The following is a 57671-nucleotide window of genomic DNA, read 5'->3' as shown; positions in this document are numbered from 1 at the left end:
CGAGTCCAGAAAATGGAGTCGGGTTCGTCGATGAGCAATTGAATTTAAAGGAGATGTGGCAGAATGGTCGTACAAAAAATGTATATCAATAATCAATGGGTGCTAAGTAGTAGTGGTGAAACGAGAGAAATCATCAATCCGGCGAATGAAGAAGTGATAGCTGTTGTAACAGAAGGGACAATAGAAGATACCCAAGCTGCTATTCAAGCTGCGCATGATGCTTTTTATCGGGAGGGTTGGGGTGAGACACACGCAAGATTACGTGCTGAGTTGTTATTTAAGCTTGCTGATCGACTTGAGGGTGAAATTGAAGCATTTGCTCAAATCGAAACATTAAATAACGGAAAACCATTAAGAGAATCCTCCTATGATATTGAAGATGCAGTGAATCAATTACGTTACTATGCAGGACTAGCTACGAAACCATCTGGACAAGTGTATGATGTACCAGATGATATACAAGCCTTTGTCGTAAGAGAACCAGTTGGTGTGGCAGGGCTGATTGTACCGTGGAACTATCCATTAGTAATGGCCGTTCAAAAAATAGCTCCGGCTCTAGCTGCGGGATGTTCGATCGTTATAAAACCAGCTGAACAAACCCCTTTATCATTAATCAAATTATTCGAATTAATCGATGAAGTGGAATTCGCTCCTGGCGTGGTGAATTTAGTATTAGGTGCGGGCGCAACGGTTGGGGCAGAACTAGCAAGTAATCCTCAAGTCGATAAAATCGCCTTCACGGGTGGCACCGTAACGGGGAAGAAAATCATGAAGAGCGCGGCAGACACGTTGAAAAACATTTCATTGGAGCTAGGAGGGAAGTCGCCAAACATCGTGTTTGAAGATGCAGATTTTGAAACAGCTGTTGACTATGCATTATATGCCATCTTCGCTAACCAAGGACAAGTATGCTCGGCGGGTTCTCGTTTAATCCTTCAAGAGTCACTATATGATCGATTCATTCCCGAGTTAGTGAAGCGAGCTCAAGCGATTAGGGTAGGGGATGGCACAGATCCAGATACAGAGATGGGCCCATTAATCTCCAAACCACACATGGAAAAAGTGTTAGCCTACATCGAAAAAGGAAAAGAAGAAGGCGCAGAACTGCTATGTGGTGGCGACAAATTGTATGATAAAGGCTATTTTGTTGCGCCAACGATTTTCGCTAATACGAAGCCGGACATGGCGATTGTGCGAGAAGAAATCTTCGGTCCCGTACTAGTCGTACAAACGTTTAAGGATGAAGCAGAGGCAATTCAACTTGCCAACGATTCCGATTACGGTCTAGCAGGAGCGGTCTTTACGAATGATGGAGCAAAAGCCCAAAGAGTAATCCGCAAACTTAGAGCCGGCATCACCTGGATCAACGCCTACCACCCAACCTTTAACGAAGCCCCATGGGGAGGCTACAAACAAAGTGGCATCGGACGTGAACTTGGTACTTTCGGTCTAGAAGCCTTCCAAGAAGTCAAACAAGTCAACATCAACTTAAACGTCCAGCCTACTGGATGGTTTAAGGGTTAATTATATAAGTATTTGAAGCCAATGATCTCGGTCATTGGCTTTTTGTTTTGGGACCTTTGAAAACTGTATAGTAGTAGGCATTACTGACACAACTTAATTTCTGATTATTATAAAACGAGCTGTAGGCATTATTAGGTATATTCCCCCTTAAACTTTCATTACTATTAATAGAGTAATAAAATAATAGTAAAGGTTGGTAGAAAATGACAAATATTTTACAACTATCAATACATGAAGCATCAGAACTGATAAAAGAAAAGAAGCTATCACCTGTTGATTTGGTAGAATCGCTAATTGAGAGAATTGAAGAGACTAATCCTTTAATTAATGCCTATATTACAGTAAGGGAAAAAGAAGAATTGCTAGAAGAAGCAAGACAATGTGAACTTGAAATCCTTAATGGACAATATAAAGGTCCATTACATGGAATTCCTATTTCTATTAAAGATATGATATTTACAAAGGATATAAAAACTACCATGGGTTCGGCTGTCTATAAGGATTACGTTCCTACTGAAGATGCTATTGTCGTTCAACGATTGAAACAGGCTGGGGCCATCATTGTTGGTAAAGTGAATACGCATGAGTTTGCATATGGTCCAACAGGGGATGAATCCCATTTTGGTCCAGTTCGCAACCCTCATGATCTCAACAAAATTTCTGGTGGGTCAAGTAGTGGTTCAGCAGCTTCGATTTCATCATTTACTAGTTTTGGCTCTATTGGGACAGATACAGGTGGCTCAATACGTATTCCAGCTTCATTTTGTGGGGTCGTGGGAATGAAACCGACATACGGAAAAGTGTCAAGAGAAGGCGTTTATGCTCTTTCTTGGAATTTAGATCATATTGGTCCTATTACGAGAACAGTTAAGGACAATATCCTTATGTATAACGCCCTAGTTGAGTCAGAGGAAATTCACATCGGTGACTACGTAAAAGAATTAAACAACTTGAAAATTGCGATCCCTCAAAACTATTTTTTTGACGATTTAGATGAAGACGTCAGGGTTTCTGTGAATGGCGTAGTAAATCTATTAAAGGAAATCGGAGCAACAGTAGAAATAATAAAAATCCCTCTGCTAGATGAGGTTACAGAACATCAAAAAACTATTTTACGTACCGAAGCTTATGCTAATAATAGAGAGAATTTTGAACGTGATGCGTCACTTTTCGGAGTAGAAGTTAGAGAGCGATTACTAACAGGAATTGAGGTCAAAGGTCATGAGTACGCGTTGGCATTAAAAAGAAAAAATGAATTAACAAAACAATGTAATGCGCTATTCGATCATTTCGATGTCTTCATAACGCCTACAATTCCAATCCTCCCGCCAAATATTAAAGAAAGAACAGTCCGAACAGATACCGAGAATAAAGACGCTGGTCACATCAGGTGGACAATTTTAAAGAATACATCACCATTTAATTATTTAGGACTACCAGCAATTTCGATTCCATGTGGTGTATCAACAACGGGATTACCTATAGGATTACAAATCATTTCCAAGAGCAACAATGAGCAAGTAATTTATGAAACAGCTTTAGCACTAGAAGAGAAGTTGAATATTGAAACAACAAAATGGGAGATTGGAAGAAAAATCGTAAAATAATAGTCTCCTCATAATAGTAAAATTCCAAGCTACTTAACTAATCAATTAAATGAATTGATGTTAAGTAGCTTTTATTTGGTAGGGATTTCAGGTTATCTCTGAATTATCTGACTAACTGAAACTCCCTCGGGCACCTAACGAATTCAATAATATTCCAATATAATCATCTATTTGATATATTAAAATATTCTAAAAATTAATGTTTACAAAGGGGTTTTTGTAGTTTAATATTTTCGTATACAGTATACAGTTAATAGTGAATTAGGTAATAAGTTACTGTATTTTAAGAAAAAAGACTTACAAAATGAACGCCAAAAGATCCTCACAAGATAAGACATCAATTTAATTTTCATCTCAACTACGTTTCTTCATAAGTTTACTATCTGCATCCCTTTCACCAGAGGTATTCTCAACACTCATTTTAGAAGGGGACGTATATAAAAATTTCCAACATAAATACTAAATTAAAGGAGGATTTATATGGTGCAATTACAATGGGGAACTTCAGAAAAATTACGTGCGCTTTTGTGTGAACTAGTTAGTTGGCAAAGTCGGTCTAAGACGGATGGAGAGGTCAAATTTGCTTATCGTTTAAAAGATAAATTATTGAGTATCCCTTACTTCAAACAAAATCCGGATCACATTGCATTTCATGATGCAGGGTTAAACCGAAATGCCGTGACAGCATTCTATAAATCACCTGAAACATCAGACACGATTGTGTTGATTTCTCATTTTGACACAGTTAATACGGAGGAGTATGGAAGTTTAGAAAAATTGGCTTACTCTCCAGAAGAGTTAACGAAAGAATTACAAAAACATAAAGACGAGCTTCCACATGATGCATTAAAGGATTTGGAATCAGGTCAATATTTATTTGGACGTGGCACGATGGATATGAAAACTGGACTAGCTGTTCATATGTCTATTATTGAAAAGGCGAGTGCCGAAAATTGGCCTATTAATCTCGTGCTACTAACGGTTCCAGATGAAGAGGTGGATTCAGCTGGCATGCGTGCAGCCGTTCCAGGACTTGTATCTCTACAAGAAGAACATCAACTCACATACAAGTTGTTCTTAAACGGAGAACCGTCCTTTTCACAAAGAAATGATGATCCTAACTATTATATATATTCAGGTTCAATCGGGAAGATTATGCCGTCTGCACTTATTTATGGGAAAGAAACGCATGTTGGAGAGCCAATGAGTGGTGTTACGGCAAATTATATTGCCTCTTTCCTAACTTCAGAAATGGAGTTTAATGCAGAATTCCGAGAGTCACTTTACGAGGAAACAACACCTCTTCCTGTTTCACTTCGACAACGGGATATCATGAATATGGAATACTCAGTACAAACGCCATATCGTGCGCAGATTATGTATAACGTATTTCTTATGAAACGAACAGCATCAGAGGTAATGGAGATTTTCAAACGTACAGCTGAAAAAGCTGCAAACGCTTGTACCAAGGCCTATCACGAAATTTGTAAACGCGAGGGTGTTCAACCAGTAGGCGATATTAAAGTCATTTATTATGAAGAATTACGAAAATATGCAGAAAATAAGCTAGGACAAACAACAGTAGCCTCTTTAATAGATGAGGTATTGCAAAATAGCAGCTGGGATGATCGTGAAAAGTCACTTCGAATCGCAGATGTACTAATGCGTAACTGTCAAGAGTTGGGGCCAGCCATGGTACTGCTTTTTGCACCACCATATTACCCGGCCGTAAATTCCTCGGATGATTCACTAGTCATTGAATTAACAGAACAGACTAAGAAGGCTGCACAAACAAAATTTGGTGTTGAATTAAAGCAAATTCATTATTATAACGGTATTTCAGATTTAAGTTATGTCAATTACCAAGGTTCAAGTGATGGCTGGAACGTGTATAAACAAAATACGCCTGTTTGGGGTAGTAGTTATAGTATTCCGTTTGAAGACATGGAAAAATTAAAAGCCCCAGTGTTCAATTTAGGACCATTTGGTAAAGACGCACATAAGCGAACAGAGCGTTTGCATATTGATAGTGCATTTGTTCAACTGCCATATTTGGTTGAAAATCTAATAAAAACTATGAGTTCTGTTAAAAAAGTCGAAGTTTAATTAGGTTGGAAATACGAAACTAGTAACAATGGTAAACTAAACTTTTTTACAAAATACCTTACAATTCGACAGCGAATGTAGAAATTTCGGGTAAGAAAAGTCTGACAAAAGTATTGTAATTTAATTCGTAAATGAGTAAATTAGATTCATAAAGTTTAGAATATTGTAACAATAGTTGCATCCACCAGTTATTAACAATATATTTTAAGCATAATTTGTATACTGTATACGAAGAAAATTTCATATTTTTTCAAAATATATGTTTAATCTACAATTTTTTTAGGTAGTTAATGTATACGGTATACTTTTAAAAGAACTTCGATATTAGGATTCTGAAAATTACTAATTCCGAAGTCTCCTTTTTCAGAAACTTTGTATACCGTATACAAAAGGTGGGAGTAGAAAAATCATGGTGAGAAAAGTAAGAGAGAAAGAGTTCTTAGCTGATCAGGCTACCCGGATTTTAAGAGAAGGGATTCTATCTGGCGAACTCTTACCGGGCGAAGAATTACCTGAAGAAAAAATCGCAACACAATTAGGAATCAGTAGAACTCCTTTACGAGATGCACTTCGAAGACTTCAACTTGAAGGACTTCTAATTATCGAAAAGGGGAGACCTGCAAAAGTTTCAAATCTAACTCCAGAAGATTTTTTTCAGTCATTGGAGATTCGGCAAATTATAGAGACCTATAACATCGAGTATGTCACGAGCCATATTAATGATCACTTATTTGAAAAACTAAAAGACAATATCCTACAACAAGAACTAGCCACAATACAGACTAATTATAACCACTTCTTAGAACTAGACCGCGAGTTTCATATTCTTTTAGCATCTGCAAGTCCAAATAGTAAGTTAATTCATTTAATACATGAAATGAATACAGGGACTTATCGTGCATTTAATTACTTTGTAAGTGATACACCCAAAACAACTGAACACTCTTTACAAGAACATATTGAAATTCTCGATGCAATTCAAGAGAAGGATTCTACTCTAGCAAGACAAAAAATGCAAACGCATTTAGAAAAAGTCGGATCCCGATTGAAGGATGTTCTAGTAACAAAGACTACTGATACCTATCATATTTAAAAACTAGAGGGAGAACACAAAATGGGATGGTAGAGGTTCATTTATGCAATTAAATATCAGAAGATTCAATCTACTTATCTTCTATTCTTTCGAATAATCGTTCGAAATTTAATAGAATCAAAATTTGGAGCAAAGGGGATCAAGAAATGAAAGCAAAAAAAATTAGTCTATTCATGGCAATAATTTCATTAGTTTTAATTATTGCTGGTTGTAGCGGAGGCGGCAAATCGTCTAGTACAACAACAACAAGCGGAGCAAGTGAAGGAGGAGCTTTAAAAGAAGAATTGCACTATGCAAGTAATGCTCAACCACCATCACTTGACCCATTAATGTCAAATGCGGTTGTAACTCGTGAAGTTGCATCAATCATTTATGAATCATTAGTTGCATTTGATGAAAATTATGAGCCAGTACCAATGTTAGCTGAGTCGATTGAACAAAGCGAAGATGGAAAAACTTATACATTTAAATTAAGACAAGGCGTGAAATTCCATAACGGTAAAGAAATGAAAGCAGAAGACGTTGTCGCTTCATTAACACGTTGGGCAGAAAAATCATCTTCTGCAAGAGCAGTTTTAGTAGACCCAGTATTTGCAGAAGTTGATGAATACACGGTGACATTAACGCTTGGACAAGGTACAACATTAGCTTTAGGTGCATTGGCTAACGTATCACACTTAGCAGCAATTATGCCAAAAGAAATTGTAGAATCAGCTCCTGAATCTGGTGTAACAGAATTCATTGGAACAGGTCCTTACAAATTTGTTGAGTGGAAACAAGACCAATATCTAAAGTTCACGAAGTTTGATGACTATGTAGCTTTAGATACTCCGGCAAGTGGTTTATCAGGTAAAAAAGAAGCTTTAGTGAAAGATGTATATTATGACATCGTTCTTGATCCATCAACTCAACTTACTGGTGTTCAAACAGGTGAGTATGACATCGCTGGTGGCATTTTACAAGATGATTTAGCGCAAGTTGAAGCAAACAAAGATTTAGCACACATTACACCATTCTCAATGAATTATTCAATTCTTTTAAACCGTAAAGAAGGTCCATTTACAAGTAAAGAAATGCGTCAAGCAGTTAGCTTAGCATTAGACCATGATTCTCTTGCAGCGGTTGCAGCGGTTGGTAATTATACGATTTCACCAAGTTTAATGCCAAAACATATTGAAAAATGGAGCACTGAAGCAGGTGCAGAATTCTTCAACCAAAAAGATACAGAAAAAGCAAAAAGTTTACTAAAAGAAGCAGGATATAACGGTGAAACAGTTACGATCTTAACAACTCGTGATTATCCAGTTATGTACAACGAAGCAGTTGCAATGAAAGAGCAATTAGGCGCAATCGGCATTAACGTTGAATTATTAGTTTATGACTGGGCAACAGCATTAGCGGAAGTTCGTAGTTCTCCAGAAGATTGGGATCTATTCACTACAAGTTTCCCTGGCGTACCATCTCCAGCTGAAATGTTATACTTCGCTGAAGGATACTTCGATGGAGCTGAGTCAGATACTCAAAAAGAATTATTAGCAAAAATTCGTAGTGCAGCAACACATGAAGAAGCAAAACAATATTGGGAAGAGTTACAAACTCACTCAATTGAAGATGTAAAAATCATTACAACTTTTGGATTAAATGCAATCCATGCTTATTCTAATAAAGTTGATGGCTACAAATACTTTGATGTTCCAGTATTCTGGAATGTAAAAGTAGCAGAATAATAGATTTTTCTTCCCCACACTCTTTCATGGACTGTGGGGAAGATATTATTCAATTAAACTGCATTTTTGAAAGTCGTATTTTATAGACACTTAAAGTGAAAATTTCAAGAAATGGGGAGGCGAATTTGTGAAAACGTACTTATTTAAACGTTTATTATCTTTAATCCCGATATTATTTGTTGTATCAATAGTTGTTTATAGCATTATTTACATAACACCAGGGGACCCGGCGGAGGTTATGTTAGGAGATTCCGCAACTGACGAACAAGTCGAGGCATTACGTGAAGAATTAGGACTAAATCAGTCGTTTATCGAACGTTACTTTACTTGGGTTGGACATGCAGTAACAGGGGATCTTGGCACTTCCTACTTTATGAATGAGGGAGTAACATCTGCCATTATTAGTCACCTTTTCCCAACACTTTCATTAGCAGTACTAGCAGAACTATTCGCAATTATCATCGGTATTCCAATTGGGATTTTTGCTGCTAGAAGAAGAGGTTCCTACGTTGACCAATCAATCATGGGTCTATCATACGTTGGGGTAGCAATACCTAGCTTCTTGTTAGCACTATTTTTAGTTTTAATCTTCTCTATTAAATTACAATGGCTTCCAGTTGCAGGGTACAAGGATTTAAGTGAAGGATTAATGGTCCACCTAGAATATATGATATTACCAGCAATCGCACTTGGATTAATGCATGTCGCATTAACAGCAAGGATGACTCGCTCTTCCATGCTAGATGTGCTTAATGCGAATTTTATTAAGACGGCAAGAGCAAAAGGAGTAAAAGAGGCGGTCGTAATCTACAGACACACTTTCCGTAATGCCCTTTTACCAATCGTTACAATTGTAGGACAAAACTTCGGGATTTTAATTGCGGGTGCTGCAGTAGTCGAAACAGTATTTAACATTCCTGGAATTGGCCAATTAGTTGTCAACTCGATTGAACGTCGTGACTTCCCAATTATTCAAGGTGTCATTCTATTTGTAACTTTTGTTTATGTATTAATTAATTTAATTGTTGACTTGTTATATGGAGTAATTGATCCAAGGGTTAAGTTAAATAAATAATCACTGAAATTTGAATTGTAAGGAAGTGAGAAAATGGTATCCATTGTGAAAACGCCCGATCTTGACAAGAAAAGAAATGAATTGAAGAAGGAACAACGTCGTTTAACAATTCGTAAGTTCCTCCAAAATAAATTGGCTGTTACTGGCTCTGTCATTCTTGTTTTATTAGTACTTTTAGCAGTAGTAGGGCCAATGTTGATTTCAGCTGATCCATATGCAATCAATCCTGAAGACCGATTGCAAGGTCCAAGTGCTGATTACATTCTTGGAACAGACAATTTTGGTCGTGATTTATTATCTCGTATTATTTTCGGTGCGCAAATTTCGCTTTTAATTGGTTTATCGGTTTCATTTTTTGCAGGAGTATTTGGAACAATAATCGGTCTTTACGCGAGCTACTATCGTCCATTAGATAATATTTTAATGCGTATTTGTGAAGGGATCATGGCAATTCCTGCAATTTTATTAGCAATTGCTTTAATGGCTGCACTAGGACCAAGTACAAAAAATATTATTCTAGCTTTAAGTGTCGTATATACACCATACGTTGCACGTGTTGTCCGTTCATCTGCTCTCGTTGTTCGTGAAGAAACGTATATTGAAGCGATGAAAGCAATCGGAGCAAAATCTTCTCGTATTATTTGGGGACATATGGCACCAAACGTCATGTCACCACTAATTATTCAAATTACTTCAGTATTTGCAAATGCCATCTTAATTGAAGCAACGCTAAGCTTCTTAGGTGCAGGAGTTCCAGCACCAACACCAAGTTGGGGGAACATTTTATATGATGGAAAATTAGTAATCTTTAATACGCCTTGGATGGTGGTCTTCCCTGGTATTTGTATTGTACTAGCGATCTTAGCATTAAATATGTTTGGGGACGGACTTCGTGATATCCTAGACCCACATTCTAATAAGGGCAAGAAATAACTAGAAAAAAATAATGATTTTTTCAGGGAACAAGTAGGGAGCATGCAACGAGTGGGCTCTAGCATGAAAGCAAAAGGAGGGACTTCATGAATCAGCAACCGATTTTAGAGGTGAAGGATTTAAGAACAAGCTTTTACACGGAACGAGGGAAGGTAACTGCGCTACATGGCATTAACTTTCAATTAAGAGAAGGTGAAATCTTGGGGATTGTAGGGGAGTCTGGTTGTGGTAAAAGTGTTACCTCACAATCAATCCTCCGATTATATGATGAAAAATACACAGCCGAGTATGAAGGCGAAATTAATTTCCAAGGAGAAAACTTATTAAAACTTCCAATGGATCAAATGCAAGAAATTCGTGGAAATGATATTTCAATGATTTTCCAAGATCCATTAAGTTCATTAAATCCAGTATATACAATTGGGTTTCAAATAAGTGAATCTTTAATTCTTCATCAAAAACTATCAAAAAAAGAAGCGAATGAAAAAGTAATCGAATTACTTCGTTTAACAGGAATTTCAGCTCCTGAAAAGAGGGTTAATCAATATCCACATGAATTGTCTGGTGGGATGAGACAACGTGTCATGATTGCGATGGCATTGGCATGTAAACCAAGAGTGTTAATTGCCGATGAGCCTACGACAGCTCTAGACGTAACAATCCAAGCTCAAATTTTAGATTTACTTTTACAATTAAAAGATGAATATAACATGAGTGTTATGTTTATTACCCATGACCTTGGCGTTGTTGCGGAAATTTGTACGCGTGTTGTGGTTATGTACCTTGGTCAAATCGTAGAAGAGGCAGATGTTCAAAGTTTATTCTCTAAACCACTTCATCCGTATACAAAAGGGTTAATGAAATCCATGCCTGCAATTGACGGGGAGCGTTCAGAGAAACTATTTGTAATTGAAGGAGCTGTTCCTTCCTTAAATAACATACCAAAGGGCTGCCGTTTTGCACCTAGATGTCCATATGCAGATGAACTATGTATGGAAAAACCACCTGAGCTAACGGTTCATAACGATAACCAAAAAGTTCGCTGCTGGCACTATGACAAAATTATGAGAGAAGAGGAGAATCAAAATGACAACACAATTAAAGCAAAATAATGAACCCCTTCTTGAAGTAAATGGCTTAAAAAAATATTTTCCTGTAAAAAATCAATTAGGCCAGAAAAGTGCCTTCGTAAAAGCAGTGGATGATGTTTCTTTCAAATTGTATGAAGGGAAAACATTAGGGTTAGTAGGAGAATCAGGTTGTGGGAAAAGTACTACAGGACGCTCTCTTTTACGATTAATTGAGCCAACTTCAGGTAGTGCATTATTTGAAGGAAAAGATATTTTTAAGTTAAAGGGTAAAGAGCTTCGCGAAGCAAGACAAGATTTACAAATGGTTTTCCAAGATCCATTTTCTTCACTGAATCCAAGAAAAAGAATCGGAGAAATTTTAGAAGAACCATTAAAAATCCATAATTTAGGATCTAGTGCAGAACGAACTGAAAAAGTAATGGATATCCTCCATAAAGTCGGACTGAATGTCGATCATTATTATCGTTACCCTCATGAGTTTTCAGGTGGACAAAGACAACGAATCGTGTTGGCGCGTGCCTTAATTTTAAATCCAAAAATCATTGTTTGCGATGAACCAGTATCCGCTCTTGACGTTTCAACCCAAGCGCAAATTGTCAATTTATTGCGCGGACTTCAAGAAGAGCTGAAGTTAACATATCTTTTTATTGCTCATGATATCAGTGTTGTTCGCCATATTTCCGATCAAATTGGCGTGATGTACTTAGGAAATATTGTTGAATATGCAGATACAGATAATATTTTTGCAGAGCCTTTACATCCTTACACTCAGGCATTATTATCTGCGGTACCTAAATCTAGCCCTACTGCTGTGCGGGAAAGAATTGTGTTAAAAGGTGAAATACCTTCACCGTTAAATCCACCATCAGGATGTGTGTTCCATCCAAGATGTCCGATGGCAACAGAGCTTTGTAGTAAAGAAATTCCTGTGAATAAAGAAGCACGTCCAGGCCATTTTGTGAAGTGTCATCTATATTAAAATCAGAATTTTCTAATAGAGGGAAACCGAGTGCGTGAACAATCAAAAAGATATGAAAAATAAGGGGCGAAAACTATGAATCTGGTAGAGCGATTAAAAGAAGTCATACCAGAAGATCGGATTAGTACGAATGAAACGGTGCTATTAAATCATAGTAAAGACGAATCGTTTTATTCGGGAAATCTTCCAGACGTCGTTGTATTTCCAAAAGATAAACAGGAAGTAGCTGAAATTGTTCGCTTAGCCAATGAGCTTGAAGTTCCCATTGTACCATTTGGAACGGGCTCCGGTTTAGAAGGTCAAGTTATTCCAAAACAAGGTGGAATCTCAATCGATTTTCAAGAAATGAACAAAATACTTGAAATCAATGATGAAGACCTATTAGTGACCGTTCAACCAGGTGTTACAAGAGTGCAATTAAATGCAGAGCTCGGGAAATACGGTTTGTTTTTCCCTGTTGACCCAGGCGCCGATGCCTCTTTAGGTGGAATGGCTTCAACTAACGCAAGTGGAACGACGACTGTCCGTTATGGGGCTATGAAAGATAATGTTCGTGATCTGGAAGTGGTATTAGCAGATGGTCGACTGATTCATACCGGTAGTAGGGCAAAAAAATCTTCTTCTGGCTACCGATTGACTGAGCTCTTTGTTGGTTCAGAAGGGACGCTAGGTGTATTCACTGAGTTAACGCTTCAAGTGTATGGAATTTCGGAAGTGATTGTCGCTGCACGTGCTGTATTCAATTCAATACAAAATGCAGTTCAAGCAGCAACCTCTTTACTTGCAATTGGAGTACCAATCGCTCGTATTGAATTAGTAGAGGCTTATTCAATCAAACATATGAATTTGGCAGCAGGTACTAATTATTTAGAAGATGTAACGCTATTCCTCGAATTTCATGGGACAGATAAGAGTGTAGAAGGTGAGCTTGAAATCACCAAAGATTTGTTCGAAGATTTCGGATGTTATCAGTTTGATATTGAAAAGGACTCCCTAGGTCGTGCAAAACTTTGGGAAGTTAGGCATAACAGTTTAAATATTTGGTTACATCATAATCCAGGAAAAAGGGTAATGAATACAGATGTATGTGTGCCTTTATCGAAATTAGCAGATGCAGTGGAATATAGTCGAACTTGTCTTGATGAATCTAAGTTGCAAGGAAGTATTATCGGTCATATTGGAGATGGAAATTTCCATGTAGGAATTATTCTAGATCCGAATGACGCTGAGGAAATGAAAAAAGCCCACCGATTAAATGAACAAATCGTACATTTCGCCTTAGCAGCTGGCGGCACTTGTACGGGTGAACATGGTGTAGGGTTGGGCAAGATGAAGTACCAAGAACAAGAACACGGTACAGCATTAGATGTTATGAAAACGATTAAACAAGCTTTAGACCCGAATCAAATATTAAATCCGGGGAAGATTTTTGTGGAAAACTCCAATTAAAAGACCGTTCAAACTTAATAAAACGGGATTCCAAACGAAAACTGAATATAGGGGATATGATGATGACAAACCTTAGTGAATTACTAAATAAGAATGTACTAGAAATTGAAGAGTCAGGTATCCGTAAAATTGCCAATCTCGCTATAGGAATGTCAGATGTGGTAAATTTAACATTCGGTCAACCTGACTTCCCATCACCTAGTTATATTAATACGGCAGGAATAAAAGCTATTCAAGAAAATAAAACGGGTTACACACTAAATTCGGGATTACCAGAGCTTCGTAAATATGCGAGCAAATATGTACAAGATCTTTATGGTTTAACTTATAACCCAGACGATGAAGTGTTGATTACAACTGGGGCAAGTGAAGCTCTAGATTTGGCGTTCAGAACAATCCTTTCACCAGGGGCAGAGGTTATTTTACCTGCACCAGTCTATACAGGCTATGAACCACTTATTAAATTATGTGATGCCGTTCCAGTTTTTGTGGATACGCGAGAAACAGGATTTAAATTAACAGCAGAAGCGATTGCTGAAAAAATTACTGACAAAACGCGTTGTATTATCATCCCATATCCATCAAATCCAACAGGTACGGTTTTAACAAAAGAGGAAGTTCTCGCGATCGGAGAGGTACTAAAAGATAAAAATATCTTTATTGTATCTGATGAGATCTATAGTGAATTAGTATATGACGTTCCTCATTATTCTATCGCAGCTGTTCCGGGACTAAGAGACAAAACAATTGTCATCAATGGACTTTCTAAATCTCATTCGATGACAGGATGGCGAATCGGGTTTACATTTGCCCCTCCTTATCTTACAAAGTTGTTGTTAAAGCTACACGCGTACAATAATGTTTGTGCAACTTCAATCAGTCAATATGCAGGGATAGAGGCATTAAAGCAAGGTGCGAATCATGAAGAAGTTTTAGCAATGAAAAATGAGTACAAAAAACGAAGAGAGTATGTTTACAACAGATTAATTGAAATGGGATTAGAAGTGGAAAAACCACAAGGTGCTTTTTATATCTTCCCATCAATTAAAAAGTTTGGCTTAACTTCTGACGAATTTGCTTTAAAACTACTTTACGAAGCAAAAGTAGGTGTTATTGCCGGAACTGCATTCAGCGAGTATGGAGAGGGATACATTCGAATTTCCTACGCGCAAGCAATGGAAGAACTTGAAGAAGGGTTAAATCGAATTGGGAACTTCCTATCTACGTTGACAATGGTTAATAGTTAATGGTTTTAGTGAAGGTAGTCACATTGGTTAGAATGTAGGAGAGAACCCGTTGTATTTTCGGGTTCTCATTTAATACTCAAAAAGAGAAAAAACAGTAGCATAAGACATGGTAATCCGTATAGGAATTTACCATGTTTTTTTATTTCTTCGTAGGTTAAGTGGAGGAATTTCGGAATAACTGCCCTAGATCAGTGAAAGTTTAATGATTTTGACAAGTAAATGGAAATCAATCCTTTATTTAGTGGTGAACTTTATTATTTTTCAACTTAGCAGAAATTTCTCCTTTTATTTTCTAACACTCTGATAAACCAAATAATTGATAGTTTCATTCATCTTCAAATATACTAAGTCTCAATTAAAAATTATATGTTTATCTTTTATAAAAGGAATAACTCTCATAGTAACTGCATAAATTAATAGAATTGAGACTTTATAAAAATTAAAGATGAAAACGCTTTAATTAGTCGCTTCATGGTCAAGACATCAAGATACAATTGTTGAGTATAAAACACAATATTAAGGTGGGGAATTAACATGAAGGCGGAAATAGTTTTTATCAACGGTGAAGTCATTACAGTTGACGAACAAAATCGTGTGGTCGACTGTGTAGCAATCAATGAAAATCGAATCATTGCCACAGGCTCTTATGAAGAAGTTGAACATACAATCTCAAATGATACGAAAATTATTGACCTAGAAGGCAAATCTCTACTACCTGGATTTGTTGATGCACATGTTCACTTCACAATTTACGGAACAAACCTCCTTGGAGTTGACTGTACAGAACCTCATATCCAATCAATACAGGATCTGTTAGTGGATCTTCAGAAAAAATGTGAGGAAACACCAAAGGGACAATGGGTACGTGCCACAGGATTTAATGAAAATAAATTGGCTGAAAAGCGATATCCGACAAAAGAAGAATTAGATGATATTTCTAAAGAACATCCGATTATTATTATTCGAACATGTAACCATTTTTCCTTTGTAAATAGTAAAGCCTTAGAAGTAGCAAACATAAATGAGACAACGAAAGATCCAAATGGAGGGATTTTTGAAAGACATCCAGATGGGTTGCTTACAGGGAAACTAATAGAAAATGCACATATGCAAATGCTAGAATTTGCTAATTATACGCCAGAGGAATTACGAAGAGGAATGGGGTTAGCATCTAAAGAGTTTTTAAAAGCTGGAATCACAAGTGTCCATGATGCAGGGGCTTATGGAGATGGTGCCGACACATTCCGAGTGATGCAAGAAGCTGTTAACGCAAAGGATATCAAAGTAAGAATATATGCTTTCGTCTGCTCTTTAACGAATTCGCATGTGTTTGTTAAGAAGATGAGTGAATCTGGTGCGATTACAGGACTTGGAAATGAATGGTTCAAAATAGGTCCAGCAAAATTATTTACAGATGGCAGTAGTGTAGGACCGACTATTGCGACACGTGAAGGCTATACGCATGACCCAAATAACTATGGACTATTGTATTACAGTCAAGAAGAATATGAGCAAATTCTTGGAGAAGCCCATGCAAAAGGATTCCAAATTACAGCACACGCACAAGGAGATCGAGCGATAGAACTGCTGCTTGATTGCATCGAAAAAGCATTAAAAAAATCTCCAAGAGAAAATCATCGTCACAGAATCGAACATGCAGGGATTGCTTCACCAGACTTACAACGTCGTATGAAAGAACTAGGAGTTGTTCCGATTCCAAATCCAGCATTTATTCATGTTAATGGCGATAAATATAGTGAGTACTACGGTGATCGAGTGAATGTAATGTATCCATGTCGTGACTATATCGATCAAGATATTATAGCAGCATACGGTTCTGATGCGCCTGTCATTGAACTCAATCCATTATTAGGAATCCATGCCGCAGTCAATCGACAATCATGGAATGGGCAAGCGATTGGAGAAAATCAACAAGTAAGTATTTTAGAAGCAATCCGAGGTTATACATTAAACGGCGCCTACGCAAGCTTTGAAGAAAACATTAAAGGTAGCATCGAAGCTGGGAAGCTTGCAGACTTCGTTGTATTAAATGAAAGTATCCTAGAATGTGATCAAGACAAAATCAAAGATATACAAGTCGAACTTACCATTGTTGACGGAGAAATATTATTTGATGCCAATGAACAAAAGGAAAAAGTTGAAACAGTTGGTTGATCATTGGTAGAATGAGTTGAAAAAATAAAGATCTTCTCCATGAGATAATTAATAAAATCATATTAACTTGATAGGCTGGGACAAATCCCAAAAACATCAGTTTCTCAAAAAGAGAAAACTGATGTTTTTTTGCTGTTAATTCTATGAATGAATCTTATAAAGTATCCGGTGAGAGAGGACTAAGCACACAAGCCGCGCGCGTGCTTGGTCATGGGGGCTAGACATGCGGACGTGGCGTTTTTGCCCCTGGCTTTTGCAAGGTCCGCTCACATAAAATTTGTCCTTCTAAACTTTCCGGAAACTGGCGCGGATTACAGTGGTAGGCCGGTTTTTTTGGAGAATGGCTATCACTTATTGGGCTCAAACTATAAAGTATCAATATTTTACTAAAAATAATAATAGTGGCTTTCCTTAAAAATTCTACTTATGTCCCGGCATCTTTATTTTTTGTTATAACAAAAAGTATTCTATTAATTTGCTAGTATTTCTTTACATTAAGAATACTTGCCCTTATCTACAAGTATAGTTTGCATATAATAGATAAACTAAGTTGTGTAAGAAAAGAGGTGAGGGGATGTACAGAAATAATAGAGTTCCAAGGAAAGGTTTTTGTTTTCCCGGCTATCGTTATTGCGGACCAGGTTGCTCAGGTCCAGGAAGGCCAATAAATGAAGTGGATTCATGTTGTAAAATGCACGATGAATGTTATGAACGATACGGGAGAACAATATATTGTGATGAACTATTTCACCAATGTTTATACCCATATATGAACCCGTACAAAAGAAAGGGGAAACATGCCATTCTATTTTCGGGAATTATTGGGATGAAGAATATGTTTTAAGCAAAATTTCATCCTAATCTTACGGACATAACTTATTGATTCCGATTTACTCCTATAAAACTTTATTAAATATACTAGCTGCTAAACCATTTAGAATATTAGTAGCTTTCTTTTTTTGTTTTCATCCTTTATTTGTAGCTCAAGAAATAAATAAAGAAACCCTAAAATGGATCTCACTTTAGGAATTTCCTCTGGCCGCTCTGATTTGTATTTTTCATATAATAAAAAGCTTTCTCATAACTAATTGAATTAGTTTTCTCGGCACTATCTACTTTAGTATATAGGCCACTTTACGTTAAACTTTCTTCATAGTCTCCATAACAAATAGAGTTTCTTCCATTATTCTTGGCTTGATAAAGGAATTTATCGCAGCATACATATAGACTTTCTAATTTGGTTGAATGATTAGGTATTAGCGTGATGACCCCGATACTAATAGAATATTTTTCCGGTATCCCAGGAATCTCTGCATCTGCTATTAGTTGCTTCATCTTTTCTAACTTGTTAACCGATTCCTTTTGATCCAATCCAGTAAGAAATATGGCAAATTCATCTCCACCATATCTTCCAAAAAGTGAATCCGAGTCAAGAGAATGATTGATTCGCTTGGATAGATCTTGCAAAATACGATCCCCGACATCATGCCCATAGTTATCATTAAATTTCTTAAAATAATCAATATCAAATAGAATAAATGAAACATACTTTCTTTCCTTGGAACAAGAAATCAACATTTGCTTAGCTCGGGACACAAAAGTTCTACGATTTAGTGCTTGAGTAAGGTCATCGTAATAGGCCATATGAATCAACTCTGCATCGGCTCGTTCTTTTAAAATTAGAATAAATCCAATATTCCCCAGAAGCATCACTAAAAAAATGCTCAAAAAGGAAATCGTTTGAATCCATCCAGGTGTAAACAATCCCATCCGTTGTTCAGATAAGAGAGCAACAATAGCTCTAACTAAAAAAGTAAGAGCAACGGTATAATAAAGAATCCCCATAAGCTTCATTAATAATGTAGAAGACTTTTCGCGCATTAGGCGAAAGGCAGGGAAAATGGCTAGCACAAAAGTAGCAATAGACGCACAGAATATTCGAATATGTTCATAGTTATAAAACAAAAGTATCGAATGGAAGCTAACGAGAAAAACAATGGTTAAACTGATATAAAATGTTTTAACGTGTTTTTGAGAATAGTTTACTAACATTAATAGAGCAATCGACTCGAGCGCTGTACCGATAAATTGTAAAGAATTTGCAATAGAAACAGTGAATAGGTCAGGAATACCACCGCGAAGGATTACTAGTAACCATGCGATTGCTTGTATACATTTTGCTAGAAAAAACGTATTAAAAGTGGAATCTCTTGAATGGTTTCGCCAATAGGAACTAATTAAAACAACGGTAAATAAATGGCCAACCACTAAAGTAACTAAAATTGTTTTCATATCAAGTAAAAAATTCATTTACTCACCCAACCTAGGTAAAATTTCACTCTATTAAAAAAAATAAATACCAATGATACATATTAGTTCTTTCCTACTGATATATTACTATTTTTTTGACCTAAAGGAAATAAAATGTTAGCTTTGAGAAGAGAATCGATGTAGTAGAAAGAAAATCGCATCATTGTGAATAATTACTGTGTTAATTTAGAGTGTAAACCTGTATATATGTATAAAATTTGCTTCAAAAAAGATCTCTTAAAAAGATTTCGTCGTAGTCATTTCCATCTATTCTATTTGTCCTAAATGAATGATCCTGCTATGTCTTTCTTGTATGAAGATAATAAAGGTGCCCCCTGAGTTTCCTCTATTATATATAGTTTAATTTTGATCCCCAAAAATAAAAGGATATCCCCAAAGAGATACCCCATCATACCTGTAGTGTTTTTCTTCTATTATATAGGTCCTGTATCCATCAACCTATTACGAACTCCCTGGAAATTAATCATCATCCGCTTCAAGTCGTGCAATCGTTGCACGAATAGATTCGATTTCTCGACGAATTTGCTCCATTTTATTACTTAATGTGGAAAAGACATTAGTAAATTGTGTTGTTTGGATTTCTTGGTAGCTTGCAAGGATCCCGTCTATTCGAATGTCATCAAAACGTGTGGCTAAAGTCCCTTTCCATGTTGCCTGTGTAAGTTCAGGTTCTGTCATAAGATGTTGATTGCTTGAAAATTCACTTTGTTTCCCAGATAGTTGGCCATTGCACGTCTGCAAACGACTAAGATCATTTTGCTTTTTGTGTAAAAGTGCATACCAATATGCTAAAGACATTCCATCACCTCTATATAACTTCGTAATTATTATAATATTTTTTGATTAAGTTAATTTTTCAGCACAAAAAATTCACTGAATTTAAAGAAATTAGCAATTACTAATGTATTATGCCCACTTTAATATAACACAACCTCTAATACATAAAATGGTAAGGTGTGCTCATTTTTTGTTAAATAATTTGGGAGGAATTAACTCTTTTCCGTGTAATTGCTAGATAGTTATTGACCTTACTAATTTCCATTCTTTAGAATTAAGTAGGATTTTAAGAAAGGCATTGTTTCGTTTTGTTATTTGTTAATTACAAATATTGAAGTAAATGAAACTTAACAACGCCGAGGAAAAAAGGAGAGAGTTACATGTCAGGAATTATTCGTGTTACCCCAGCTGAATTAGAAGCAATGTCTAGTCGCTACGGAAATGAAAGTGCACAAGTTGAAGAACAAATCTCACGTTTAGATAATATGATTCAAGAGTTGCAAGCTATGTGGGAAGGTGAATCTAGCAGAGCATTTGCTGATCAATACGCTGATTTACGTCCATCGATTCAAGACATGCAAAGACTTTTAACAGATGTTTCAGTACAACTGAAAAATACTGCACATGCCCTTGCGAATGCAGACCGTCAAATTGCAGGTCAAATTCGCGGATAACTTCATCTAAGATTTGGATACAAAGAGCGTCATATTCGGATGAAGACGCTCTTTTCGTCTGTTAGTAGGTAGTTAGTCGTGATTATTTTTATGCGACTTAACACTCAACCTGTCATGGATAATTGATTTGCCTGAGGTGATGAAAATGTACATAGAAGTATCAGTTGACTTAAAACACTATGATGGGGATTGTTTTGATCTACGACTATCAAACTATTATACCGTTAAAGAGTTAATCGATATCGTTTGGCAAGCAAAATCGATCCCCCATCCTCCAAAAGAAGGTTTTTGGATTCGAGTAGCAAATAAGCAAAAGGTTTTATCAGGGAATGAACAATTAGCGGGCAGTGGCATCACAACAGGTGATCGACTAGAAATCTTGTAAGGAGTCATAAAGATGTCAGAAAAAAATCAATCCTATTTAGAAAAACAGTTAGAGGCGACCCTCAAGTTTGAAAAGGACCAGATCACACTTACGTTTCAAAAAGAAAAGATCAAGTTAGATGATGAATTTGAAATCACACTGCTACAGGAAATCAATCCCTTTATTCAGAAAGAAATCACCTTAACAGAAGATGAAGTAATTTTTACATACAAAAAGGACCCAAACTTTATGTCGTTCGGGAAATTGCGAACATTAGATGAAAAAGAACGCTGGATGTTTGCTTCCCAATTGCTGAAATCAATCATGTTACACAAGTCTAATCGACTTCACGCAATTCTGTGTCCTGAAAATATTTTAATCGATGAAAGCTTGACTCCTTATTTCTTATATTATGGGGTGAAAGAAAGTATCCCACCATATGAACGGAATGCTGAAAGACTTTGGCATGAAACAAAAGCAACGATTGCCGCTGCAATTGATCCTAAATATACGTTTAACCAATATATTCAATTTTCCAAGTCAATTGAATTAAGTGCAATGGCTTCGAAAGTTGTTGAAGCAAAAGATGAGCATGAATTATTGGACATTATCAAAAAGCAACTGCATGTTCTTGAAAAGGAAGAGAAAAAATTCACTCGAATTACGCGAACGAAGTGGAATTGGTTGCGATACAGTATAGCCGGACTCGTTTTGGTTTTATTGCCATTAGGTATTTATACGGCATATCAAGCTGTCGTTTCTCAACCGAGACAAGAAGCCTATGTTGCGGTACAAGGCCCTTATATTCAAGGTGACTATAGTGAAATTATTGATCGTCTTGCTGATTACGATGTGGATGATATGCCAGAAGTGATTCAGTATCAATTGTCACTTGCTTACATCGTTAATGAAACCTTGATGGAAGAACAAAGGGATAACATTTTAAAAACCATCACGCTGCAAACCGACCCACGCTATTTTAAGTATTGGATTTATATCGGAAGAGGGCAAGCTGAGGATGCGCTAAGTCTGGCACGTCAACTAGAGGATCTAGATTTAATTATGCTTGCGCTACTTCACTATGAAGAATCTGTGAAAGCAGACCAAGATTTAAAGGACGAAGAGCGCGAACAACTTCTAGATAAAATCGACAACGAAAAAGGCGAAATAGAACAACAGCTTGAGGAATTGAAAAAAGCGTTGGAGTTAGAAGTTGAAGAAGCTGGTGCTTCGGGTGGTGCGAGCTCGGAAAGTACAACGGACAAAGATAGTGCAAAAGATAAAGCTTCGGTAAATAGTGATGCGAAGGAAGCCGGATCAACTGGTGCGGCAGATAAAGCTGCAACACCTGCGAACGAGGGAGCGAAAGAAAAATCATCAACAGATGCTGCTGAGAAACCTGCTGCAACTTCGGGAGCAACACAGCAACTAGAAAAGCCAGCACAATAGCAGACTGAAATTCATAAAATGTCCGATAAATTTAAAAAAGTGTCCAGTATTTCGAAAATTTGACTGGTCCAAATCTGTCCGATTGAGCAGGAAAAACACACATCCGGTACTAATCGTACAAAACAAAAGTCCAAGTGAGCTAAAGGGAATCTTCCAGCAATTCATGACGGACATTAAATTACAACAAAAAAAATCCCTACTAGAAGGTGATTTGATGAGTACGCTTTTATTTTTTTATGACAACTATTATCAATCCATTCAATTGGATCAATTAAAGAAAGACCAAATCACCGTTGGGAATGATTCATCCCATACTGTGACGATTCACAGCTTGCCGTTTACGAATGGCCCCCTCACCATTACGGAAGATTCATTTGGTTTTACGGTAAAGCAAAATGAGCAATTGCTTGGAAAAGTGAATCCCAAGCAGTTTTTTGAATGGACGGATGCCAACAGCCAGAAAAAGCTGAACATCATATTTTTCCAATCCATCGCAAAACAGGAGACCTACTTTGTAGGGGAGAAGCAAGAGATTAGATTTTCCAATGAGAACGAACAAGCTGAAATTATATGGAAATCCGAACTCCAATTGAAGCCACAGTCGTTTGCACTCCTGAAAGTCGGCCATCAATGGACGTTCGAAAATCCAAACAACGCTGAAGTCTACATAAATGGGCAGAGAAAACAATCCCGAAAACAAATTCAACTAGGGGACATTGTCTTCACACCATTCATGTTCATTTGTTTAGTAGAAGAGGACGTTCTAGAAATTCTAAGTTTTGAAGATTACGAGTCACAACTTTCACAAATCATTGAGCCAGAATCGGAAATGAAGAAAAAATACCCGATTTACAGACGTACTCCGAGAATGGTATATGAACTGCCGAAAGAAAAGGTTTCATTGTCGTTTCCGTCACAAGAGCATGACCCGTCAAACAGAGGCCTCTGGTTAGTCATACTACCACCGCTTGTTATGCTGATTGTTATGGGAATTGTGTCTGTTATTCAGCCTCGAGGTATTTTCATCCTTATTACCATGGTAATGTTTGTCATGACGTTAATTACGTCGTCAGTGCAATATTTTAAAGACCGCGGCAATGAGAAACGAAAAAAGGAAAAACGAATTCGCGTCTACACGGCGTACCTTGAAAATAAAAGACAGGAACTACAAGAGTTATCAGAAAAACAACGATTTACGATGGAGTTCCACTTCCCAACTTTCGAACGTATGAAATATTTAACGAACCAAATTTCAGATCGTATTTGGGAACGTCCTTTAGAAAGTGATGATTTTCTTCAATTTCGTTTAGGGACGGGGACAGTACCATCAAGCTTTCCGATTACACTAAATTCCAACGATATGGCGAATCGCGAAATGGATGATTTAATCGAACAATCTCAAAAACTTGAAAAAGTTTATAAGGAAATATCCGATATTCCTGTCATTGCGAATTTGGCGAAAGGGCCGATTGGGCTAATTGGGAAAGAACGCGTTGTAAAACAAGAAATCCACCAAATCATTGGACAGCTTGCGTTTTTCCATAGCTATCATGATTTACGTTTTGTCTTTATTTTTGAGGAAGCAGATTACAAGCAAATCGAGTGGATGAAATGGCTGCCGCATTTTAAAATTCCGAACATGTATGCACGTGGGTTAATTTACAACGAAAAAACACGAGATCAGCTGCTTTCATCGATTTATGAAATGATTCGTGAGCGTGATTTGGAGGAGGAGAAAGACAAACTCCGCTTCGCACCACATCTTGTATTCATTATTACAAACCAGCAGTTGATTAGTGACCACGTCATCCTAGAATACCTTGAAGGAGACCACAAACACCTTGGCATTTCGGTGATTTTCGCAACCGATGCAAAGGAAAGTTTGTCGGACAATATTCACACCCTTGTACGCTTACTGAACGATACACAAGGAGACATTTTAATACAGGATAAAAAAGCAGTGAGCATTCCGTTTACACTGGATCGTCATCAAAAAGAAGATAACGAGCGTTTTGCACGGATGTTACGCACGTTGAACCATCAAACGGGGATGACGAACTCCATCCCAGAAAGCGTGACCTTCCTTGAGATGATGAATGCAAAAGAAGTAGATGGACTTAGCATTGCGCAAAAATGGTCAGAAAATGAATCTTCCAAATCATTAGCTGTGCCAATTGGATTAAAAGGGAAAGACGATCTTGTGTACTTAAATTTACATGAGAAAGCACACGGACCGCACGGATTACTTGCGGGAACAACGGGGTCAGGGAAAAGTGAATTCCTACAAACCTACATCTTGTCGTTGTCAGTACATTTCCATCCACATGAAGTGGCATTCCTTTTAATCGACTACAAGGGTGGGGGAATGGCTCAGCCGTTTAGAACATTGCCACACCTATTAGGAACGATTACGAATATCGAGGGTAGTGTGAACTTTACGAATCGGGCACTTGCTTCGATCCGTAGTGAGTTAAAACGTCGTCAACGCTTGTTTGACCGTTATAATGTCACACACATTAACGATTACACAAGTTTGTTTAAGCAACAGCAAGCAGAAGAACCACTGCCACATTTATTTTTAATTTCCGACGAATTCGCGGAATTAAAAAATGAAGAGCCGGACTTTATTCGAGAGCTAGTAAGTGCTGCCCGTATTGGGCGAAGTTTAGGGGTTCATCTTATCTTGGCAACTCAAAAACCAGGCGGCGTCATTGATGATCAAATCTGGAGTAACGCCCGCTTTAAAGTGGCGTTAAAGGTTCAAGATGCGAGTGATAGTAAGGAAATTTTGAAAAATGCAGATGCTGCTTCCATCACTCAAACCGGTAGGGGGTATTTGCAGGTTGGGAACAACGAGGTTTATGAACTGTTTCAATCGGCTTGGAGTGGTGCGCCTTATCTGTCAGAGCACTCCGATGGGGAAGATGAAATTGCCATCGTAACGGATTTAGGCCTAATTCCTTTATCGAATATTTCTGCAAAAGATACGAAACGAAAAGGCATTACAGAAATTGAAGCGATCGTAACGAAAATCGCAGAGACGCAACAAGCATTTGGTATAGATAAGCTAAAAAGTCCGTGGCTCCCACCGCTTGCTGAACGCTTATATAAAAATGCGGATACTTCTGAACAGCAAGATCGCATCGCCTTTGCTTTAATCGATGAACCTGAAAAACAAAGCCAAACGCCGTATCACTATCAAGTGATGGATGATGGCAACCTGGGTATTTTCGGTTCCACTGGTTACGGAAAATCAACAACGGTGCTGACACTGCTTTTAAATATCGCGGAAAACTACAGTCCTGAAGAAGTGCATTATTACTTAATGGACTTTGGAAATGGTTCGTTACTTCCGTTGAAGCAACTTCCACATACTGCTGATTTCTTCTTGATGGAGGATATCCGCAAAATGGAGAAGTTTATGAGAATGATCCGCAAAGAAATCGTTCGAAGAAAGCAATTGCTTCAGCAAATGGAAGTGGGCAGTATCAAGCTGTATAACCAGGTGGCAGAGAAAAAACTTCCGCTACTTTATGTGGTCGTTGAGAATTTTGATTTTATTAAAGAAGAAATGCCGGATTTCGAACCTTACTTCAACCAATTTGTAAGGGATGGCCAGTCTTTAGGTATTTACATGATCTTTACGGCAACACGTATTTCATCGATTCGTCAAGCAGTCATGAACAATCTGAAGACGAAAATTGTGCATTACTTGATGGATCATAGTGAGGCATTTTCGGTGCTTGGGAAAACCACTTTATCACCTGAAGCGATACCGGGTCGGGCGATTATTAAAAAAGACGAGGCGCATTTCTCGCAAATTTTCTTACCGGCTAATGGAGCAAATGATTTTGAGATGCTTGAAGCCTTAAAAGAAACTGTAAAATCGTTGAAGGCAAAATACTCGAAGTTATCGGCACCAACACCAATCCCAATGCTACCAACAGATTTGACACTGTCTCAATTAGCAAAATATATTCCGCTTGACGGGCAACCACATCAATTCCCAGTCGGTTTAGATGAAGAGTTTGTCCAACCAGTTGCGGTAAATCTTTTAAACAACAAACATTGTCTCGTTATGGGGCAAGCGCAAAAAGGGAAGACAAATATGTTGAAAGTGTTGTTAACGCTTGCTATAGAAAAGGGAATTCGAGATATTGGGTTGTTTGATTCATTTGATAGAGGTTTAGCGACTTTCGCAGATGAAGAGGCAGTTGCCTATTTAGAAACGAAGGAACAATTTGATGATTGGTTAACGATTATTGAAGCAGAGGTTGCATCCCGTGAAGTAACGTATGTTAACACGAACTTTAATGAACGGGCAAATCTTCAATTCCCGCCAATTCTTCTGGTGGTGGATGATTATACGCGATTCAATTCAAGTCTTGATTCGAAACTTCAAGAACGCGTTGTGAAGTTAATGAAAAATGCAAGTTATCTTGGATTTAACTTCATCGTATCTGGCAATTCAACTGATTTAACGAAAGGTTATGATGCGTTAACGACGGAAGTGAAGCAAATTCGTCAAGCAGTGCTATTGATGAAAAAATCAGAGCAAACATTGTTCACACTACCATACGATCGTAAAGAAGAAGAGATTCAAGCAGGATTTGGCTACTATGTCATGAACAACAAAGAACTCAAAATACAAATCCCATTATGTGATATTGAAAGGAAGATCTACTCATGACGGCTCAAAAGAAGCTGATGTTAAAAATCGCAATCGTCATGATTTTGATTATCGGGGCCCCCATCCTTTACTTCCTAGCTATCGGCGAAAACCCGTTTTTCGATGAATCGAGCGGAACGAAGAAAATCGCCGTTGTTAATGAGGATACAGGTGCAGAAAACGAAGAAAGTGCACTTGCATTTGGAAAAGAAGTGGCGCCGATTTTATCGACAGATACAAGTTATGATTGGTCTGTTGTGAGTCGAAGTGCTGCAGAAAAAGGGTTAGCGAATCAAGATTACGATGCGGTAATTTATATTCCATCGAATTTTTCTAAAAACATTATGACCTACGAGGAACAACAACCGGTAAAGGCCGAGTTTAAATATAACGTTTCAGGTCAATTAAACACAGCAAATCGTGAAAAAGTTTTACGAGAAATCGATAAAGCAACTGCCCGAGTAAACGGGAAAATCTCGACTCTCTATTGGAGCTATGTTTCTCAAGATTTAGAGGAAGTACGTGAAGAATTCGATACGATTCTTCAAAAAGAAATAGAGTTTCTAAATACGATTTCCGATTTTTATCGCCCGAATCTATCAGGGGTAGTTGGGGATATTGAAGATCAAAAAAGCTTGTTGGAGAATATCGCAAACTCCGTGAAGAGTGCACCAATCGATGGAAATACACGGCAGGCTGAGGACTTCGAGGAGCAATTAGCGCAATTTGTAACGTATGTAAATAACTATCAGGAATACCAAACTTCCGCGCAACAGCTTTTACAAACAGTACAAAATGAAAATCTAACAGCGGTGCTTGACATGAAGAGTGCTCAAGACCCACGTTATAACGAAATGAAGACGTACTTAATCGAACAAAATGAAAAGTTTAGTTCAAATGTCCGGAAGCTTGAAGACCAATTAGCAAAAAACGGACGTAATGTCACGAATTTAGCAGATCAAGTTGTTACCCAGCGAGATGAAATCATGAACCTCCTCAAGCAAGTGGAAGGGGAAATGATCGTACAGTATGAATCTCAAGTAATAAGTTTGAAAAAACAATTGAATGGTAGCACACCTGCAACTAATCCAACTACGCAAGCTAGTAGTGTTAGTGGGAAAGTGGCAAGCAACACTAGTAATTTAGTTGCTTCTTCGAAAATTGCCGCACTTGATTCACAGCGAGCGAAACTACTGGACTTAGTGCAGGAAATTAATGCATTGAAAGAACAAGCAGCTGCGGTAGCAGGTAATACGGATGAGTCCATAGCAGACCAAGCGGCGGCACCATCAGTGGGTTCAGTCATAAATGAACAACTGTCCCAACTGTCTGACCAAATCACAAACATCGAAGAGAGCATTCATCAAATACAACAACAAGAAAAGCAATTGCAAGAGCAGTTGTTACAATCACTAGGTGAAGAGGAAGCCCCGGTCGTTGTTCCATCAACACCAGGCAATGAAAAATCGATTATCAATGAAATCGAACGTAAAGAATCTGAAATTGTGAACTTACCCCTAATAAATGATGGTAAGAAAGAGCGCTTGAAAAGTGTCTTTTACAAATCAATTAATAGTGATAATTCAACATTGTTAATGGAGTACTATGGGGCATTAGCTCAATATGAAACTGCATTGAAAACGAATTTAAGTTCTGATTCAAATTTCCAAGAACTGTCGTCAAACGTGAACAAAATCTTAGGTATTAATGAAAAAGGAACAACGTTATTTGATGAATTGCAAGCTGGAGTTCCTGCTTCTCAGCAGCAATTAACATCATTGGAAGAGGGGCTAACTTCATTCTTTACAAAGCAAATGGAGAAAGTCGATTCTGACTATGAAGTAATTTCTGAACAATTAGAAGCCGTTGAAACAAGTGCGAGCAATATGCAAGAAAGCTTGGATACTTTCATTGCTGGTTCATCTGAATCTTCATCTTCGGTTGCAGATGGAAGTACCCTCGTATCAAATCAACAAAGTATTAGTCAAAACTTGCAGGCTATGAGTAATTCCATGAACACAATCATGGAAAATCAAGACAATATTATGTCAGTAACAAATGACCTTCACGCTAAAGCAGCAGATGTGAATGCAGATACGCAGGAATTGAACTCTAAGTGGAATGAAAACGTAGATACAACAGAGAAATATCGTAATGATATTCATGATGTGTTAAACAACGCATTTATCGATGGTCAAAAGAATGGTCAAATCTATGAGCATTTATCTACACCACTTGCAGCAAACAGCCTAGATTCATCCGTGCAAGAGAATAAATTACCACCAGTGATTGTGCTCGTCATTGTGTTAATTAGTAGCTTACTTATTGGATACTTCTGCTACTATTTCAAAAACAACAAAACGAGCGTGCGCATCGCGTTGTTCAGTTTGTTGAACTTAATCGTTGGGTTAATTATTAGTATTTACGGGTTGGATATTTATCCATTGAATGAAACAGGTGCAATTGAATGGACAATTTTCACTGTTTTATTACTAACGGCGGTGTCCTCCGTGATTTTTGCTGGTTTCTCGATTGGCAATCTAATTGGTTGGTTCGTAAGTGTTGCAGTCATTGCCTTCTTTATAACGCCAATGCTGACGTTATTGGCATCAAACATTGATTATGAAGATCCCATGACAAAAGTTTATTTATCCATTCAATACGGACCTGAATCTCTAATCGTTCCAGCAAGTATTGTGCTTTTGGTAATCATTGCGGTTGCAGCATTCGTACCGTATATCACTGGGCGAATTAAGAATCGTGCAAGTGCGCAAGATGAGGAAACTTCGTATGAAATGTAAGATTTTATTTGGCGTTTTAGCATTGTGGATAATGGGAGGAGTCGGGTTCAATCACGGACCCGGCTTCCACTTCCATTTAGGGTGCGAATTTACTGCCGCGGCCGCAAGCAATCTTGATGATCTTAGCCCGAATGAATACAAGGAAAAAGAATTCAAAGACAATAAAGAATACCTTCATAATGAATCTTTATTGGAATCTAGGAAGGAAATTCCTGAAGAACAAAAACAATTAGATTTTATTCCTAATAATTACGATCCAAATGAAAAAATCAAGGAAGAGCTTTTTGTTAATGATTTTGAAGAACGAAAAACAATCGCATATGAATCTATGAAACTTGGTTTGTTTTCGGATGAATCAGAGGTTGCAAAAGTTCAAGCGAATCAAACGAGTCCACAAAACAAACGTGGGAACAAAAACCTACAATTTGTCTATATAGGATTGTTAATGGCTTGTATCCTCATTTCGCTAATCTGGCTGGTTCCCAAAATGGTGCAAGGAGATAAGAGATAGGGTTGGTAGGTCAATGTAAAAAGTGACTTGGGTATTCGCACGTAACGGGATGGAACTCGCACGTAACGGGGAGAAGAGCGCACGTAACAAGATAAAAGTCGCACGAAACAGGGCGGAATTCGCACGTAAAAAAGTCCCCCGCACGTAAACAGTTAGAACTCGCACGTAACGGGTAGAAAAGCGCACGTAACAAGATAAAAGTTGCACGTAACAGGGCGGAATTCGCACGTAAAAAAGCCCCCCGCACGTAAACAGTTAGAACTCGCACATAACGGGGAGAAAAGCGCACGTAACAAGATAAAAGTTGCACGTAACTTGGCTAAACTCGCACGTAAAGACCTCCCGCACGTAATGCATAGAAGAGCGCACGAAAACAACTAAAACTCAAAACCAAATGATTCATCCCAAAAAGCAATCCGAAATTCAAGAACCCCCAAAAGGAAAGGAGAGAATTCACGTGTCAAACGAAGTAAAAGTGGTGTACGCGGATGTGGAGGAAAGCTTAAGTGTGTTGGAGAATGCGACTTCATCACTGAAACCTACTGCAGAGCCCGCGATTGAAGGGAATACATTAGACGTTGTAACAAAACTAAATGAACTTGCACAAGAATTAGAACAAATCTTAACGAGTTACCAAGCAGTGTTACAAAGTAATATTCAAACAACTAGAAATTCGGTTCATTACATGCGAGAGCAGGATCAACGCATTTCAACGAATATTAGCGGTGTAGTTTCCGGTCCTAGGAGGCTGATGGAATAATGAAGGTATTAGATGCTAGGAATTTCCATGAGGGTCTCAGCCGCAACATGACAATGCTTACTCGACTAGAATCGGAAATGAAAACAATTGAAACTGCCATTGAAGGACTCACTCAGCTTGAAGAATCTTTAAAGGGGCAAGGTGGCAATGCAATACGAGCATTTTATCGGGATTGCCACTTGCCCTTTTTGCAATTTTTTTATCTGTTTAAAAGTAGTTTTCAAGATGTCCTCACGCAAATGAACGCAGCGCTTGATTCACTCGAGCCTGATCAAAGTGGGGTCATCCAACAATCATTCCTAGAATCAAACCTTGAACAAGGGCTTACTAACGCAAAACAAGCGACTGAAAGTTTAACCGATGAAACGAATACCATTATGGGAACTGTTGCAGATATTGTAACTTTACCGAATTTAGATGACACAGGCGTGCAAAATGAAATCCAAACCGCTAAACGACACCGAGACACAACTGTTACTGATTTAATAGCCTTTGACAGTAGCCAAACTTCTGCACTTGCTATCGTGGAAAGTGATCTCAACGCAATGAACATATGGATTAAAGACCTTGAAACGATGATTACAGAAGGCCTAACGGATGTGAATTTCCCGGCAGAACATTGGGCGCAATACGCTTCAACTACTGCACTTCAAACATCTTTAACGAGCAGAACGAATCAAGTCGATGAAGTGACAGGTGAAAGTCCAGAAGAAAAGCCGGGAGATGTAACTTCTGCAGATGAAACCATTATGGGTCATAAAGAAGATATCGGGAATGTAAAGAAATTTAATACGGCCGTTAATGGCGCAGTTGAGAGCTTTGGCATGTTTATGGCTGGGAAAAATGCAGGGCTAAAAATGGAGCTTGTTAGGGATCCGCGCTCAGGTCGAAACATATATCGTCTCCTTGCAAGTGAGCGAGCGCTTCACTATTTGAGGGTCACACCAGATGGGAAAGCATTGCGTGAATTAAATTACAAATTACCTAAAGGCAATCAACCTTGGAAACCCAAACACTATCAGCAGCAGGCAAATAATAGAGCAACGTTAAAATTTGCAACAAAGAAACCAGGTCAGTCAGGCTGGTCAAAAGTGGGAGAGGCTGCATTAAAAGAACATTCGTCCCTTAAATACTGGAATGATCAAGCAACTATCACTGAGAAAGCTAAAACCGTTGGGAAAGCAACTCTTTCAGGGGCTGGAAAATCATTTAAAGATGCTGTTGATATCAAAGGAGTCTTTACAAGTGGTGTAGCAAAAGGATTCACAAAAGCATTAGGTCCTGTTTCAGCAGGTCTGAACTACTACAGTAATTATCACAATGCGGTAGATGACGGCTTAACTGGTGCACAAGCACACACACGTGCAACGGTTGATACAGCTATTGATACTGCAGTCGGTGGGGCTGTGCAAGCAGCAAGTGTAGCTTTCTTTACAGCAGCCGTTCCAGTTCCTGGGGTTGGTACGGCAATTGGTGTTGCGGCTGGGCTCTTCATCAATACGATGTTAAACAAAAAAGATAAAAAAACAGGGGAATCCGCAATGAATAAAATTAAAGGCTGGTTCCACTAACGAAAATGGAGGCATTCGTCGCATGTTGAAACAACTTACCGAAGAAGATTTTGCCGTATTACGAGGACCACTCGAATCTGGTAGACAAAGTCCTAATTCGTTAGCTTCTACGCTTTTTTTAGGAATTTTCCTACAGGCAGGAATTTTCTATTTAACTTATTATATCGCAGGAAAATACACCATCTATCCAAATTTCGAAAGCATTCAAGCTGTCCATTTGTGGCTCACAGCAGCACTAATTGCAATATCACTTGTCTTTGCAATCCCTGCTGTTTTTAAAAAAGCCGAGAAGTTTCAATACTTTTTATCCATCATTGTCACTCAAAATCTCTCCGTACTTTTCTATTTAGCGGCGATATTTATTTTAGGAGAAAGCGACAATGCACAGGTGGAATCGCTAGTAAACTTCACGTGGATTACCCTACTGATTGGGGCTTTACTATTTATCGCAACGTTTATTCGATTTTATCGCCTACTTAAAAAAGGTCACTACCGTAAAGGGGCAAGAAGCGAGGAAGTGCGTAGTAAATTTGAAACAACATCTTATATTCCAATCGCCATCATCGGAAGTATGGGCCTTGTTTTCTTAATCCAATATGTAATGAAAATGGGCTCCTCTGACTTATTTGATCTGCTAATGTTTGTCTTTTTACCGCTTGGGATATTTTACACACTGATTTTTGTCTTACCAGAGCAACTTGTGATGTTGTATTGTAAGCTGCGATTTAAATCCTTTAATTTTGATGAACGCGGGTACTTACAATCGGAAAACATTCACGTAATGAATAAAAAAGTAAAACAAAACTAGGGGTGGATGAAATGGAAATACGCAGTCTACAATTCGACCATTTAATTACGTTTCGTGTAAGAGATAAAAAAGAAAACTGGCTTGAAGGAATCAAGGTCATGGAAGATTTCCCTTTAAATCATGAAGTTTATAAAAATGGTCCTGTTTTTTTCTCCTTTGAAGTTGAAGAAGGAGATGAAGGCCTATTCACGTATTATTTGCCGATTAATGATGCGGTGGAATTTGATGAGGGAATCACAGATTTCACTTATTTAGAGCAATTCAAGTTAGAGAAGTCGCTACTATTGCGTCAAGCACAGGAAGAAGTGGATTTCAATACTGCATTTCAGAAAATAAAAGACTATGCCCAAGAACAACATTTACCGACGGATGATTCATTCGTATGCGTGCTACTAGAAGTTTATGGGGAATACATGATTGATTTATATGTACCTTTGAAAGAACGGAGCGAAGTGCGATGATCGTTGAAAAACATCAAATTACTTACCGAAACGTGGCGTCGAAATATTATAACTTCCTACCCGAAGAGATCCACCTCGCCTTCCGAGATTTTGACCGAATTTTATCAAAATACGGATTCAATGTAGCAGATACAATGTTTTTCTCCATCATAAGCGACCCAACAGCATCTGTCATGACCGCGGAAATTTTCCGACCAATTGAGGAAAGTGATTTCTCTGCAATGCCCACTTCAGAAGGCGTGAACTTTAGAAGTTACTTTTCTGTTGATGGCATGCTCATGACACGGATCATGGATCAATTCGATGAACTCTCCCAAGTGAAATATTGGGAGCTTGTTAAGCATATACAAGAGAAGGACTTCACTCAAAGCAGCCCCATTTTTGTGGAATACAAACGCAGCCACTCAGGCGTTGCTTATGTAGAAATGAGCGTTGGCGTTCGGTAAAGTTTAGTGTGTGATTTGAGGGATTCATCTCAAAAAGTGAAAGGATTTTTTGTGAAATGTCGGGATTATCGGAAATTTTGTCGGGAATATTTGAAAAAAAGTCGGGATTATTCAAATTTTTGTCGGGATTAATTCCAGAAGCATCGAGAACTTACTCGTATTAACTAACTTGATCGAAGTGTCTAGATTACTAGAAAAACTGTCTAGAAAAAACTCGAAAGTGTCTAGATTAATCCCAGAACTGTCTAGATTGTTACCGTAGTTTGCTAGCTTTTCCAAACTGTCTAGATTAATCCTAAAAGTGTCTAGATTAATCCCAAAAGTGTCTAGATTCCCATACAGATTGCTACTCATCCAAAAGTATCTAAAGGGGGTAACCCCGTGTAAAAGGCAATTTATCACAACGAAAAAGGAAGGTATTGTTGGAACACGAAATTTTTCTGAAGGACGATGTGAAGTTTTCAGGATTTTGGATGCGCTTTTTGGCTTCGCTGTTTGACAGTATTATTGTATCGATTGTCTCGTTTATTCCTGCAATTATTATTGGGTTTATTGTCGGTGTGTTTGGGGCGTTTGTTGATAATGAAACGGTCTCGATCATTTTAGGTGGTTTCATTTATCTCACAATTGTTGCTGCGAACTTATGCTATTATGCCGGGTTCCACGCTTCAAAGTTTCAAGCAACGCCAGGGAAAATGCTTCTAAGCATCAAAGTGGTCGATATTCATGGGAACCGCATTAGCTTTTGGCGAGGGGTTGGACGATTTTTCGCCATCCTCCTTAGTACATTCACTCTTTACATTGGGTTTATTATGGCTGGGGTTCATCCCCAAAAGCGTAGTTTGCACGATATAGTTGCGGGGACGTATGTGATTAATTCAAATGGAATAGTTGCAAAGGAGACGACTTATGCAGAGTAAAGAATTTTTCTTTTTAACATGGTTTGCATTTCTTGTTTCGTTCAGTTTTGTACTAATCGCCATCTGGAATACACAATGGATGCTCGTTGAAAAAGGCTTTTATACCGTCTGCCTTGGGTGGATTACGTTTTCTGCTTTCTCCATCGTAAAAGTTTTACGCGACCGTCATGAGGGCATCAAAACAGCGTCGGAATATCTGTTTTTAGCATGGCTATCAATGGTTGCGTCATTCTCAATTGGTATGATTGCAGTTTGGAATACAGAGTGGCAACTAGTTGAAAAGGGGTACTACTGGATGGGGATCCTCTTCACAACGTATACGTCAATTGCACTTGCGAAAGTGATCCGTGATCGCCAAGCCTATCAAGAACAACAACCTGAAATAAAAGAGCCGCCGAAGAAATTAAAAGAAGAACCAAAAGAAACTCAAGAATTACTTGAAAAAAACAAACAATTATCGAACCACTAAGTTCCAACAAATAAGAAGGTGAAACAATGAAAGTATTAGATGTAAATGAGTTTCAATCCGGCCTTGAACGAAATGTTAATAGATTAACTCGTCTCGAAAGTGAAATGAAACAAATTGAAACGGCTATTCAAGGCCTTACTCAACTAGAAGAATCACTCAAAGGGCAAGGTGGGGAAGCCCTTCGTGGATTTTACGAAAACTGCCACTTGCCCTTTCTTGAATTTTTCAACACGTTTAAAGCGAGTTTCGAAGGCGTTCTACAAGAGATGAAATCCGCACTTTCATCCCTCGAACCGGATGTATCTGGATTTATTCGCCAGGAATCTTTAGAAGGCGAAGTTGAGCAAGGATTGAACAATGCAAAACAAGTAACAGAAGAGCTAACTAATGAAACAAACAATATTATGGATTCCGTATCCGATATCGTGAGCTTACCAAACCTAGATGACAGTGAAGTTCAAGCAAGTGTACAAGATGCAAAACGCGAACGTAATCAAACCATAGAGCATTTGATGCAATTTGACCAATCTCAATCAAGTGCATTAGCAACGATTCAATCTGACCTAATGTTAATGAAAACATGGATTTCCAATATTGAATCAATGATGACGGAGGGCGTAACGGATGTAAATTTCCCTGCAGAACAGTGGAAGTCATTTGCTCTTCAACATCCGCTTACCCAAGCGCTTGCTTATCGTTCGCAACCAATGAACCAAATTATCGGTATGAATCCATTGTTAGCTCCAGGTTTTATTGGAGGGGCAAATCCGTACACGATCCCTGGACTTCATCAAAATAGCCAAATTCCTTTATATAATTTCGGCATTAATGGCGCAACGGTATCCACAAATTTTGTTTCTTATATGAAGCAACAAGAACAAATTGCAACGGAGCTTTCTTGCCCTGTACCAACTGACGTAGAAGAAGTGAAAGAAGAGGAAAATGGTGGTTTCCTAGGATTCTTGGGGGATGTTGGAAAAGGTGCATTAAATGTCGGAAAAGGAGCACTGGATTTCTTAATTTTAGATGACCTCAAAACACTTGCTGATGGAGATGCTTCATTATTCGAAAAAGGATTTGCCGCTGCATCCATTCTTCCAATTGGGAAGTTATTAAAAGTTCCTAAAGCGCTTGATGCCATTGCGGACGCTAATAAGCTCATTAATAAAAGTAATATAGATGAAGTAGTGGATAAGGGGTACGATCATTCTAAACATACTTACAATATGGTTGAAAATCCTGGCCCATTAGCTAAAATGAATGAAGGTGCAGCTTCAACATTTAGAAGTGGAAAGTATAACGTAATAGAACTTGATAGCGATACTATTCTTTACCGTTCAGGAAAAGCAGGTGGAGGTAAGAATGCGCTAGGTCAATATTTTACAAGGGAGCCAGGAACATTAGTTGAAGGGCGAATAGATTCTGCCGTTAAGGCACAATGGATTGATCCAAAAACAGGTGTGTTAACGGGTACTTCGCCATTAGAAACGGTTTACGAAATCAAAATACCTAAAGGTACAACAATTTATGAAGGGCCTGCAGCAAACCAAGGTGGCATTTACAAAGGTGGAGGAAATCAAATATTCGTTTCAGAACCTTGGAAGATTAAAGGCGTAGAAGTGCTTTCTTCAAAACCTATTAAATAAAGAGAGGGATTACCATGCTAAAAGATATAGAGAAATTAACAGTACTATTTCAACAATTAAAAAGCATTTTAGAAAAAGAAAACGATAGCGAAACATTGTACATCAGGAATCAATTGGAATTAGGTTTACATTTAATTGATGAAGTCCTAAATAGCAACAATGAAAATAAGGAATTAGAACAGCTATTTAGTAAATTGAAGGAAATATATGCAAATATTAATCAGCCGCGAGTTGGTTTATCTGATTATTTCATTTGGAAAGATGACTACGACGAACGTATTGAAGTAAATAATGACTTAGATACAATAAAAGAAAGCCTAACATTAATATTTCAATAATCCCTGCAAATTAATGAAAAAACCTTGATTGGCTTAATGCCTTTCAAGGTTTTTTAGTAAAAAAGCATATGTTAGGTGTTGAAGGAGAAAGAAATCCATGGATAACATACATCATCTAAAGAACCAAATCACAGTTGTCATTAATCTACTAAATTCTACCTACATCAATGAAATCGATAGTGGTTTATTCCAACTTTTATATAAGCGCTACTCCGATTCCTTAGAAATTTTGGAAAAAGATCGAGACGTGCATCAAATTAACATTGTTGGTGGTGTTAGAGCATATTTGGATCACTACACTGACTACAAAAATCCACTTTTAGGAGAAATGCATAAAGCAGAAAAACTTGCAAAGCTACTGATTTAAGTACCATGTAATGCACCTTTCAAACCATCGAGGAAACTCCGTGGTTTTTGATTTATCAAAAACTCAACAATAATGCCCAAAGTTCAAGCATATAAAAGAATAGAAGCTGTTTGTCGTGTAGATGATTCTGACTTTTATATTTTGAATAAATGGGGGAATGAGATGAAAAAGGGATCAGGCTTAGGTGGGTGTATTATCTCTAACAATATTTTAGAGAATAAGGGATCCATCAAATGGTGTTTTCGCGAAGAGCCTGTCAATGAACTTGACAATGGGTGGCGATTTTTATCCGATGTCGATACTGACGAATTTTTAAGTGACTCAAGAAATTTAAGTATTTGTGATTACCAAAAAGTGATAGATCTTGAGCCTGCCGTATTTGCGATTTACGAACTGCCTATAGGAACAGATTTAACCATTATAAAAGAAGGCGGGAATACTTTTTTTGTAACGGAAACGGGCGAGCTAATTTTACCAGTTAATTAATTACTCACGGAGAATTTATTATTCAAGAAAATTTAATTAACTAGAAACGCGAGAATATCAATCGATTTTTTAAAAATAGATGGTCTCCAGGTACCTAGAGGAGCGTTACGTGCATTTGATCAGGATGTCACCAAACGCTTCTCTTTTTTAATCAAATAAATGGCTTCACTAAACCTTCTTAGAAATGAGTCTTAACTTAGGTCCTTTATAAGGGGGATGAAACGTGACGTTAAAGGCGATTGCGAATAAATTATTTGTCATCAACCTATTGGATTGGTCTGCTCTAAATGAAGTAGAGCAAGAAATGATGCAGCAAGAGCGGAATGCCATTGTCCAGCGTTTTGTTGAGAAGGCTGGGCAGGAAAATTCTATTTTTACGTTGAAGGCGATGATTGAATATGACAAGGCTAATTTCTTTTTGCCGGTTCAATGTATCATTAGCCTATATCAAAGGTTGATTTTTCTTGCACAAAGTAAAGATTCCAACAACTATCTAGACTTCGCAAAATACTTAAGATTATATGGTTCAGATTGGTATGCAGTCGCAGATGAGATCGAAAGTTTAATCGGGCTAAATGAAATTGAGGAAGCTTTTAAGATTGTGATGGAGATTCGAGGTTAAGAGTGGATTTGAAGTTTTTGACTATCCCTCATAATTAGGATTCACTTCTTTATATAGAAGAAAACAAATGGTGCCTCCGAGATTTAAGGATTATTTTAATGCGGTCGTTAACTATTTGTAAACGAGAAATCACTTTATCAAACCTAAATTTAGAATGTCGGGATTATTCAATTTTTTGTCGGGAATATTTGAAAAAATGTCGGGATTATTTCAAATATTGTCGGGATTTTTGACACGCTTCTTTTGTTTATAAGTATTTTTAACTATAAATTCTCTAATGTGAAATATTTACAATGATCTAGCATACACCGAAAGTTATAGCGTTTTTTCAAAACGATTTTTCAACCTCATCTGGTAGTTATTTCTTGCTATAACTCAATAAAATTATAGTATCTATATGCTATAATAGGCAAATGTAAATATAAAATTACTGACGATTAATATATTAGATTATTAGATTTAATCTGCAATGAAGATAAAAGGAGTAACTACATCATGACGATCCACCACCAAGATATTCCTTCATATATTCTAGAATCAAAAAAACGTTGTGAAATGCTAGGGATGGACCCGAATACGATCCCCAATACTCATTACATTTCGAATGATGAACTACAGAAAAAACTGATAGATTATAATAAACTTTTAAGTATTTTCGATACTTTTGCAGAAAAATTTATTCAAACGCTCAATGGGATGCCGCTAATCCTCATAGTAACTGATGATAAAGGGACGATTTTAAAGTTTAATGGGGATTCAACCATGACTCAATCAGTTCAACAATTGGGCATAAAACCGGGTGCTCTATTTACAGAAGAAACAAATGGGACGAATTCAGCAAGTATAGCTCTCAGTTTAAATAGGCCTGTTGAAGTTATTGGAATTCAACATTATCACCGTTTCCTACAAAAAACTGCTTGTTATTCTGTCCCATTTGAAGTTGAAGACAAATCCCCTATTAGAGGAACTATTTCCATTATGACGTTTGTTGATTATCTAAGTCCTTTACTTTTGACGATGTTAACAACAGTCGTTGGCTCCATAGAAAGAGAGTTCATTTTAAAAGAAAAAAATAATCAATTAAATATCTTGAATCAAATCGTCACAGATAACGCAAAAACGGCAATTATTCAAACGGACGTACATGGTGAAGTGACGAAAATTAATTCCTTTGGTGAAAAGTTAACAGGTTGGCATAAAAAGACAATTATTGGAAAGAAAATCGAAAAACTTAGCCCAATAGCAGAAAATATAAACCAAATTTTAACATCACAACAACGATTTACTGATATCGAACTCCGTTTTACTTGTGAAAAAACTGGCTACCAAACAGTTTGTTTATTAGATGGAAGACCACTGTATGATGAAAAAGGTCGATTAACTGGTGCATTTGCTCAATTAAAAGATATGACGGACCGGTATGAAGCGGAAGAACGAATTAATTATCTTGCGTATCATGATGATCTAACTGGACTTCCTAACCGTCGCTATTTTCATAAAGTATTGAAAGAAAAAATGGAGAGAACGAAGGAGCATAACAAGAAGTTCTCTATTTTTTTACTTGACCTCGATCGGTTTAAAATGATCAATGATACATTAGGCCATGAAAAAGGTGACTGGCTGTTAGTGCAAGTCAGCAAGCGTCTACGTGAATATTTACCTAACAATGCTGAGCTTTTCCGCATGGGGGGCGATGAGTTCACGGTTATTTTGAATGGCTTATCCAATTTATCGGAAACTACGTCAATTGCAGAAGGGATTATTCAATTGTTCCAACAGCCCTTTGCGATTGCTAACTATGAATTTCATATAAGTACAAGTATTGGTATTGCTACTTATCTTTGTAGTGAGTATGATGCGGATACACTGTTCCGTAAGGCTGATACAGCGATGTACCGGGCTAAGGAACAAGGCAAAAACAGCTACTTTGTCTATGAATCGACGTTAGAAAAATATCTTTTTGAAAAGTTAACGTTTGAACAAGAACTGCGCCATGCAATAGAAAATAATCAGTTAGAGCTATATTATCAACCACAAATTAGCCTATGTTCGCAAAAAATAGTAGGAGTAGAGGCATTAATTCGTTGGAATCATCCAACTTTTGGATTAATTAATCCTGGAGATATAATTCCACTAGCAGAAGAATTAGGCTTGGCAGATACATTGGGGGAATGGGTGTTACAAAAAGCATGCCATCAATCTAAAGATTGGCAAAATCATGGCTTTACCCCAATAAAAGTCGCTGTGAATTTATCGCCACAGGACTTTTTACAGCATGCACTGGTTGAACGGGTGAAACAGGTGTTAATTGAAACGAATTTAGAGCCACAATATTTAGAAATTGAAATTACCGAATCGATGACAATGGATGTTGACCATGCAATTACTACGATGCAAGCCTTACATGAGTTGGGTGTGCAAATTGCGATTGATGATTTTGGCAAAGGCTATAGTTCCTTAAATTATTTGAAAAACTTCCCGATTGATCATTTAAAAATTGACCGCTCCTTTGTCAACGATATATTAAATGACCATAACGATGTAAAGATAATAAGTGCCATTATTTCCTTAGCCCACGGGTTAAATCTTAAAGTAATAGCAGAAGGTGTGGAAACGAAGGAACAAGCCTTGTTTCTAAGTAACCTTCATTGCGATCAAGCACAAGGCTACTATTACAGCAAGCCATTGCCAGTAAATGAAATCGAGAAACTATTTTAGCGCATAATACCCCGAGATCATTAACAATAGGAACACCATTTTCTCATTAAGGAAAATGGTGTATCTTTTGCGTTTTTCCCCATTCAACTCCCGTCCGAAATGAACCTTTTACCATTCAATTCCTAATTAGAATAAATCATCAAGGGTAGGGAACACTTTTTTTAAAGGAAATGAATAAACCCCGTCCTGTAGTAAAAATAAAATGATTCCTACATAAGAATTTAGATGGGAGTATTTTAGAAATTATGAAGGTTATGCATTTAACCATTGAACTAATTGTTGGATTTTTCTTATTGGTAATAATCGTGCATGTAGTTGGTAGAAAAATCATTAAGCAAGTTACACCCTTTACATTTATTTCTGGAATTGTATTTGGAGAATTACTTGGAAACGCCCTCTATGACCCAAAAGTTGGTGTCGGTTATATCATCTATGCCTTAAGCCTTTGGGGACTCCTACTATTTATTGTTGAATATGTTGAAAGAAAATCATTATTCTTAAGAGGGATTTTTCAAGGGAAACCATCTGCGCTAATTAGAAATGGAGTAGTTGACCGAGAACAACTGAGAAAGAGCCGCATGAATCTTAATCAATTGCAAAGTCTGCTTAGGCAGAGTGAAACTTTTTCTATTCGAGAAGTGGCTTATTGTTATTTAGAGCCTAATGGTTCAATCAGTATATTAAAGAAGCCACAATATCAAAAGACGACGTTAGAAGATTTTAATCTAGTTGGAAAGCCACCGAATGTACCCGTCACTTTGATTCGGGACGGAAAAGTATTGTGGGATGAAATAAGTGATATCGGTTATGATGAAACCTGGCTAAAGAAACAACTTTTATCGAAAAATATTGTAAATTACAAAGAGGTTTTTATTGCAGAATGGTTAGAAGGGGACGGAATTTTTGTACAAACCTATCAAAGTCCTTCAAAGCAGCGATGAAGCGCATTACTAAGTCCAAACGATCACTAATGTAAACAGGTGGGAAAACGTATCATTTTCTCGCCTGTTTATTTTTATATAAAAGAAATGAAATGCGCACTTAAACACGCACAATTAACTCTTGACCGTTAATTTACTTTCAACTAACCTAGAAATGTTTTCCATACCAACGAACTGAATGATTATGTTAATCTAGGTTGAAATTGACCATATTGTATTAAAAGATATTGATCTTGATCCGATGAATGGGAGCATTAATATTGAAACTGAGTAATAAATTACACCTAAAAATTACATTAAAGTCTTTGATAGTGGCTGTTATCGTATTAGCTTTTATGTTATCCATTGCTAGTAGTTTATACAGTAGTTATCAAGGGAATATAAAGTTGTTAAAAGAACAATCGCTTGAAACAAACCGGGTTTATGCTGAAAAATTAGCTCAAATGGTGAGCATTTATTTAGATGATGCTTTAAAAGTACTTGAATTTAGTGCAGCTGAAGTAGAAGACCATTTAGATGATGAAGAATTAATTATGAATGTAGTGAATCGTGTTCAGGAACAAGAAGAAACGTTTAATTCTGTTGTAATAGCGAACTCTGAGGGCTTAATGATCGCAGGTGCACCAGAAGAATTTGGCCTTAAGGGGAATTTCATAAAATCGACAGAAGGTTTACAGCTCATTAAAAACCAAAAACCTTCCATAACCATGCCATATAAAACTTCAACAGATAGAGTAGTGATTACCCTCTCATATCCACTCTTCTCAAAAGACGGGTCTTATGAAGGGTTAATCAATGGTACGGTCTATTTGAATGAATCTAATTTTTTTGAAACCATATTAGGAGATCATTATTATCAAAATGGATCTTATGTGTACGTTGTAGATTCTGATGGGATTGTTATTTATCATCAAAATGAAGAACTTATAGGAGATGACATATCCGACAATGAGGTAGTAAAAAAAATAATGGAGGGAAAAAGTGGAGCCCAACAAGTAACCAATTCTTTTGGTGTAGATATGCTTGCAGGTTACAGTTTCGTGGATTTAAGCAAATGGGGAGTTGTTGCTCAAACTCCAAAAGCCGTTGCGATAGATTCAGTTGGGAAAATAGTAATGAATTCCTTTATTATTCAACTTCCTTTAATTATCCTTTCCATCATTATTGCAATATTTGCTGCAAATAGAATTGTGAGACCATTAGAAAAACTGGCTGCCATTACAGTGGTTAGTGTTGAAGAAAGCGAAATGCGGAAGCTAAAAGAAACAAATGCATGGTATTATGAAGCTCTTCAAATAAAGACGGCACTAATTCACAGTTTTGCGTTTCTTCATAGTCAAGTTAATTTATTTATGGACAAATCAACCACTGATCCACTAACAGGTGCAATGAATAGACGAACATTGGATGAAATTCTACAACAATGGACGTCAAAAGAGATAAAATTTTCAGTTATTATGCTAGATTTAGATCGCTTTAAAAGAATAAATGATACTTATGGACATGCCATGGGTGATGAAGTCTTGAAGTTTTTTGTCAAGATGATGAAAGAAGGTACAAGAGAAGTTGATATTTGTTGTCGATATGGTGGGGAGGAATTTGTCCTCCTACTTCCAGAAACAAGTATTGAAGAGGCGTTTGAAATAGCTGAAAGTTTACGCAAAACTTTAGAGAAAACAGAAAGTCCATGTGGGCGACCTGTTACATTATCAGCAGGTGTTGCTTCTTTTCCTGATACAGCCTCTCGTACTAGTGATTTATTAGATTTAGCCGATCAAGCATTATATGATGCAAAAAATTCAGGACGCAATCGCGTATCAATTGCTTCATCCAAAAGTTAATAGATTATGACGGAACTTCTTGCGTTCATGGTGAGAAGTTCTTTTTTATTTTGCATGAGAGTATGTTTGAAGATTTTTTAAAGCGTTGGATAGGGGTTGGAAGAATTTTAATAATAAAATGGAAAATATTTGGCAACAATCTGGTTAGGTGCTACACTGAAAAGACATTTTAACATTTTATTGCGAGGCCCTAATACTACATTTACAGCCTCGCGTGATTTTCCTAAATATGACCATCCTGAAATAAATGACAAAGGGTTCATTGATACTGATAATTATAAAAGGGGTTCAATTATGGATATTAATTTTGGATTATTATTTGGACACGACAAATGGCAACATCTATCTTTTTATACAAGTGTGTCACTCGTTTTAGGATTAACAACGCTTCTATTCTCTACGAAAAGAAATCAAATTCGAAATATCAGTATTATATGGGTTACATTAATGGTAATTGGGATCATCGAAGAATATCGGCAACTGTTATTACCTGACCGCAGCGCGGAATTGTTAGATGCCCTCTACAATATGTTAGGTATCACAATAGGCTTAGTTATTCCAACTTTCATTTTTTCGAAGTTCAGTAAAGTACAGCCTTTCCCTCTAAAACGACTAACATATTTTATCATCATTCTTTCTCCATTTTTACTTGGTTTACTTTATTTCAACGAAGAACCTTTTATCACATTCAATGGATCATTGTCAGATCGAGTAAGAAATTTATTGGCTATGATTAATTTTCAATAAGAATTAATAAACTAATAAAACCTAATGTTCCGAGGAAGATGGCGAATAGTCTGGCGTGAACCATTCAGATTGTAAATTTAGATACAAAATGATTTACAAATTCTTCAAAGTTAAAAGGCTAATATACACATGTATCGACTAACGAAATTTGTTAAGATTAACTAATTCAGTGGGCTTTTGACCGTACTGAGCTAAGGCAATTTTGAATAATAAAAACTAAAATTAATAGGTGATTATGTTGAATCAACGAAAAGGACTTGTGATGCGAGAAATCAAAATGGAGGAGATGGCTCAATCCATTGACTTGTTAAATTATGTTTTTCAAATGTCCATGTCCATTAAAAAAGATCGACGCTTCGTCAGTGAGAAAAGTAGACAATTTAATGAAGGCCATGCACTCGGATGGTTTGACGGAGGGCAACTTGTCTCCCAAATCTTAAGTTTGCCATTCCAAGTAAATATTTATGGCGTTCCCTATGAAATGGGTGGAATTACAGCAATCGGTACTTACCCTGAGTATTCCAAACAAGGGTTGATGGATCAATTAATTAAGGAAACATTAATCATGATGCGTAATGAAGGTCGATATATTTCCTATTTATTCCCATTCTCCATTCCATATTACCGGAAAAAGGGTTGGGAGATTATGAGCGATATCGTAGAGTTTCAAGTGAAAGATACACAATTCCCTCAATATTCTTCCATACCAGGAAAAATCCGACGAGTAGGAACGAGAGATGAGCACCTAGTGGATGTTTATCAACGGTATGCTTCCATCACGCACGGCGCCATGATCCGAAATACAATCGCATGGAATGAAAAATTTCACGAGGATTATTGGGAAGAAAAATTCGTCGATACCGATGTCCAAATGCAAGCAGCTGTTTATTATGATGAAAACGACGAACCTCAAGGCTATTTATTCTACAGAATTATGGAAGAAAATTTCTATATTGATGAAATTGTCTACTTGCAAGAAGAGGCACGAAAAGGATTATGGAATTTCGTTTCTGCCCATAAATCGATGGTTTACAATGCATACGGTAAAACAGCCGGAAATGAGCCAGTAGCATTCTTATTTGAAGATAGCGAAATCATTCAAAAGGTTTCCCCATATTTTATGGCCCGGATCGTCGATGTAGAGGAATTTTTAAAGCGCTACCCATTTGATGAACCCGACTTCCATATCCGGTTCGCAGTGGCAGACCGTTTAGTTGAGTGGAATAATGGCACTTACGATATCTTGTCCGAAAATGGAAACGTAACCGTAAAAAGAGTGACTAATTTCGATGTTATGGAAGACATCACCGTTCAAATGTCCATCCAAACCTTAACAACCATGCTTCTTGGTTACAAGCGTCCAAAATATCTAAAAAAAATCGAACGTCTAAAAGGAAAATCCGAAACCATCACCATCCTGGAAGACTTAATTCCAGTCGGCATTCCACAGTTTATTGATTATTTTTAATATGGAATTTAACCCTTGCAGCTGATTGGCTGTGAGGTTTTTTATTTATTGTAATCAAATTCCTAAAAAAATTTTAACTGTTTTCGAATACTGATTAATTTATCCTCATAGTATGTACAGACATACGAACATTCAAAAGAGTTGCTCATTACAAAAACGGAACTGTCAAAACAAATATCCGAAAAATGAGGAGTTAAGATGAAATCAGTATTAAATGAAGAAAGTGGCATTCCACTATATTACCAAATTAAAGAGTTAATAAAGGAAAAAATTGAAAACGGTGATTGGAAAAGTGGTGATAAGATTCCAAATGAGTTAGATTTAGCGAAAAACCTAGATGTAAGCAGGTCAACCATTAGACAAGCTATCCTCGAATTGGTCAATGAAGGGGTTCTGAAACGAAAGAAGGGGGTTGGCACGTTCGTTGCTAAACCTAAATTCGAAGGCAATTTTATCAACTTTTCTTATCCAGAGGAATTTGGGACTAAACATACACCCATCAGTATGAAAGAAATAGAAGGTACGTCTGCGAAATTAAAAGCTCTAAATTTAAAAAACAATGAGAAAGTATTTGAAATTATTCGCTTAAGGTATTTTAATGAAGAACCTGCGGCAATAGAAAAATCCTATATTCCAGTCAACCTTGTCCCAGGCCTACTTGAGAAAAATCTTGAGGGAAGACTTAGTGACTTGATTTTAGAACAGTATGGAATCACTCTAACTAGGTATAAGAACTATATTGAGCCTGTCCTACTAGATTCATACGAAGCAAAAGTGTTGGGAATTGATCAAAGTCAGCCAACTTTAAAGATTACAAGGCTTTTAATGACACCACAAGGAACACCTGTCATATTGAATACAAGTGTTTTTAGAGGTGATCGTTGTAAGATGCTTTTTAGCTCAGAATAACATTCTTTTCAGAAGCTATTCAGTTTCTTTTAGGTGTAAATCAAAAGGGAGTGGTCTATTCGTGAGGGAACGATTAAAGGCAGAATTATCCGAAGAGGTGATTAACTATCTTCTTCTCCCAGCCTTAGAGGCAGAGCAGAAGAGATCCTTTACTAATATTATGGATATTAATAAAGGACATTTAATCATGTTAATTTCTAAAGGTATTGTCTCCCAGGAAGATGGGCAGAAAATTACGGATGCTTTAGAAAGTATAAATAAAAATGGTGCTGCTAGTTTAGAATTAGATCCTAAATTAGAAGAGCTATATTTCAATATTGAAGCTGCTCTCATTAAGATAGTTGGTGTTGAAGTTGGTGGCCAACTACATACTGGAAGAAGCAGAAATGATTTATATGCAACTTTGGCAAGAATGAACAGTCGAGATAGTCTTCTAAACATTTGTCAGCAAGTAGTTAGTCTTCGGGAAGAAATAATGAAAATAGCTAATAACTCTCTTCATACCGTAATGTCTGGATATACGCATATGCAACCAGCGGAACCAATTACACTAGCTCACTATTTATCTGCAATTCTCTCAGCACTCGAAAGAGATTTTCAACGATTTATACAATCATTCAACGTAATTAATATTTCCCCATTAGGTGCCGGAGCAATGGCATCAACATCTTTTAAAATTGATCGTCAAGAAACTTCAACTCTTTTAGGATTTGAACATGCAATGGAAAACTCGATTGATGCAGTAGCTTCTCGAGATTATGTTTTAGAGGCACTTTCAGCAATGAATATATTAATGAACAACCTTAGTCGATTTAGCCAAGATCTATATATTTGGTCAACCGATGAATTTGGCATTGTCGAGGTAGGGGATTCAGTTGCAGCTTGTAGTAGTATCATGCCTCAAAAGAAGAATCCAATTACATTAGAACATATTAAAGCGAAATCAGGTCATGTTATGTCAGCTTTAATTTCTGCAACAAGTTGTTTGAAAAATACATCCTATGGTCATAGCCGAGATTTAACCGAAAGTTTTAAATATTTTTGGGACGCATTCACCGATGTAGATTCTAGTCTCCACCTAATGACGGCAACAGTTAAAACACTGAAATTTAATGAAGAAAAAATGTTATTACGTACAATGGAGAATTTTTCAACAGTGACTGAACTAGCAAATACGATTGTCCGAGAAGCAAATATATCATTTAGAGAAGCGCATCAAATTGTCGGACACTTAGTTAGCGAAATGATAGATAAAAAAATTCCAGTATCAAACATAGATTCTGAGGTTATTAAAGATCTATCAAAATTGGTCATAGGTAAAGAAATCCTGTTGTCAAAAGAAGGTATTAAACAGGCATTAGATCCAATTCAAAATGTTGAATTGAAAAGTACTATTGGAGGACCTGCATCAGGAGAAGTTAAAAGACAGCTAATAAGGTTGACGGAAGCTTTAGAGAAAGATAAAAAATGGTTAATCAAACAACAAACTCTTTTCCATGATAAAAGAAGTAAATTGTCTAATACTCAAAATGTATAAAGGGGGATTCTAATAGCTTATAAGATTTAATTGTTGAAAAAGAAAGCAAATCTCAAACAAAGGGGAAATTGAATGAAAGGTAAATTTTCAAAATTATTACTTACAGTTGCTGTTTTAACTCTCGCATTGGCTGGGTGTTCTAAGAGTAGTACTTCCGAAAGTAATGGGGAAACAAATTCTAACACTTCGAATGAAACTGAACATAGACTTCTTTTAGGTACGTCGAGTCAAGGGGGTACTTACTATGTATGGGGTGGCGGCTGGGCAGATATTATTGGAAAGAACGTCCCAAATACTGATGTTGCAGTAGAAGTTACTGGAGGCCCAAATTCAAATATCCAATTAATTGAAAGTGGAGAGATGGATTTAGGTTTCGTGACAGCATGGCTTGCTGGTGAAGCCTATACTGGTACAGGTTGGGCAGATAAAAAGTATACGAAAATTCGTTCAATTTTCCCAATGTATGCAAGTGTTATGCATATGTATAGTTTGAAAGATAGTGGAATTACAAGTATTAGTGACTTTGCGAATAAAATTGTAAGTACAGGAGCACCAGGAAGTACTAGTGCAGTTGCTGGTGAAGGCCTTTTGGATGTTTTAGGAGTTAAGCCTGGTAGGGTAAGTGGAATTCCAACTAATACTGCGATTGACGGATTACGTGATGGAACAATTGATGCTGGTTTTGCGGTCACAGGAGTTCCGGGACCTTTCATGCTTGATCTTGAAACGACACACGAGGTTCAACATATTGGTTTAACTGAAGAAGAAATGAAAAAGGCCCTAGAAAAGTATCCTTATTGGTCGGAGGCAATTATTCCTAACGGTACTTATAAACACCAAGAGGAAGATATTTTACTACCTGGCTTTTGGAATTTCGCAATAGCATCATCAGAATTATCAGATGAGTTAGTTTATAACCTAGTTAAAACCACATTTGAGAAACATGAAGAACTTTTAGCGGTGGATCCAAGTGCAAAAGAAACGATCGTTGAAAATTTCAAGTATAGTACGATTCCTTATCATCCAGGGGCTGTTAAATATTATCAAGAAATAGGTATCGAAATTCCAGAAAATCTATTGCCGCCAGAACAATAATTAATCATGAGTCTTCTTGGCAATCTAAAGTTGCCAAGAAGTACTTAATCTGAAAGATACAAAACAAAAAATTTACCTACAAAAATATTAATTTAAATAGATTTACATATTCCAGAGTCTCTAAATTATTTAGTAACAATCACCATATCATGCTATTAAATAAAATAATTAACAGTTAGAGAGAATGATTGAATCGAAATGTAGTGGGGAGGTTAACCATGTCCGAATTGAAATCAGCTGATTTGGAGATTCAAGAGAATTCCAGTTCTAAAAAGATACTAATCGGAATTAATCTTAAACTATTTACTTTAATAGCTGTAATAATGTCATTATTTCATCTATTTGTATTAGGATTTTATCCAATTACTCCATGGATTCTCTATACAGTTCACTTAGGACTAGGGGCCATTTTAATTTTGATGCAATATCCAATGAAAAAATCTGCTTATAATAGTCCAATAACAACCATGATTGACTATATATTAATATTACTAGTTGTATTTGCAGGTTCTTACCTCATCCTTGAGATGGATGAATTAGTTTATAGAATTGGTGTTGCCCCAACGGGTTTAGATTTGGTGGTAAGCATTATATTAATCGGTGTTGTTTTAGAGATTACTAGACGAACAACAGGATTAATTTTACCTATCCTTGCTTTACTTTTTATTTTGTATGCACATTTTGGTAAGTATATTCCAGGTGACTTAGGACACCGTGGTTATAGCTGGGATCGTATATTAAGTTATTTGAATAGTATGGATGCAATCTTTAGTGTACCGATTGGTGCTTCTGCAACCTTTGTATTCTTATTTATCTTATTCGGCTCCTTTTTAAGTGAAACTGGTGGAAGTAAGTTTTTTATAGACTTTGCTATAGGTGCAACGGGTGGAAAAAGAGGAGGACCAGCAAAAGCTGCTGTTGTTTCAAGTGCTCTATTCGGATCAGTTTCTGGAAATTCAGTGGCAAATGTAGTATCAACGGGTGTCTTTACAATTCCGTTGATGAAAAAAATAGGTTATTCCTCACGTTATGCAGGCGCAGTGGAATCAGTAGCGTCGACTGGTGGGCAAATCATGCCACCTATATTAGGATCAGCTGCCTTTATTATGGCGCAATTACTAGGAACTTCCTATATTAATATCGTTTATGCCTCCATCGTTCCAGCATTATTATACTTTTTCACGGTCATCATTATGATTGACTTACAGGCCGCGAAATTAGGATTAAAAGGATTACCAAAGAGTGAACTTCCAAATTTAAAGAATGTTTTACTAAAAGAAGGTCATTTATTTATTCCATTACTCGTTTTAATTTTTACCATGACAGTGTTAAATACAAGCCCAATTAAAGCAGCAATTTGGGCAATTGCATCAACAATACTCGTATCTTTTGTTAAAAAGCATACGAGAATGACCTTTGCAAAATTAATTAGCTGCTTAGTTGACGGTGCCAAATCTGCACTCGGAATGATTGCAGCCTGTGCAACTGCTGGGCTTGTAATAGGGGTCTTAAATTTAACAGGTGCCGGGTTAAAGTTTGCTTCACTGATTCTTTCTTTAGCTGGTGATAATTTAGCATTGGCACTAATCATGACGATGTGTGCAACGATTATTTTAGGGATGGGACTTCCTACTACAGCTGCTTATTTAATTACAGCCGCGGTTGTTGCCCCAGCATTAATTCAGATGGGCGTATCTCCTTTAGCTGCCCACATGTTTGTATTCTATTTTGCTTGTTTGTCAGCGTTTACACCTCCTGTGGCACTTGCTGCATATGCAGCTGCTGGTATTGCTGAAGCGAAACCAATGCAGGTTGCCATGACATCTATGAAAATTGGAATTGTGGCATTTATTATTCCGTTTGTATTTGTCTATGGTCCGGCCATTTTATTACAAGGAACACCTATAGAGATTATTGTTTCTACTTTAACTGCAATCGTCGGAGCATTTGTACTTGCATGTGGCGTAGAAGGATGGTTCATCGGGAAAAACGCGAATATTTTAGTTAGAATTTTGCTCATTACGGCTTCTTTATCATTGATTGTTCCAGGTTTAATTACTGATGCAATTGGTTTGGGATTAATTTTTGTGGGTGCATTATTGCAAATGTTCTTTAGTTCTAAAAAGTTAGATCAACAAAATATAAGCGAAATTGAGGGATAAAATGAAATTTTCGATTATTGGTGCGGGAAATGGCGGACAAAGTATGGCAGCACATCTAACATTGTTAAATCATGAGGTTGTTTTATATGATATTCAAACTGAATTGATTGCTAAAATTAATGAAAAGGGTGGGATTAAATCAGAGGGCGTATTTGAAGGATTCGCCTCTGTAACTGCAACAACAGATTTAAAGTTTGCTATGAAAGACAGCCAAGTCATCTTGGTAACAACGACAGGTACAGCACATAAGAGTGTTGCTCGGTCAATTGCACCATATCTACAAGATGATCAGGTAATCTTGATATTCCCAGGGTATTGGGGAGCCCTTGAATTCCGAAATATATTTGAAGAAGTTGGAATGAATAAAAAGGTTTATGTAGCTGAAACAGAATCCCTTATTTACACTTGCAGATATATAGAACCAGGGCATGTTCGTGTGAGAAAGATTAAAGATTCGCTGGAATTTGCCGCTCTCCCAGCTACAGACTCACCTATAGTAAAAGACAGACTTAAAGAAGTCTATCCTCAATTAGAAATTACAGACAGTGTTTTAACTACTACTTTAAACAATGTAAATCCAGTCTTCCACGTACCAATTTTGTTATTAAACGCAGGAAGAATAGAATCTGAGGGAGACTTCTACTTCTACCCTGATGGAGCAACCCCATCTGTAGTGAATGTAATGGAACAAATTGAAAAAGAGCGATTGGAAATAGGAGAAAAATTAAATATTAACCTATCGACTAGTTTAGAGTTGCTTAAAAGGTTTTATGATGTGGATGAGGATAACCTTTACGATGCAATTCAAAAAAATCCAGCATATAAAACTGGCATCGCCCCGACAACTTTGAATTACCGCTATATTTATGAAGATGTACCATACGGGTTACATCCTATTGTGAAACTTGGTGAAAAATTGGGAGTCAAAACACCTGCATCTAATCTACTAATAGATTTGGCTTCATTAATTAGAAAAGAGGATTTGCGTGCAAAAGCTCTACAATTATCTGATTTAGGATTAGAAGATAAAACGCCCGAAGAAATTGTTGAATACTTAAAAGGAAATTCAAAAGTTAATCATTAACTTATTTGATTGATCTAGTTAATGATGAAACTCAATGTTTTGAATAAATGTTAAATAGGATAACATCAAAAGATCAAGCAGTTTTATTAGTAATGCAATCCCATATTCGGTTAGCTTAATTTTGTTGACTAGATTTATTTTGGAACAAAATGGTATTTCTGAATAATTCGCATATCAGTGGTAGGGATACTAACATTGAAAATACTCTTTTAGTAAAGAAGCCTAATTTAAAAAAGTTAGGCTTTTTTATTTTAAGAAAAATTCATATAAAAAAATGGTTTTTTCCATTGAGCGCGGGTTTTAAGATCTCTTTCAAAGACAATATTTTTTAGGAGACATGAGTTATTTCTTTTTAATTAATTTATTTTTAATGGAAAGTCTGAGTCTTTTATCACGCGACAATGCTACTATTGTTCGGGTCGACACTTTTTAAAGATAAGATCAATGCAATCAATCCTCACTACTTTATCGACTGTTTTCAACAAATTCCACCATCAATTTCACCTCCTAATTCTCGAATGTTAATTGTCAACTTTCGGAACAATAGATTGTGTTAGTAAAAATGTTGTGACTATATTACCCCTTTTTGTTAATTGGTGATAGTATTCTTGTAAAGTGGTCTATAAAATTAAGGGTTTGATGTAATATTAACATTTGGAAAATAGAAAAACTGATACGAATGAATTTAGAATTTGGCAATTTTTTGAACGGATGGTATGATACGAGTAGGAGAAAAGTATACTTAAAATAACAATTTTTACAATATAATTGATACCGAAAAATCGTCTTTCATCAAATTTAAGGCATCTATATTGGATTAATAAGGGGGAATTAAGAATATGAATCTACTCAAAAAGTTTAAGAAAAAGAAAAAAACACCCACATCCATTGCAAGAAAACTTGTAACGGTCACAGATCCGAAATCAATTATTTCAGAACAATTTCGATCGATCCGTACAAATATCACATTCTCCTTACCAGAAAAAGGGTTAACGACGATTTTGGTGTCTTCTTCTATGCCAAGTGAAGGGAAATCCACAATTGCTGCCAACATCGGCGTTGTATATGCGCAGGAAGGGAAGCGGGTGTTGATTGTTGATGCAGATATGCGAAAGCCAACATTACACTTCACGTTTGATATATTCAATACACAGGGGTTATCCAATATTTTAGCTAAACAAATTTCAGCCCAAGACGCGATCCAAGAAACGTTTATGGTTGGTTTATATGTACTAACTTGTGGGAACATTCCACCTAATCCATCTGAGTTGCTAGCATCGAAACAACTGGAGAGTTTCATTGAAGAAATGGAACAATACTTTGACATCATTATCTTCGATGCGCCACCACTACTTTCGGTTGCGGATGCACAAATACTTTCAAACAAATGTGATGGAACAATTCTTATAGTGGATTCAGGTAAATCAAATAAATCGGACGCAATTAAAGCTAAAACTGCCCTAATGGCCTCAAAAGCAAGAATTGTCGGTGTTGTAATGAATAACTTCGACTTGCCAAAAAATAGTTATTATTATCAATATTATAGATAACAAATAAATTTAAAGTAATAATTAGAAATCATTTAATGTCGGAAATGATGTTCTATGAATTTTTCATAGTATATTATTTCTGAATATTTCGATAAAAGAGTGTTGAGTAATAAAATAGTTAATAAGGTGAATAGAAAAAAGTTATTGTAATAAAATAAAGTACTTCCTTTTTCGTATGAGCGCATTCGATTTGATCGGGTGCGTTTATTTTGTATGGTGGGAAAACATTTGGATGTCACGTAATTATTCAGAAAAACTCAAATGTAAAAAGCGAAAACTAAGAAAATAATTATTATTTATTTTGATTCTAACTCCATGACTTTGTTACAATGGAGTGGTTATTTAAAGAAAGTGTGGTTGTAAACAATGAAAGTTTTATTTATCGGTGATATCGTAGGTTCGATTGGTCGTGACGCTGTAGAAAAATATTTACCGCGTTTAAAGAAAAAATATGCACCTGACGTGGTCATTGCTAACGGTGAAAATGCTGCAGCAGGTCGTGGCATTACACAAAAAATTTATCAGCAGCTGTTACAAATCGGCGTTGATGTCATTACGATGGGGAACCATACGTGGGACAATAAAGAGATTTTTGATTTTATTGATGAAGCTGATTACCTTATTCGTCCAGCAAATTTTTCAAATGAAGCACCTGGAAAAGGTATGGTGCAAATTGAGAAAAATGGGGTGACGCTATCGGTAATTAACTTGCATGGTCGTGTATTTTTACCGCCTCATGACGATCCGTTTGCAATGGCAGATGAATTAGTCGCAGAAGCTCGTGAAAGATCTCCACTAGTATTTGTAGATTTCCACGGTGAAGCTACAAGTGAAAAAATTGCCCTAGGTTGGCATCTTGATGGTCGTGCCTCTGCGGTAGTAGGAACTCATACGCATGTACAAACAGCTGATGCACGTATTTACCCAGGTGGTACAGCATATATTACCGACGTAGGAATGACTGGTCCATATGATGAAATCTTAGGGATGACAAAGGAAAGTGTCATTTATAAATTCCAAACAAATATGCCAGCCCGCTTTGAAGTACCTAAACAGGGTCGAGAAGTACTTAGTGGGTTCTTTGTCAATATCGATAATAAAACAGGAAAAGCCCTTTCTTGTGAGCGTATTTATATTAATGAAGATTATCCGTTCCAAGCATAAATTCATTGATATTCATCCGAATTCGACAAAAATTACAATGGGTTTTCCAGTCTAATGGTCTCAGAAAGCGGATGCAAAATAGCGCTTATTCGTTGAGGGATACGGGGTTGTTTACCGTATGGGATGAAATCGATTCCAACTAATCTAACATTAAAATACCTTAGCCGAATGATAAACCCGTGAAATTTGTTGATTTAGAGCGAAAAAATAAAAGTATTTTTAAATGGTAAATTGAAGAATATTAGATTCTAATTCACTTTTCCCCAGCATAAAATGAGCTACGGACACTAACTTAAAGTCCTTTGAATGAACGCCAAACATATCGATCATTCAAGTCATATCTTATAGCAAATATGGGGAGGAATAAATGTGGATTCATTAAAAGTATCATCTCGCTCTAATCCAAATTCTGTCGCAGGTGCGCTAGTCGCGGTTATTCGTGAGCAAGGATATGCGGAAATGCAAGCTGTAGGTGCAGGTGCATTAAATCAAGCAGTAAAGGCAGTGGCGATTGCTCGCGGTTTTGTGGCTCCAAGTGGCACAGACCTAATTTGTGCACCAGCTTTTGCTGATATTACAATTGCTGGGGAAGATCGCACAGCTTTAAAGTTAGTCGTAGAAAAAAGAACTCGATAATGTGACGATTGAACTCTTAATCACTAGCGCAAACTAGTTGTTAAGAGTTCTTTCGTTTTTTTTTTGTTTATTTCCCGGATGTGGAAGGAATATCCATCACGGGATAGTGGGCAAAATCCATCCAAAGTACTCTTTCCTCCACACTTCTAAAATCCAATCCTTCCTCAAAAATCCAAACCCATATTAATGTGTTCAAAACGTTATATTTTACAATAATAAATTTCCGAAAATTTTCAAAATAGCATTTACGTGTAACTTCTTCTTTATCGACAAATACTATAGAGAAATCGGTTTCAGTCTAAGGTCTGATTTTCACGGAATTGTTGTAATTTCAATAGTTTCT

General features: G+C 36.9%; 46 protein-coding genes. 44 read left to right on the top strand and 2 right to left on the bottom strand.

The genetic code is table 11. From position 1 onward, the window contains the following. Window positions 1-63 precede the first annotated feature (63 nt). From JOD29_RS10720 to JOD29_RS10660, 13 genes are all read left to right on the top strand, one after another. The gene (locus tag JOD29_RS10720) at window positions 64-1524 is read left to right on the top strand and encodes an aldehyde dehydrogenase family protein (protein WP_124764780.1); all 1461 of its coding nucleotides are present in this window, start codon (window positions 64-66) and stop codon (window positions 1522-1524) included. Window positions 1525-1727: 203 nt separating this feature from the next. Further along, on the top strand, window positions 1728-3131 hold the full coding sequence (locus JOD29_RS10715; RefSeq protein ID WP_124764778.1) for an amidase: 1404 nt from the start codon (window positions 1728-1730) through the stop codon (window positions 3129-3131). A 480-nt stretch (window positions 3132-3611) separates the two neighbouring features. After that, window positions 3612-5237, top strand: a complete 1626-nt coding sequence (locus JOD29_RS10710) for a M20/M25/M40 family metallo-hydrolase (RefSeq protein WP_124764776.1) — start codon at window positions 3612-3614, stop codon at window positions 5235-5237. A gap of 409 nt (window positions 5238-5646) precedes the next feature. Beyond that, entirely contained in the window at window positions 5647-6330 is a 684-nt protein-coding gene (locus JOD29_RS10705) for a GntR family transcriptional regulator (protein ID WP_124764774.1), read from the top strand. Window positions 6331-6476: 146 nt separating this feature from the next. Further along, on the top strand, window positions 6477-8057 hold the full coding sequence (locus JOD29_RS10700; RefSeq protein WP_124764772.1) for an ABC transporter substrate-binding protein: 1581 nt from the start codon (window positions 6477-6479) through the stop codon (window positions 8055-8057). Window positions 8058-8184: 127 nt separating this feature from the next. Next, window positions 8185-9132: an ABC transporter permease gene (locus tag JOD29_RS10695; RefSeq protein WP_124764770.1), complete on the top strand. Its 948-nt coding sequence runs from the start codon at window positions 8185-8187 to the stop codon at window positions 9130-9132. A gap of 33 nt (window positions 9133-9165) precedes the next feature. Continuing rightward, on the top strand, window positions 9166-10065 hold the full coding sequence (locus JOD29_RS10690) for an ABC transporter permease (RefSeq protein ID WP_124764768.1): 900 nt from the start codon (window positions 9166-9168) through the stop codon (window positions 10063-10065). Window positions 10066-10151: 86 nt separating this feature from the next. Next, window positions 10152-11177, top strand: coding sequence for an ABC transporter ATP-binding protein (locus JOD29_RS10685; RefSeq protein WP_124764766.1), 1026 nt, complete (start codon window positions 10152-10154; stop codon window positions 11175-11177). Further along, complete coding sequence (locus JOD29_RS10680; RefSeq protein WP_124764764.1) at window positions 11152-12135, top strand: ABC transporter ATP-binding protein; 984 nt, start codon at window positions 11152-11154, stop codon at window positions 12133-12135. The genes JOD29_RS10685 and JOD29_RS10680 overlap by 26 nt, the downstream gene beginning before the upstream one ends. Window positions 12136-12210: 75 nt before the next feature. Beyond that, window positions 12211-13584, top strand: a complete 1374-nt coding sequence (locus JOD29_RS10675) for an FAD-binding oxidoreductase (RefSeq protein WP_124764762.1) — start codon at window positions 12211-12213, stop codon at window positions 13582-13584. A gap of 62 nt (window positions 13585-13646) precedes the next feature. Then, complete coding sequence (locus tag JOD29_RS10670) at window positions 13647-14831, top strand: aminotransferase A (RefSeq protein ID WP_124764760.1); 1185 nt, start codon at window positions 13647-13649, stop codon at window positions 14829-14831. Window positions 14832-15365: 534 nt separating this feature from the next. Next, window positions 15366-17006 (top strand): amidohydrolase, encoded by a 1641-nt coding sequence (locus JOD29_RS10665; RefSeq protein ID WP_124764758.1) that lies wholly within the window; start codon window positions 15366-15368, stop codon window positions 17004-17006. 574 nt (window positions 17007-17580) lie between these two features. Beyond that, entirely contained in the window at window positions 17581-17850 is a 270-nt protein-coding gene (locus JOD29_RS10660) for a Parvovirus coat protein VP1-like protein (RefSeq protein WP_124764756.1), read from the top strand. A gap of 290 nt (window positions 17851-18140) precedes the next feature. Here the strand turns inward: JOD29_RS10660 and JOD29_RS10655 are convergent, their stop codons facing one another. Beyond that, a complete protein-coding gene (locus JOD29_RS10655) occupies window positions 18141-19316 on the bottom strand; it encodes a GGDEF domain-containing protein (RefSeq protein WP_124764754.1) in 1176 nt (391 codons plus the stop codon). Between the two features lie 480 nt (window positions 19317-19796). Next, window positions 19797-20135, bottom strand: coding sequence for a YwqH-like family protein (locus tag JOD29_RS10650; protein ID WP_124764752.1), 339 nt, complete (start codon window positions 20133-20135; stop codon window positions 19797-19799). Window positions 20136-20494: 359 nt separating this feature from the next. Here JOD29_RS10650 and JOD29_RS10645 point away from each other — a divergent pair, with 359 nt between their 5' ends. The 31 genes from JOD29_RS10645 (at window position 20495) to JOD29_RS10495 (ending at window position 57328) form a co-directional block, all read left to right on the top strand. Continuing rightward, window positions 20495-20788 carry a WXG100 family type VII secretion target gene (locus tag JOD29_RS10645; RefSeq protein ID WP_124764750.1) on the top strand — a complete coding sequence of 98 codons (294 nt, stop codon included), beginning with the start codon at window positions 20495-20497 and terminating at the stop codon, window positions 20786-20788. Window positions 20789-20933: 145 nt separating this feature from the next. Then, a complete protein-coding gene (gene yukD, locus JOD29_RS10640) occupies window positions 20934-21173 on the top strand; it encodes an ESX secretion system protein YukD (protein ID WP_124764748.1) in 240 nt (79 codons plus the stop codon). A 12-nt stretch (window positions 21174-21185) separates the two neighbouring features. Next, the gene (gene essB / locus JOD29_RS10635; protein ID WP_124764746.1) at window positions 21186-22601 is read left to right on the top strand and encodes a type VII secretion protein EssB; all 1416 of its coding nucleotides are present in this window, start codon (window positions 21186-21188) and stop codon (window positions 22599-22601) included. A gap of 214 nt (window positions 22602-22815) precedes the next feature. Continuing rightward, a complete protein-coding gene (gene essC, locus JOD29_RS10630; protein ID WP_124764744.1) occupies window positions 22816-27291 on the top strand; it encodes a type VII secretion protein EssC in 4476 nt (1491 codons plus the stop codon). Beyond that, complete coding sequence (gene esaA / locus JOD29_RS10625) at window positions 27288-30071, top strand: type VII secretion protein EsaA (protein WP_124764742.1); 2784 nt, start codon at window positions 27288-27290, stop codon at window positions 30069-30071. Before essC ends, esaA begins: the two co-directional genes overlap by 4 nt. Further along, window positions 30061-30582, top strand: a complete 522-nt coding sequence (gene essA / locus JOD29_RS10620; protein ID WP_124764740.1) for a type VII secretion protein EssA — start codon at window positions 30061-30063, stop codon at window positions 30580-30582. The genes esaA and essA overlap by 11 nt, the downstream gene beginning before the upstream one ends. Window positions 30583-31039: 457 nt before the next feature. Beyond that, a complete protein-coding gene (locus JOD29_RS10615; protein WP_124764738.1) occupies window positions 31040-31342 on the top strand; it encodes a YwqI/YxiC family protein in 303 nt (100 codons plus the stop codon). Further along, window positions 31342-32913 (top strand): ribonuclease YeeF family protein, encoded by a 1572-nt coding sequence (locus JOD29_RS10610; RefSeq protein WP_124764736.1) that lies wholly within the window; start codon window positions 31342-31344, stop codon window positions 32911-32913. The genes JOD29_RS10615 and JOD29_RS10610 overlap by 1 nt, the downstream gene beginning before the upstream one ends. A gap of 22 nt (window positions 32914-32935) precedes the next feature. Next, window positions 32936-33721 carry an ABC transporter ATPase gene (locus JOD29_RS10605; protein WP_124764734.1) on the top strand — a complete coding sequence of 262 codons (786 nt, stop codon included), beginning with the start codon at window positions 32936-32938 and terminating at the stop codon, window positions 33719-33721. Between the two features lie 11 nt (window positions 33722-33732). Further along, on the top strand, window positions 33733-34182 hold the full coding sequence (locus tag JOD29_RS10600; protein ID WP_124764732.1) for a biotin carboxylase: 450 nt from the start codon (window positions 33733-33735) through the stop codon (window positions 34180-34182). A gap of 32 nt (window positions 34183-34214) precedes the next feature. Next, window positions 34215-34628 carry a DUF5085 family protein gene (locus JOD29_RS10595; protein WP_338088306.1) on the top strand — a complete coding sequence of 138 codons (414 nt, stop codon included), beginning with the start codon at window positions 34215-34217 and terminating at the stop codon, window positions 34626-34628. Window positions 34629-35050: 422 nt separating this feature from the next. Continuing rightward, a complete protein-coding gene (locus JOD29_RS10590; protein ID WP_124764728.1) occupies window positions 35051-35548 on the top strand; it encodes an RDD family protein in 498 nt (165 codons plus the stop codon). Continuing rightward, the gene (locus tag JOD29_RS10585) at window positions 35538-36017 is read left to right on the top strand and encodes a YiaA/YiaB family inner membrane protein (RefSeq protein WP_124764726.1); all 480 of its coding nucleotides are present in this window, start codon (window positions 35538-35540) and stop codon (window positions 36015-36017) included. The genes JOD29_RS10590 and JOD29_RS10585 overlap by 11 nt, the downstream gene beginning before the upstream one ends. Before the next feature lie 26 nt (window positions 36018-36043). Beyond that, complete coding sequence (locus tag JOD29_RS10580; protein WP_239585668.1) at window positions 36044-37663, top strand: ribonuclease YeeF family protein; 1620 nt, start codon at window positions 36044-36046, stop codon at window positions 37661-37663. A 14-nt stretch (window positions 37664-37677) separates the two neighbouring features. After that, on the top strand, window positions 37678-38001 hold the full coding sequence (locus JOD29_RS10575; protein ID WP_124764724.1) for a hypothetical protein: 324 nt from the start codon (window positions 37678-37680) through the stop codon (window positions 37999-38001). Window positions 38002-38098: 97 nt separating this feature from the next. Further along, complete coding sequence (locus JOD29_RS10570) at window positions 38099-38368, top strand: hypothetical protein (protein WP_124764722.1); 270 nt, start codon at window positions 38099-38101, stop codon at window positions 38366-38368. 72 nt (window positions 38369-38440) lie between these two features. Then, window positions 38441-38854: an immunity protein Imm33 domain-containing protein gene (locus JOD29_RS10565; RefSeq protein WP_239585667.1), complete on the top strand. Its 414-nt coding sequence runs from the start codon at window positions 38441-38443 to the stop codon at window positions 38852-38854. Window positions 38855-39077: 223 nt separating this feature from the next. Further along, window positions 39078-39476, top strand: coding sequence for a hypothetical protein (locus JOD29_RS10560; protein WP_124764718.1), 399 nt, complete (start codon window positions 39078-39080; stop codon window positions 39474-39476). 495 nt (window positions 39477-39971) lie between these two features. Next, the gene (locus JOD29_RS10555; RefSeq protein WP_124764716.1) at window positions 39972-42194 is read left to right on the top strand and encodes an EAL domain-containing protein; all 2223 of its coding nucleotides are present in this window, start codon (window positions 39972-39974) and stop codon (window positions 42192-42194) included. Window positions 42195-42439: 245 nt separating this feature from the next. After that, window positions 42440-43135, top strand: coding sequence for a DUF421 domain-containing protein (locus JOD29_RS10550; RefSeq protein WP_124764714.1), 696 nt, complete (start codon window positions 42440-42442; stop codon window positions 43133-43135). A 260-nt stretch (window positions 43136-43395) separates the two neighbouring features. Continuing rightward, the gene (locus JOD29_RS10545) at window positions 43396-44976 is read left to right on the top strand and encodes a sensor domain-containing diguanylate cyclase (RefSeq protein WP_158610563.1); all 1581 of its coding nucleotides are present in this window, start codon (window positions 43396-43398) and stop codon (window positions 44974-44976) included. A gap of 129 nt (window positions 44977-45105) precedes the next feature. Then, on the top strand, window positions 45106-45723 hold the full coding sequence (locus JOD29_RS10540) for a VanZ family protein (protein ID WP_205101666.1): 618 nt from the start codon (window positions 45106-45108) through the stop codon (window positions 45721-45723). Between the two features lie 238 nt (window positions 45724-45961). Beyond that, window positions 45962-47191 (top strand): GNAT family N-acetyltransferase, encoded by a 1230-nt coding sequence (locus JOD29_RS10535; protein ID WP_124764708.1) that lies wholly within the window; start codon window positions 45962-45964, stop codon window positions 47189-47191. Window positions 47192-47389: 198 nt separating this feature from the next. Continuing rightward, window positions 47390-48100, top strand: a complete 711-nt coding sequence (locus JOD29_RS10530) for a GntR family transcriptional regulator (protein ID WP_124764706.1) — start codon at window positions 47390-47392, stop codon at window positions 48098-48100. Between the two features lie 61 nt (window positions 48101-48161). Next, window positions 48162-49637, top strand: coding sequence for an argininosuccinate lyase (gene argH, locus JOD29_RS10525; protein WP_124764704.1), 1476 nt, complete (start codon window positions 48162-48164; stop codon window positions 49635-49637). 72 nt (window positions 49638-49709) lie between these two features. Next, on the top strand, window positions 49710-50732 hold the full coding sequence (locus tag JOD29_RS10520) for a TAXI family TRAP transporter solute-binding subunit (RefSeq protein ID WP_124764703.1): 1023 nt from the start codon (window positions 49710-49712) through the stop codon (window positions 50730-50732). A 218-nt stretch (window positions 50733-50950) separates the two neighbouring features. Then, window positions 50951-52894: a TRAP transporter permease gene (locus tag JOD29_RS10515; protein WP_124764702.1), complete on the top strand. Its 1944-nt coding sequence runs from the start codon at window positions 50951-50953 to the stop codon at window positions 52892-52894. A 1-nt stretch (window position 52895) separates the two neighbouring features. After that, entirely contained in the window at window positions 52896-53978 is a 1083-nt protein-coding gene (locus JOD29_RS10510; RefSeq protein ID WP_124764701.1) for an NAD/NADP octopine/nopaline dehydrogenase family protein, read from the top strand. A gap of 839 nt (window positions 53979-54817) precedes the next feature. Continuing rightward, window positions 54818-55528 (top strand): CpsD/CapB family tyrosine-protein kinase, encoded by a 711-nt coding sequence (locus JOD29_RS10505; RefSeq protein WP_124764699.1) that lies wholly within the window; start codon window positions 54818-54820, stop codon window positions 55526-55528. A gap of 366 nt (window positions 55529-55894) precedes the next feature. Then, window positions 55895-56692: a TIGR00282 family metallophosphoesterase gene (locus JOD29_RS10500; RefSeq protein ID WP_124764697.1), complete on the top strand. Its 798-nt coding sequence runs from the start codon at window positions 55895-55897 to the stop codon at window positions 56690-56692. 369 nt (window positions 56693-57061) lie between these two features. Further along, window positions 57062-57328: a stage V sporulation protein S gene (locus JOD29_RS10495; RefSeq protein ID WP_036174445.1), complete on the top strand. Its 267-nt coding sequence runs from the start codon at window positions 57062-57064 to the stop codon at window positions 57326-57328. The last annotated feature ends 343 nt before the right edge of the window (window positions 57329-57671 follow it).

This window comes from Lysinibacillus composti (assembly GCF_016908465.1).
Lineage (GTDB): Bacteria > Bacillota > Bacilli > Bacillales_A > Planococcaceae > Ureibacillus > Ureibacillus composti_A.
Note: the sequence above shows the minus strand (reverse complement) of the source record. Positions and strands in the feature narration are given on the sequence as shown.

What these genes read in the sequence shown, in the direction of transcription:
- JOD29_RS10600 (WP_124764732.1), top strand. Translation starts at nt 33,733, where the DNA reads ATGGAAATACGCAGTCTACAATTCGACCATTTAATTACGTTTCGTGTA.
- JOD29_RS10605 (WP_124764734.1), top strand. Translation starts at nt 32,936, where the DNA reads ATGTTGAAACAACTTACCGAAGAAGATTTTGCCGTATTACGAGGACCA.
- JOD29_RS10705 (WP_124764774.1), top strand. Translation starts at nt 5,647, where the DNA reads ATGGTGAGAAAAGTAAGAGAGAAAGAGTTCTTAGCTGATCAGGCTACC.
- JOD29_RS10710 (WP_124764776.1), top strand. Translation starts at nt 3,612, where the DNA reads ATGGTGCAATTACAATGGGGAACTTCAGAAAAATTACGTGCGCTTTTG.
- esaA (WP_124764742.1), top strand. Translation starts at nt 27,288, where the DNA reads ATGACGGCTCAAAAGAAGCTGATGTTAAAAATCGCAATCGTCATGATT.
- JOD29_RS10550 (WP_124764714.1), top strand. Translation starts at nt 42,440, where the DNA reads ATGAAGGTTATGCATTTAACCATTGAACTAATTGTTGGATTTTTCTTA.
- JOD29_RS10700 (WP_124764772.1), top strand. Translation starts at nt 6,477, where the DNA reads ATGAAAGCAAAAAAAATTAGTCTATTCATGGCAATAATTTCATTAGTT.
- JOD29_RS10510 (WP_124764701.1), top strand. Translation starts at nt 52,896, where the DNA reads ATGAAATTTTCGATTATTGGTGCGGGAAATGGCGGACAAAGTATGGCA.
- JOD29_RS10650 (WP_124764752.1), bottom strand. Translation starts at nt 20,135, where the DNA reads ATGTCTTTAGCATATTGGTATGCACTTTTACACAAAAAGCAAAATGAT.
- JOD29_RS10610 (WP_124764736.1), top strand. Translation starts at nt 31,342, where the DNA reads ATGAAGGTATTAGATGCTAGGAATTTCCATGAGGGTCTCAGCCGCAAC.
- JOD29_RS10680 (WP_124764764.1), top strand. Translation starts at nt 11,152, where the DNA reads ATGACAACACAATTAAAGCAAAATAATGAACCCCTTCTTGAAGTAAAT.
- JOD29_RS10505 (WP_124764699.1), top strand. Translation starts at nt 54,818, where the DNA reads ATGAATCTACTCAAAAAGTTTAAGAAAAAGAAAAAAACACCCACATCC.
- JOD29_RS10655 (WP_124764754.1), bottom strand. Translation starts at nt 19,316, where the DNA reads ATGAATTTTTTACTTGATATGAAAACAATTTTAGTTACTTTAGTGGTT.
- yukD (WP_124764748.1), top strand. Translation starts at nt 20,934, where the DNA reads ATGTACATAGAAGTATCAGTTGACTTAAAACACTATGATGGGGATTGT.
- JOD29_RS10690 (WP_124764768.1), top strand. Translation starts at nt 9,166, where the DNA reads ATGGTATCCATTGTGAAAACGCCCGATCTTGACAAGAAAAGAAATGAA.
- JOD29_RS10515 (WP_124764702.1), top strand. Translation starts at nt 50,951, where the DNA reads ATGTCCGAATTGAAATCAGCTGATTTGGAGATTCAAGAGAATTCCAGT.
- JOD29_RS10685 (WP_124764766.1), top strand. Translation starts at nt 10,152, where the DNA reads ATGAATCAGCAACCGATTTTAGAGGTGAAGGATTTAAGAACAAGCTTT.
- essA (WP_124764740.1), top strand. Translation starts at nt 30,061, where the DNA reads ATGAAATGTAAGATTTTATTTGGCGTTTTAGCATTGTGGATAATGGGA.
- JOD29_RS10660 (WP_124764756.1), top strand. Translation starts at nt 17,581, where the DNA reads ATGTACAGAAATAATAGAGTTCCAAGGAAAGGTTTTTGTTTTCCCGGC.
- JOD29_RS10570 (WP_124764722.1), top strand. Translation starts at nt 38,099, where the DNA reads ATGGATAACATACATCATCTAAAGAACCAAATCACAGTTGTCATTAAT.
- JOD29_RS10720 (WP_124764780.1), top strand. Translation starts at nt 64, where the DNA reads ATGGTCGTACAAAAAATGTATATCAATAATCAATGGGTGCTAAGTAGT.
- JOD29_RS10585 (WP_124764726.1), top strand. Translation starts at nt 35,538, where the DNA reads ATGCAGAGTAAAGAATTTTTCTTTTTAACATGGTTTGCATTTCTTGTT.
- essC (WP_124764744.1), top strand. Translation starts at nt 22,816, where the DNA reads ATGAGTACGCTTTTATTTTTTTATGACAACTATTATCAATCCATTCAA.
- JOD29_RS10675 (WP_124764762.1), top strand. Translation starts at nt 12,211, where the DNA reads ATGAATCTGGTAGAGCGATTAAAAGAAGTCATACCAGAAGATCGGATT.
- JOD29_RS10715 (WP_124764778.1), top strand. Translation starts at nt 1,728, where the DNA reads ATGACAAATATTTTACAACTATCAATACATGAAGCATCAGAACTGATA.
- JOD29_RS10500 (WP_124764697.1), top strand. Translation starts at nt 55,895, where the DNA reads ATGAAAGTTTTATTTATCGGTGATATCGTAGGTTCGATTGGTCGTGAC.
- JOD29_RS10665 (WP_124764758.1), top strand. Translation starts at nt 15,366, where the DNA reads ATGAAGGCGGAAATAGTTTTTATCAACGGTGAAGTCATTACAGTTGAC.
- JOD29_RS10645 (WP_124764750.1), top strand. Translation starts at nt 20,495, where the DNA reads ATGTCAGGAATTATTCGTGTTACCCCAGCTGAATTAGAAGCAATGTCT.
- JOD29_RS10670 (WP_124764760.1), top strand. Translation starts at nt 13,647, where the DNA reads ATGACAAACCTTAGTGAATTACTAAATAAGAATGTACTAGAAATTGAA.
- JOD29_RS10520 (WP_124764703.1), top strand. Translation starts at nt 49,710, where the DNA reads ATGAAAGGTAAATTTTCAAAATTATTACTTACAGTTGCTGTTTTAACT.
- JOD29_RS10580 (WP_239585668.1), top strand. Translation starts at nt 36,044, where the DNA reads ATGAAAGTATTAGATGTAAATGAGTTTCAATCCGGCCTTGAACGAAAT.
- JOD29_RS10530 (WP_124764706.1), top strand. Translation starts at nt 47,390, where the DNA reads ATGAAATCAGTATTAAATGAAGAAAGTGGCATTCCACTATATTACCAA.
- JOD29_RS10555 (WP_124764716.1), top strand. Translation starts at nt 39,972, where the DNA reads ATGACGATCCACCACCAAGATATTCCTTCATATATTCTAGAATCAAAA.
- JOD29_RS10565 (WP_239585667.1), top strand. Translation starts at nt 38,441, where the DNA reads ATGCCCAAAGTTCAAGCATATAAAAGAATAGAAGCTGTTTGTCGTGTA.
- essB (WP_124764746.1), top strand. Translation starts at nt 21,186, where the DNA reads ATGTCAGAAAAAAATCAATCCTATTTAGAAAAACAGTTAGAGGCGACC.
- JOD29_RS10575 (WP_124764724.1), top strand. Translation starts at nt 37,678, where the DNA reads ATGCTAAAAGATATAGAGAAATTAACAGTACTATTTCAACAATTAAAA.